This is a genomic window from Roseicyclus marinus (genome assembly GCF_030163795.1).
GTDB classification, from domain to species: domain Bacteria; phylum Pseudomonadota; class Alphaproteobacteria; order Rhodobacterales; family Rhodobacteraceae; genus Roseicyclus; species Roseicyclus marinus.
Window position 1 is genome coordinate 169,331 of record NZ_JASJOF010000006.1, and the last position, 56,438, is coordinate 225,768.

Annotated in this window: 53 protein-coding genes (2 of these 53 running past the window's edge); 23 read left to right on the plus strand and 30 right to left on the minus strand. The window is 64.9% G+C overall.

The annotated features are described in order from the left end of the window. Positions 1-486 carry the end of a M20/M25/M40 family metallo-hydrolase gene (locus tag QQK63_RS11215; protein WP_277822769.1) on the plus strand. It extends 891 nt beyond the left edge of the window, so 486 of the gene's 1,377 nt are visible here — the last part of the coding sequence; the start codon falls outside the window, past its left edge; the stop codon is at positions 484-486. A gap of 55 nt (positions 487-541) precedes the next feature. Here QQK63_RS11215 and QQK63_RS11220 read toward each other — a convergent pair whose 3' ends face one another. From QQK63_RS11220 to QQK63_RS11230, 3 genes are read right to left on the minus strand one after another with little or no spacing between them, the layout of a single operon-like run. After that, a complete protein-coding gene (locus QQK63_RS11220) occupies positions 542-1,900 on the minus strand; it encodes an MATE family efflux transporter (protein ID WP_277822771.1) in 1,359 nt (452 codons plus the stop codon). A 49-nt stretch (positions 1,901-1,949) separates the two neighbouring features. Then, a complete protein-coding gene (locus tag QQK63_RS11225; protein WP_277822773.1) occupies positions 1,950-2,876 on the minus strand; it encodes a nickel/cobalt transporter in 927 nt (308 codons plus the stop codon). Further along, positions 2,864-3,520: a DUF1007 family protein gene (locus QQK63_RS11230; RefSeq protein ID WP_277822775.1), complete on the minus strand. Its 657-nt coding sequence runs from the start codon at positions 3,518-3,520 to the stop codon at positions 2,864-2,866. Before QQK63_RS11230 ends, QQK63_RS11225 begins: the two co-directional genes overlap by 13 nt. A 182-nt stretch (positions 3,521-3,702) precedes the next feature. On the opposite strand from QQK63_RS11230, the gene QQK63_RS11235 reads away from it, so the two are divergent. The 4 genes from QQK63_RS11235 to QQK63_RS11250 all read left to right on the plus strand — a co-directional run bounded on the left by QQK63_RS11235 (position 3,703) and on the right by QQK63_RS11250 (position 8,398). Then, the gene (locus tag QQK63_RS11235) at positions 3,703-4,203 is read left to right on the plus strand and encodes a hypothetical protein (protein WP_284283212.1); all 501 of its coding nucleotides are present in this window, start codon (positions 3,703-3,705) and stop codon (positions 4,201-4,203) included. Positions 4,204-4,377: 174 nt separating this feature from the next. Then, a complete protein-coding gene (gene parE / locus QQK63_RS11240; protein ID WP_277822779.1) occupies positions 4,378-6,339 on the plus strand; it encodes a DNA topoisomerase IV subunit B in 1,962 nt (653 codons plus the stop codon). Then, positions 6,336-7,205, plus strand: a complete 870-nt coding sequence (locus tag QQK63_RS11245; RefSeq protein ID WP_277822781.1) for a hypothetical protein — start codon at positions 6,336-6,338, stop codon at positions 7,203-7,205. The genes parE and QQK63_RS11245 overlap by 4 nt, the downstream gene beginning before the upstream one ends. A gap of 506 nt (positions 7,206-7,711) precedes the next feature. Continuing rightward, a complete protein-coding gene (locus QQK63_RS11250; protein ID WP_277822783.1) occupies positions 7,712-8,398 on the plus strand; it encodes a hypothetical protein in 687 nt (228 codons plus the stop codon). Here QQK63_RS11250 and QQK63_RS11255 read toward each other — a convergent pair. From QQK63_RS11255 to rplM, 4 genes are all read right to left on the minus strand, one after another. Continuing rightward, positions 8,395-10,218 (minus strand): ABC-F family ATP-binding cassette domain-containing protein, encoded by a 1,824-nt coding sequence (locus QQK63_RS11255; RefSeq protein ID WP_277822785.1) that lies wholly within the window; start codon positions 10,216-10,218, stop codon positions 8,395-8,397. The genes QQK63_RS11250 and QQK63_RS11255 overlap by 4 nt on opposite strands. A gap of 108 nt (positions 10,219-10,326) precedes the next feature. Further along, on the minus strand, positions 10,327-10,578 hold the full coding sequence (locus QQK63_RS11260; protein WP_277822787.1) for a hypothetical protein: 252 nt from the start codon (positions 10,576-10,578) through the stop codon (positions 10,327-10,329). A 146-nt stretch (positions 10,579-10,724) separates the two neighbouring features. After that, positions 10,725-11,216, minus strand: a complete 492-nt coding sequence (gene rpsI, locus QQK63_RS11265; protein ID WP_277822789.1) for a 30S ribosomal protein S9 — start codon at positions 11,214-11,216, stop codon at positions 10,725-10,727. Positions 11,217-11,218: 2 nt separating this feature from the next. Continuing rightward, complete coding sequence (gene rplM, locus QQK63_RS11270) at positions 11,219-11,680, minus strand: 50S ribosomal protein L13 (protein WP_277822791.1); 462 nt, start codon at positions 11,678-11,680, stop codon at positions 11,219-11,221. A 371-nt stretch (positions 11,681-12,051) separates the two neighbouring features. On the opposite strand from rplM, the gene speD reads away from it, so the two are divergent. Together speD and speE are read left to right on the plus strand one after the other, a co-directional pair. Next, on the plus strand, positions 12,052-12,579 hold the full coding sequence (gene speD, locus QQK63_RS11275) for an adenosylmethionine decarboxylase (protein ID WP_277822793.1): 528 nt from the start codon (positions 12,052-12,054) through the stop codon (positions 12,577-12,579). A gap of 58 nt (positions 12,580-12,637) precedes the next feature. Next, positions 12,638-13,504 carry a polyamine aminopropyltransferase gene (gene speE / locus QQK63_RS11280; RefSeq protein ID WP_277822795.1) on the plus strand — a complete coding sequence of 289 codons (867 nt, stop codon included), beginning with the start codon at positions 12,638-12,640 and terminating at the stop codon, positions 13,502-13,504. Positions 13,505-13,557: 53 nt separating this feature from the next. Here the strand turns inward: speE and QQK63_RS11285 are convergent, their stop codons facing one another. Together QQK63_RS11285 and QQK63_RS11290 are read right to left on the minus strand one after the other, a co-directional pair. Continuing rightward, positions 13,558-14,538: an SLAC1 anion channel family protein gene (locus QQK63_RS11285; protein WP_277822797.1), complete on the minus strand. Its 981-nt coding sequence runs from the start codon at positions 14,536-14,538 to the stop codon at positions 13,558-13,560. Between the two features lie 87 nt (positions 14,539-14,625). Further along, entirely contained in the window at positions 14,626-15,048 is a 423-nt protein-coding gene (locus QQK63_RS11290) for a PaaI family thioesterase (protein ID WP_277822799.1), read from the minus strand. 87 nt (positions 15,049-15,135) lie between these two features. Here QQK63_RS11290 and QQK63_RS11295 point away from each other — a divergent pair, with 87 nt between their 5' ends. Further along, a complete protein-coding gene (locus tag QQK63_RS11295) occupies positions 15,136-15,930 on the plus strand; it encodes an enoyl-CoA hydratase (RefSeq protein WP_277822801.1) in 795 nt (264 codons plus the stop codon). A 7-nt stretch (positions 15,931-15,937) separates the two neighbouring features. Here QQK63_RS11295 and QQK63_RS11300 read toward each other — a convergent pair whose 3' ends face one another. Next, entirely contained in the window at positions 15,938-16,879 is a 942-nt protein-coding gene (locus QQK63_RS11300; RefSeq protein WP_277822803.1) for a LysR substrate-binding domain-containing protein, read from the minus strand. Positions 16,880-17,048: 169 nt separating this feature from the next. On the opposite strand from QQK63_RS11300, the gene QQK63_RS11305 reads away from it, so the two are divergent. From QQK63_RS11305 to QQK63_RS11340, 8 genes are all read left to right on the plus strand, one after another. Continuing rightward, positions 17,049-18,674, plus strand: coding sequence for an ABC transporter substrate-binding protein (locus QQK63_RS11305; protein WP_277822805.1), 1,626 nt, complete (start codon positions 17,049-17,051; stop codon positions 18,672-18,674). Between the two features lie 78 nt (positions 18,675-18,752). After that, positions 18,753-19,730, plus strand: coding sequence for an ABC transporter permease (locus tag QQK63_RS11310; protein WP_277822807.1), 978 nt, complete (start codon positions 18,753-18,755; stop codon positions 19,728-19,730). Then, positions 19,727-20,782 (plus strand): ABC transporter permease, encoded by a 1,056-nt coding sequence (locus tag QQK63_RS11315; protein ID WP_277822809.1) that lies wholly within the window; start codon positions 19,727-19,729, stop codon positions 20,780-20,782. Before QQK63_RS11310 ends, QQK63_RS11315 begins: the two co-directional genes overlap by 4 nt. Beyond that, the gene (locus QQK63_RS11320; protein WP_277822811.1) at positions 20,779-21,759 is read left to right on the plus strand and encodes an ABC transporter ATP-binding protein; all 981 of its coding nucleotides are present in this window, start codon (positions 20,779-20,781) and stop codon (positions 21,757-21,759) included. The genes QQK63_RS11315 and QQK63_RS11320 overlap by 4 nt, the downstream gene beginning before the upstream one ends. Then, on the plus strand, positions 21,756-22,754 hold the full coding sequence (locus tag QQK63_RS11325; protein ID WP_277822813.1) for an ABC transporter ATP-binding protein: 999 nt from the start codon (positions 21,756-21,758) through the stop codon (positions 22,752-22,754). Before QQK63_RS11320 ends, QQK63_RS11325 begins: the two co-directional genes overlap by 4 nt. Next, positions 22,751-23,629, plus strand: a complete 879-nt coding sequence (locus QQK63_RS11330; RefSeq protein ID WP_277822815.1) for an N-formylglutamate amidohydrolase — start codon at positions 22,751-22,753, stop codon at positions 23,627-23,629. The genes QQK63_RS11325 and QQK63_RS11330 overlap by 4 nt, the downstream gene beginning before the upstream one ends. After that, positions 23,626-24,618 carry a M14 family metallopeptidase gene (locus QQK63_RS11335; protein ID WP_277822817.1) on the plus strand — a complete coding sequence of 331 codons (993 nt, stop codon included), beginning with the start codon at positions 23,626-23,628 and terminating at the stop codon, positions 24,616-24,618. Before QQK63_RS11330 ends, QQK63_RS11335 begins: the two co-directional genes overlap by 4 nt. Before the next feature lie 14 nt (positions 24,619-24,632). Then, positions 24,633-26,057, plus strand: a complete 1,425-nt coding sequence (locus QQK63_RS11340; protein WP_277822819.1) for a M20 family metallopeptidase — start codon at positions 24,633-24,635, stop codon at positions 26,055-26,057. Here the strand turns inward: QQK63_RS11340 and QQK63_RS11345 are convergent. Further along, complete coding sequence (locus tag QQK63_RS11345) at positions 26,054-27,529, minus strand: carboxypeptidase M32 (protein ID WP_277822821.1); 1,476 nt, start codon at positions 27,527-27,529, stop codon at positions 26,054-26,056. The two genes, QQK63_RS11340 and QQK63_RS11345, sit on opposite strands and share 4 nt — an antisense overlap. Next, positions 27,526-28,668, minus strand: a complete 1,143-nt coding sequence (gene ctaA / locus QQK63_RS11350) for a heme A synthase (protein WP_277822823.1) — start codon at positions 28,666-28,668, stop codon at positions 27,526-27,528. Before ctaA ends, QQK63_RS11345 begins: the two co-directional genes overlap by 4 nt. A 164-nt stretch (positions 28,669-28,832) precedes the next feature. On the opposite strand from ctaA, the gene QQK63_RS11355 reads away from it, so the two are divergent. Next, complete coding sequence (locus tag QQK63_RS11355; protein ID WP_277822825.1) at positions 28,833-30,071, plus strand: MFS transporter; 1,239 nt, start codon at positions 28,833-28,835, stop codon at positions 30,069-30,071. 7 nt (positions 30,072-30,078) lie between these two features. On the opposite strand, the gene QQK63_RS11360 is transcribed toward QQK63_RS11355, so the two are convergent. From QQK63_RS11360 to cysS, 5 genes are all read right to left on the minus strand, one after another. Continuing rightward, the gene (locus tag QQK63_RS11360; RefSeq protein WP_277822827.1) at positions 30,079-30,849 is read right to left on the minus strand and encodes a squalene/phytoene synthase family protein; all 771 of its coding nucleotides are present in this window, start codon (positions 30,847-30,849) and stop codon (positions 30,079-30,081) included. Beyond that, a complete protein-coding gene (locus tag QQK63_RS11365; protein WP_277822829.1) occupies positions 30,846-31,568 on the minus strand; it encodes an SAM-dependent methyltransferase in 723 nt (240 codons plus the stop codon). The genes QQK63_RS11360 and QQK63_RS11365 overlap by 4 nt, the downstream gene beginning before the upstream one ends. Beyond that, on the minus strand, positions 31,565-32,017 hold the full coding sequence (locus QQK63_RS11370; protein WP_277822831.1) for a hypothetical protein: 453 nt from the start codon (positions 32,015-32,017) through the stop codon (positions 31,565-31,567). Before QQK63_RS11370 ends, QQK63_RS11365 begins: the two co-directional genes overlap by 4 nt. Then, positions 32,014-33,633 carry a citramalate synthase gene (cimA, locus tag QQK63_RS11375; protein WP_277822833.1) on the minus strand — a complete coding sequence of 540 codons (1,620 nt, stop codon included), beginning with the start codon at positions 33,631-33,633 and terminating at the stop codon, positions 32,014-32,016. The genes QQK63_RS11370 and cimA overlap by 4 nt, the downstream gene beginning before the upstream one ends. Before the next feature lie 135 nt (positions 33,634-33,768). Further along, entirely contained in the window at positions 33,769-35,178 is a 1,410-nt protein-coding gene (cysS, locus tag QQK63_RS11380; protein ID WP_277822835.1) for a cysteine--tRNA ligase, read from the minus strand. 180 nt (positions 35,179-35,358) lie between these two features. Here cysS and QQK63_RS11385 point away from each other — a divergent pair, with 180 nt between their 5' ends. Both QQK63_RS11385 and QQK63_RS11390 read left to right on the plus strand, forming a co-directional pair. Next, positions 35,359-35,661: an MmcQ/YjbR family DNA-binding protein gene (locus QQK63_RS11385; RefSeq protein WP_277822837.1), complete on the plus strand. Its 303-nt coding sequence runs from the start codon at positions 35,359-35,361 to the stop codon at positions 35,659-35,661. Positions 35,662-35,734: 73 nt separating this feature from the next. Further along, complete coding sequence (locus QQK63_RS11390; protein WP_277822839.1) at positions 35,735-36,904, plus strand: pyridoxal phosphate-dependent aminotransferase; 1,170 nt, start codon at positions 35,735-35,737, stop codon at positions 36,902-36,904. Positions 36,905-36,907: 3 nt separating this feature from the next. On the opposite strand, the gene eda is transcribed toward QQK63_RS11390, so the two are convergent. The 10 genes from eda to QQK63_RS11440 all read right to left on the minus strand — a co-directional run bounded on the left by eda (position 36,908) and on the right by QQK63_RS11440 (position 47,552). Next, entirely contained in the window at positions 36,908-37,558 is a 651-nt protein-coding gene (gene eda, locus QQK63_RS11395; protein WP_277823025.1) for a bifunctional 4-hydroxy-2-oxoglutarate aldolase/2-dehydro-3-deoxy-phosphogluconate aldolase, read from the minus strand. A gap of 63 nt (positions 37,559-37,621) precedes the next feature. Continuing rightward, entirely contained in the window at positions 37,622-39,427 is a 1,806-nt protein-coding gene (edd, locus tag QQK63_RS11400; protein ID WP_277822841.1) for a phosphogluconate dehydratase, read from the minus strand. A 92-nt stretch (positions 39,428-39,519) separates the two neighbouring features. After that, positions 39,520-39,696, minus strand: a complete 177-nt coding sequence (locus QQK63_RS11405; protein WP_277822844.1) for a hypothetical protein — start codon at positions 39,694-39,696, stop codon at positions 39,520-39,522. A gap of 253 nt (positions 39,697-39,949) precedes the next feature. Next, positions 39,950-40,246, minus strand: coding sequence for a hypothetical protein (locus QQK63_RS11410; protein ID WP_277822846.1), 297 nt, complete (start codon positions 40,244-40,246; stop codon positions 39,950-39,952). A 139-nt stretch (positions 40,247-40,385) separates the two neighbouring features. Then, entirely contained in the window at positions 40,386-40,655 is a 270-nt protein-coding gene (locus QQK63_RS11415; RefSeq protein ID WP_277822848.1) for a hypothetical protein, read from the minus strand. Positions 40,656-40,992: 337 nt separating this feature from the next. After that, positions 40,993-42,126: an ABC transporter ATP-binding protein gene (locus tag QQK63_RS11420; protein WP_277822850.1), complete on the minus strand. Its 1,134-nt coding sequence runs from the start codon at positions 42,124-42,126 to the stop codon at positions 40,993-40,995. A 31-nt stretch (positions 42,127-42,157) separates the two neighbouring features. After that, a complete protein-coding gene (locus tag QQK63_RS11425) occupies positions 42,158-43,822 on the minus strand; it encodes an alpha-glucosidase (protein WP_277822852.1) in 1,665 nt (554 codons plus the stop codon). Between the two features lie 22 nt (positions 43,823-43,844). Next, positions 43,845-45,068: a carbohydrate ABC transporter permease gene (locus QQK63_RS11430; RefSeq protein WP_277822854.1), complete on the minus strand. Its 1,224-nt coding sequence runs from the start codon at positions 45,066-45,068 to the stop codon at positions 43,845-43,847. Between the two features lie 14 nt (positions 45,069-45,082). After that, positions 45,083-46,075: a carbohydrate ABC transporter permease gene (locus tag QQK63_RS11435; RefSeq protein ID WP_277822856.1), complete on the minus strand. Its 993-nt coding sequence runs from the start codon at positions 46,073-46,075 to the stop codon at positions 45,083-45,085. Between the two features lie 133 nt (positions 46,076-46,208). Further along, positions 46,209-47,552 carry an ABC transporter substrate-binding protein gene (locus QQK63_RS11440; protein ID WP_277822858.1) on the minus strand — a complete coding sequence of 448 codons (1,344 nt, stop codon included), beginning with the start codon at positions 47,550-47,552 and terminating at the stop codon, positions 46,209-46,211. 248 nt (positions 47,553-47,800) lie between these two features. On the opposite strand from QQK63_RS11440, the gene QQK63_RS11445 reads away from it, so the two are divergent. From QQK63_RS11445 to QQK63_RS11455, 3 genes are read left to right on the plus strand one after another with little or no spacing between them, the layout of a single operon-like run. Next, a complete protein-coding gene (locus QQK63_RS11445; protein ID WP_277822860.1) occupies positions 47,801-48,823 on the plus strand; it encodes a substrate-binding domain-containing protein in 1,023 nt (340 codons plus the stop codon). Positions 48,824-48,835: 12 nt separating this feature from the next. After that, on the plus strand, positions 48,836-50,149 hold the full coding sequence (locus tag QQK63_RS11450) for a GH1 family beta-glucosidase (RefSeq protein WP_277822862.1): 1,314 nt from the start codon (positions 48,836-48,838) through the stop codon (positions 50,147-50,149). A gap of 39 nt (positions 50,150-50,188) precedes the next feature. Further along, complete coding sequence (locus tag QQK63_RS11455) at positions 50,189-51,148, plus strand: glucokinase (RefSeq protein ID WP_277822864.1); 960 nt, start codon at positions 50,189-50,191, stop codon at positions 51,146-51,148. A gap of 139 nt (positions 51,149-51,287) precedes the next feature. Here the strand turns inward: QQK63_RS11455 and QQK63_RS11460 are convergent, their stop codons facing one another. Then, positions 51,288-51,746, minus strand: a complete 459-nt coding sequence (locus QQK63_RS11460; protein WP_277822866.1) for an Lrp/AsnC family transcriptional regulator — start codon at positions 51,744-51,746, stop codon at positions 51,288-51,290. Positions 51,747-51,876: 130 nt separating this feature from the next. Here QQK63_RS11460 and putA point away from each other — a divergent pair, with 130 nt between their 5' ends. Further along, the gene (gene putA, locus QQK63_RS11465) at positions 51,877-55,338 is read left to right on the plus strand and encodes a bifunctional proline dehydrogenase/L-glutamate gamma-semialdehyde dehydrogenase PutA (protein ID WP_277822868.1); all 3,462 of its coding nucleotides are present in this window, start codon (positions 51,877-51,879) and stop codon (positions 55,336-55,338) included. A 4-nt stretch (positions 55,339-55,342) separates the two neighbouring features. Here putA and ccmE read toward each other — a convergent pair whose 3' ends face one another. Continuing rightward, positions 55,343-55,798 (minus strand): cytochrome c maturation protein CcmE, encoded by a 456-nt coding sequence (ccmE, locus tag QQK63_RS11470; RefSeq protein WP_277822870.1) that lies wholly within the window; start codon positions 55,796-55,798, stop codon positions 55,343-55,345. Between the two features lie 178 nt (positions 55,799-55,976). Then, positions 55,977-56,438, minus strand: partial view of a glutamate racemase gene (locus QQK63_RS11475; RefSeq protein WP_277822872.1) — the 3' portion only. Its footprint extends 354 nt past the window's final position; 462 of the gene's 816 nt are visible here — the last part of the coding sequence; its start codon lies off the right edge, out of view; it ends in the stop codon at positions 55,977-55,979.

A 56,438-nucleotide genomic window follows, 5' to 3' on the forward strand; every position in this document is an offset into this window, starting at 1 on the left:
TCCCGCCCCACGGCCGAAATCAACGGCATCTGGGGCGGCTATACCGGCGCGGGCTTCAAAACCGTTCTGCCTTCGCAGGCCCATGCCAAGGTGTCCTTCCGCCTCGTCGCGGGCCAAGACCCGCTGAAACTGCGCGACAGCTTTCGCGCCTGGGTCACGGCGCAGCTTCCGCCCGATTGCAGCATCGCGTGGAAAGATCACGGCGCAAGCCCGGCCAGCCGCATGGATATCGGCCACCCCGCCTTTTCCATCGCCCGCGCCGCGCTGTCACAAGAGTGGCCGGGCGAGGCCGCCTTCATCGGGGGCGGCGGCTCGATCCCCGTGGCGGGGCATTTCAAGCAGATCCTCGGGATGGATTCGCTTCTGGCGGGCTTCGGCAAGGATGACGATGCGATCCACTCCCCGAACGAGAAATACGATCTCGACAGTTTCCACCGGGGCATGCGGGCCTGGGCGCGCATCCTGACGGGCATCGCCGAATATTGAGGGCGGCCGGGGGCTCTGCCCCCGGACCCCCGGGATATTTACAAAACAGAGAAAATCAGACGGGTGATGCCGCGATGCGCGCAGGCCCGCGCCAGAACCGGGCCATCATCAGCCCGCCCGCAAAGGCAAGCCCCACGACCAGCCCCGCCCATATCCCCGGCCCCCCATAGCCCAAGGGAAAGCCTATGACCCAAGCCGCGGGCAGGCCCAACCCCCAATAGGAGACCAGCGCGTATATCATGGGAACGCGCGTATCTTGCGCGCCGCGCAACAGCCCCAGCGCCATGACCTGCCCCGCATCCGCGAGCTGGAAGAGCGCCGCCACCAGCAAAAGGCTCACCCCGATCGCGATGATCTCGGGGCGCAGCGGATCGGTCGGGTCGAGAAAGAGGCCGATCATCGGCTCGGGGATCAGCACGAACGCAAGGATCGTCAGGGCCACCATCCCCCCCGACAGTATAAGCGCCGCGGCAGCCGCAAGCCGCAACCCAGCGACATCCCGCTTGCCCCAGGCCCGCCCGGCACGGACCGTCGCGGCCTGGCTCAAGCCGATATGCACCATGAAGGTCGCCGAACAGATCTGCAGCGCGATGCCGTGCGCGGCCAGTGGGTTCGGCCCAAGCCAGCCCATCATCACCATCGTCGCCATGAAGAGCCCGGATTCGGACAAAAGCGTCAGCGCGATGGGCCAGCCAAGGCGAAACACCTGCGCGAAAGCCTCCCAATCGGGTCGCCAGAACCGCGCGAACAGCGTGTCTTGCCCCAAATCCCGATGCAGCCCGGCATGAAGCGCAAGGATCAGCGCGATCAGCGCCTGTGTCCCGACCGACGCAAAGGCCGCCCCCGCGACGCCCAGTTCCGGCGCGCCGAGGTTGCCGAAGATCAGGACCCAGTTCAGACCCGCGTTCAAAACGGCGCCCGCCAATGTCGCCCACAAGACCACACGCGCATGATCGAGCGCCGAGAGATGGCTGCGCAGCACCGTCATCACCACCGCGGGCGCAATGCCGAACCCCGCGATCCTGAGATAGGTTTGCGTCATCTCCGCAATGATCTCGGTCTGACCGAGCGCCAGCAGGATCGCTCCCGAGAACCAGAAAAGCGGCAGGACCAGTACCGAGAACATCAGCGCGATCCAAAGGCCCATCCGTGTGATCCGACGCACCTGCCGCCTGTCGTCATTGGCGGCGGCGGCCGCAACCATCGGCATGACAGCCAGCCCGAACCCCATGCCGAGAATCAGCACGACATGGAAATAGGAACCGCCCAAGGCTACGGCAGCCAGCTCCGGCACCCCGTACCAGCCCATCATCACCGTATCGGTGAGCGTGATGGCGATCTGCGCCAGCATCCCGCCGATCAACGGCAGGCCAAGCGTCAGCGTCGCGCGGATATGGGCGGAAAGCGTTGTCATGATCGGGGATTAGACCCGCTACCTGCCCCCGGCAAGTGCACCCGTCACGTCAGAGCGCGGCCAGCGCCAATTGCGCGGCAAGGATGGCGACAAGGATCCCAACAGCGATTTCGACGATCGGCTGCGCCCGTGCCAGCGCCGGGCTGTCCGCAAGCCCGGCCAGAACCCCGCGCCGGAGCGTCACCGCAGCCACTGCGACGGCCACCGTGACGGAAGCCGTGCCAAGCGCCATGGCGATCGTGCCGGCAATGCCGATCGCGAAAATCCCCATCTGCGCTGTCACGATCAGAACGAACAGCGCGCCCGTGCAGGGCCGGATCGCGACAGCACCGACCAAGGCCGCCGTCTCGCGCCATGACGTCGCCTGCGCCAGATGCTCGGGGTCCGGCGCATGGGCATGGCCGCAGACCGCGCAATTGGCGCCATGATCGTGATGGTGTGCATGGTCGTGGCCATGTCCGTGGATGTGCTCCCCCTCCCGCACCAACACCGTCAGCTTGCGCAACCCACGCCAGACCAACCACAGCCCAACCAGCGCGATGGCCGCGAAACTCAAGGGCGCGAACAGCCGGTCGGCCATGTCGGTCATGGTCTCGCGCCCGATCCGCCAGACCCAGATCCCGAAAGTCACCAACGCGATGGCCGAAAGCCCCTGTGCAAGGCTAGACGCCAGCGCAACCGCCGAAAGGCGCCAAGCCCCGATGGCCCGCGCCGCACCATAGCCGCCGATCACCAGCTTGCCATGGCCCGGCCCCGCGGCATGGAAAAAGCCATAGCCGAAACACACGGCGAGAAATCCGGCCAAGGCGGCAGCATCGCCCGCACGCAGCGCCCGCAGGCCCCGTGCCATTTCGCCCTGTGCCTCTTGCTGTCCCGCCAAAGCCCAGGTCTCGATCACCCGCGCGCCCCCCGTCAGGTACAGCGCCGCCAGACCCGCGACCACCGCCAGCGCCGCAAGCGCGATCAGCCGGGGCATGTCACCTCCACCCGATCCGCGAAATGGGCACCCACGGGCGGGAAATTGTCCTCGGCAGCGACCGCGCCCCCGATCTCTTCCAGCGCCTGTTCCAGCACCGAATAGGCCGCATCCAGATCTGCACGCAGCAACTCAACCCCACAGGCCGGCGCACCCTCGATATCGATGGGTAGGATCATTTCGAAGGCGATGTAGAATTCAGGATCATAGACCTGTGCCAACAGATCCCCCGCAACGGCGCCCCGCACCGCACGCCGATGCGTGGTTTCCAGCTGCCCCGACGGCAGAAGCGTCAGCGAAACGGGTTCGGGCGCGCCAAGATCCAGAGGCGCACCGCCCTGACGCAAGACCAGACCGCCCTCGAACCCGCCGCTCCAGTTCAGGTCGAACCCCAGCATCTGCGCGACCTCCGCCTCGGTCAGGACAAGATCGTAATCGGGGTCGAGCCCGTAATCCTCGGTCAGAAGCAGCGTGTAAAGCTCGTCATAGCGCCACGTCACCTCGACCGCGCTGACCACCCCATCCGCGTCGCGCAACAGCCGCAGACCGGCATCGACGAAAATATGCGGATGCGCGGCGACCGGCGTGGCCGACAGGGCCGACACCACCCCGAACGCGCAAAACAGGATCCGAAACGCCGTCATGGAGGTGACATAGGACGCCCGCACAGGCCGACACAATCCCCAAGACCGGACCGGCCCGCCCTTCCGGCGGCCCTCCGCCAGCCTGCCACATGGCGGCTTTGTTGCCGGATCGTGACCGCGCTGTTCGTGGAAATACTGCAAATTGAACACATTTGGGGCGCGTTTCCGGGTTAGACGGGGCCATGTCATCCTTCATGCAGAACGCCATGCCCCCGATCTTCCGCTTCTTTGTGTCCGACGACTCCGGTGCCGTCACCGTCGATTGGACCGTCCTCAGCGCGGCCAGCGTGGCGATGTCGCTTGCGACCGTGGGCGTTCTCAACGGCGGCCTGCAAAGCGTGGTGTCGCGCGTCGACGCCGAATTGCGCGAACAGCAGATGAGCGACAATTTCGTGCAATTCACCTCGGCCCATTTCCAGCCGCTCTACCAGCACAACCTTGCCACCGCCGAGCAGGCGGAACTGGCCTATGACGCCGCGAACACCATGATGAACCAGGAAATCATCGACAGCCTGCAAGCCGGCATCCAGAAGATGGAGGCGGGCCAACTCACCCAAGACGAGGTCATCACCCTGCTCGGTCTCGCCTCGGTCGCCCGGCAGCGCAACATCCTCGATCCCGAAATGCTCGATTACTATTTCGGCGTCGACGGCGGCGCGGGCGTCATCAATCTCCATATCTGACCTGCCCTGAGGGCGGCCGCGGCCGCCCCGCCCGGACAGACGCGCCCTGTCGCGCCCCCGCGCCCATGCCCCTCGGCGCCGCAGGGGCGTTGCGTCCTCCCCTTTCCCCGCGACCCCAAACCTGCCATGATCGCGCAAAACGCCCACAAGATAGAGCAGAGGCAGCGAAACCCCATGGCCGATGACCTGCTGAAAAACGCCCAGGATCCGGGCACCTACGACGCCTCCTCCATCGAGGTGCTGGAAGGGTTGGAACCCGTCCGCAAACGTCCCGGCATGTATATCGGCGGCACCGACGAACGCGCGCTCCACCATCTGGTCGCCGAAGTGCTCGACAATTCCATGGACGAGGCCGTGGCCGGCCACGCCTCCCGCATCGAGGTGGAGCTTCACGCCGATTTCTCCGTCACGATCCGCGACAACGGGCGCGGCATCCCCGTCGATCCGCATCCGAAATTCCCCGACAAATCCGCGCTCGAGGTGATCCTGTGTACGCTCCACGCGGGCGGCAAATTCTCGGGCAAGGCCTATCAGACCTCGGGCGGCCTGCACGGTGTGGGCGTCTCGGTCGTCAACGCGCTTTCCGACCATGTGCGGGTGGAGGTCGCGCGCAACCGCGAATTGTTCGTGCAGGAATTCTCGCGCGGCATCCCGCAGGGCCCGGTGCGCGCGGCGGGCGCCGTGGCCAACCGGCGCGGCACCTCCGTCACCTTCCACCCCGATGAACAGATCTTCGGCTCGCACCGGTTCAAGCCCGCCCGCATGATGAAAATGGTCCGCTCCAAGGCGTACCTGTTCAGCGGCGTCGAAATCCGCTGGAAGTCCGAGATCGACGACGGCGAAACGCCCACCGAGGCCGTCTTTCACTTCCCCGGCGGGCTTGCCGATTACCTCAAGGAGACGATGGGGAACGCCGCAACCTATTCCGACACCGCTTTCGCCGGAAAAGTGGAATTCCAGCCCCGCTTCGGCCAGCCGGGTTCCGTCGAATGGGCGATCAACTGGACGCCCGCACGTGACGGCTTCATCCAATCCTACTGCAACACCGTCCCCACGCCCGAGGGCGGCACGCATGAAGCGGGCTTCTGGGCCGCGATCCTCAAGGGCATTCGCGGCTACGGCGAGCTTGCCAGTAACCGGAAAGCGGCAAATATCACGCGTGACGATCTGGTCTCGGGCGCGGGCGCGCTTGTCTCCTGCTTCATCGCCGAACCCGAATTCGTGGGCCAGACCAAGGACCGCCTCGCCACAACCGAGGCCGCCCGCATGGTCGAAGGCGCCGTGCGCGACCATTTCGACAACTGGCTTGCCGCCAACACCAAATCCGCCGGCGCGATCCTCGATTTCCTCGTGCTCCGCGCCGAAGAACGTCTGCGCCGCCGCGCGGAAAAGGAAACCGCCCGCAAATCCGCGACCAAGCGCCTGCGTTTGCCCGGAAAGCTCGTCGATTGTTCCCAAAGCGCCCGCGAGGGCACGGAACTTTTCATCGTCGAAGGTGACAGCGCGGGCGGTTCGGCCAAGATGGCCCGCGACCGCAAGACCCAGGCCCTCCTGCCGCTCCGGGGCAAGATCCTGAACGTTCTGGGGGCTGCCAGCTCCAAGCTCGGCCAGAACGCCGAGATTTCCGATCTTTGCCAGGCGCTTGGCGTCGGCATGGGCACGAAATTCAACATCGAGGATCTGCGCTACGACAAGGTCATCATCATGACCGACGCCGATGTCGACGGCGCGCATATCGCCTCGCTCCTGATGACCTTCTTCTTTTCCCAGATGCGCCCGCTGATCGACGCAGGGCACCTCTATCTCGCCTGCCCGCCGCTCTTCCGCCTGACCCAAGGCGCGCGCCGCGTCTATTGCCTGGACGAGGCGGAAAAGGCCGCATGGATGGCCAAGGGTCTGGGCGGCAAGGGCAAGATCGACGTGAGCCGCTTCAAGGGTCTGGGCGAGATGGACGCGAAGGATCTCAAGGACACCACGATGGACCCCGCCTCCCGCAAACTGATCCGCGTCTCGGTGGACGAGGACGCACCGGGCGAAACGGGCGACCTGGTGGAACGGCTGATGGGCAAGAAGCCGGAATTGCGGTTCCAGTATATCCAGGAGAACGCGCGGTTCGTGGAGGAGTTGGATGTTTGAATACTGTATCTATCGAAACATTTGACACCGCGACCAACAAGAAGCGAACGGAGTACCGAGACACTATTCTCTTTATGCTGAATGCAGTGAATGTGAATTTTATTCTTCTGAGGGCTACGCGTCCGGGCGAAAACGTTCCACTGTCTTATGATCAACTACGCGTGGCAAGCGCGCACATACTTTCTGCAATTGCCACTGGAAAAACTATTTCGACATTGCTCAATCCGCTCTCGATATGCAGCAAAGATGCATTACCCTTAGCAAGAACTTTCTATGAGTGCATTCTAAATGCGTCGTTTGTTCTCACTGATAAAGGTGTATTGGCAGAGCGAGCTTCCAAATACACTATTTACAAGTTGTTCAAGAAACAGAAAAATTTCTTTGATTTCGGCGTGCACAAAGGTCTTGTGAAGAACGACTTTGGCTTACGCAAGAATGATCCACTTGTCGCAGATGCTCTTTCTATATTCGAAAAAAAGGCTGGTGGGGGCCTTCGGCCTTGCTTTACCGAAAATCGCTCAGAAAAGATACGTGCAATCGAGAGAATTTCACCTGGAGCCGCCGTTCTTTTCAATGGCATTGAGGCAATGAGCTGGGATCTTGCTTCTGAGATCGCGCATGGATCCCATTTCAGCTTTGATATCACTCAATCGAATTTTTCCGGATCTGGCCCTTTTTTCGGACCAGAAGAAATAGGTGCATTTGCGACATATACTATGGTCTGTTCTATCGATGCTTACTTGCGTGTCTTGCGAAGTATTGTGAGTGAGGTTGGCGGAACGGGGGAACTTTCGGAAGCTTGTATTCTATTCTATCAGGAAGAGGTGCCGGAGCTTGCCAATAGCCTTGAAAATCTCACAAGATGACAGCCAGTCTAACACGCGCAGCTTAGGGTTCCACCTTACCATCCTCGTCGCACCCGGCCAGCGCCTGCCCGCGGGATGGCGCTGCACCGGCCGAATGGCGCGCTTTATGCCCGCCAGGTCCCTCCCCGCTCTGACATAGGCACCCAGCCCCACCAAAGCGCCAGCCCGTCCCGCCAAAGGCGGGCCGACTAAAGATCCGGCGCACCTTCGGTGCGACGGGCGGGCAGGCGCTGGCCCGTTGCCCGGCAGCACATCGCAAGGCGATGTGCGAGAGGGGGCCGCCTTCGGCGCTATTCCGGCTAGGGTCTCCACCCAACACCGTTGGATAGGGTCCCCTCATCTCCGCCACCTCCGTAGGGTGGGGTTCCACCCCACCAAACCCGCCCAACCCACCCATCCCCCCACACCACATCTGTAACTACAGATTCCCTACAGCTTCCCGACACATTCCCTACGCATTCCCTACGCCCCTTGCCCGGCCCCCGTCCCGCCCCTACCCTCCCGTCATGCGCCGCCCCCTCGCCCTCCTCCTGATCCTCGCGCTCGCCGCCTGCGGCCGTCCCCTGACCGAGGCGGAGGTCGCCTATATGGCCGACCTCCAGGGCGACAGCTTCGACCCCGCCCCCGTCCGCATCGCTGAAAACCCGCTCATCGGCCTGATCGTGCAGCGCTACCCGGCACGGCCCCAAACCACCTGCCGCGAACGTGTTTTTCCGCCGCCCGACGGCCCGATGATCGAGGGGCGCACCGCCGGAATGGTCCTTTTCAACACGCTCCACATCCGCAGCGACATGAGCGTGCCCGACTACACCTTGATGCCGGACGGCCGCCGCCACCTATATGCTGCGATGTTCTTTGCCCATGAGATGACGCATGTCTGGCAATGGCAGAACCGCGAGCTGACCGGCTACCACCCGCTCCGCGCCGCCCGCGAACACGCCCGGATCGAGGATCCCTACCTGTTCGACACCACGGAAAACCGCAATTTTCTCGATTACGGCTACGAGGCCCAGGCCTCTCTTGTCGAAGAATACGTCTGCTGCCGCGCGCTGGACCCCACGGGGAACCGCACCGCACGGCTCGAAACCTTGATTGGTCAGGTCATGCCCGTCACACCGTGGCAGGCCCGCGCCGATGAAATCGAAACCTTCCTGCCGTGGCAGGGAATCGAGCCAAACGGCCTCTGTTCCTAACCCGCGGATTCGGCCTTTTCCTCAAGAAAAAGCCATTCTTCCTCCGCCGCAGACAGCTTCGCCTGCCGCTCCGCCATCGCCTCGGTCGCCTTGCGGAACTTGACTGGTTCACGGCTGAACAGCGCCGGGTCGGAGAGCAGTTCCGCAAGCTTGGCGATCTCCGCCTCAAGTCGCGCGATCTCGTCCGGCAGCACCTTCAGCCGATGCGTCTCGGTAAAGGACAGCCCCGATTTTGCGTTCTGCGCCTTTGGCTTGGCCGCAGGGGCCGGTGTGGCGCTACGGGTCGCTTTCGCCTCGGCCACGGCATCAACCTGCCCCCGCTGGGCTGCCATATCGCTCCAGCCACCGGCATAGACCACCGCGCGGCCCCGCCCCTCCAGCGCGACGGTCACGCTGGCCACCCGGTCGATGAAATCACGGTCATGGCTGACAAGCAGCACCGTGCCGGGATACTCCCCCAACAAATCCTGTAGAAGATCGAGCGTCTCGATATCCAGATCATTGGTCGGTTCGTCGAGCACCAGAAGGTTCGACGACCGCGCCATGATCCGCGCGAGCAAAAGCCGCGCTTTTTCCCCGCCCGACAGGGATTTCACCGGCGCACGCGCCTGCGCCTCGTCGAACAGGAAATCTTTCAGATAGCCGACCACGTGACGCGGCTGACCCCGCACTAGCACCTGGTCAGACGCGCCGCTGACCCGGGCGGCGGGATCATCCGTCAGGCTGTCCCACAGCGTCGCCTCGGGGTCGAGCTGCGCGCGCGTCTGGTCGAACACCGCCATCTCGATGCCGGTTCCCAGCGTCACCTCGCCGGTATCGGGCGCAAGCTGGCCGGTGAGCATGTTCAAGAGCGTCGTCTTGCCCGCCCCGTTCGGCCCGACAAAGGCGATCCGGTCCCCCCGCAGCACCCGCAGATCGAAGGGTTCGAGGATCTTCTGCCCGTTGTAAACCTTTGAAATACCGCGCGCTTCGATCACGCGCTTGCCGCTTTGCTGGCCTGCTTCCAGTGCCATATCGGCGGTGCCCTGCCGGCGGATCTGGCTTGCGCGTTCGGCGCGCAGCGCCTGCAGTGCGCGGACCCGTCCCTGGTTGCGCTTGCGCCGCGCGCTGATGCCTTCCACGGCCCACCGCGCCTCTGCCTTGATCTTGCGGTCAAGCTTGTGGCGCGCTGCGTCTTCCTCTTCCCAGGTTCTTTCGCGCCAAGCCTCGAAGGCGTCGAAGCCCTGATCCTGCCGCCGCACCACCCCCCGGTCGAGCCAGAGCGTGCCGCGCGCCAGCGCCGTCAGAAAGGCGCGGTCATGGCTGATCAGGACAAAGCCCGCCCGCGTCTCAAGCAGCGTCCGTTCCAGCCAGCCGATGGCCTCGATGTCCAGATGGTTGGTGGGTTCGTCGAGCAGCATCAATTCGGGCGCTTCGGCCAGAAGCCGCGCGAGCGCCGCGCGCCGCCTCTCCCCGCCCGAGGCGCGACCGGGTTCCGCATCGAGCCGAAGCTTCAGCCCCTCGGCCGCCGCCTCGACACGCCAAGCCTCGGCCGGGTCCAGATTGGCAGCAGCGAAATCGCCGAGCGTGGCAAACCCAACGAAATCGGGATCTTGCTCCATGTAGCCCACACGCACGCCGTCGGGCGTGACAACCCGGCCCGTATCGGGCAGGACAAGGCCCGCCATCACCTTCATCAGGGTGGATTTTCCCGACCCGTTGCGCCCGACAAGCGCAAGGCGGTCTCCCTCCTGAACGACAAGGGAAAGATCGGAAAATACCGGATTCCCGCCGAAGGTCAGCGAGATGTCGGTCAATTGCAAAAGGGGTGCGCGCGCCATGGCGGCCAGCTAGTCACAGCCTCGGGCGGCGTCAAGCGCCTGCTGCGCGCGCACACGTCCGTGGGGGCCGAGGTCGTCATACAACCCCGCCCCCCCCCGGGGGCCACATCACTCCTTGGCCACAGCCTCGGCGCACAGCAGTGCGGCCGACCCCTCTCCACAAGGCAGAGCGGTGGCGGTGACCTCTTCGACGAAATCGGCCTTCTTGGCGCGGATTATGGTCTCGACCTCATCTTGCGTCACGGAGACAAGGGTGGCGGCCTCGGGCTTGGTCGCGCCGCTGTCACTCGCAGCCACCGATGCAAGGGCCAGTCCGGCACTGGCCAGAACGAAAACGCCGGAAAGAGCCATGGCTTTCATGGAAAGACCTCCATTGCTGACGTCCACGGCGCGGGATTTGGGAAGCCCGATCGCGGCTTGAAGCCCCGCTCACAAAAGCGTGATCTTCACAAGCAAAAGGCCGCCCGGACGGGCGGCCTTTCGATGTTTCCAAGGCTGAAAACGGATCAGCGCTTGGAGAACTGGAAGCTGCGGCGAGCCTTGCGGCGGCCGAACTTCTTGCGTTCCACCACGCGGCTGTCGCGGGTCAGGAAACCTGCCGCCTTCAGCGCGCCACGGAGCGACGGTTCATACAGCTGCAGCGCCTTGGAAATCCCGTGCTTGACCGCGCCGGCCTGACCGGACAGGCCACCGCCCTTGACGGTCGCCATCACGTCGAACTCGTTTTCCACGCCTGCAACCTGAAACGGCTGACGCAGGATCATCTGAAGCACGGGACGCGCGAAATAGGCGGCCATTTCTTTGCCGTTCACGACAACCTTGCCGGAACCGGGCTTGATCCAGACGCGGGCGACCGCGTCCTTGCGCTTGCCGGTGGCATAGGCGCGTCCGAGCGCGTCACGCTGCGGCTCGCGGGGGGCTTCAGACAGGGTCATCGCGGCGGGGCTTGCATCCACGGCGCCTTTCAGCGCGTCGAGCGAACTCAGGGTCTCGGCCATGGTCATGCGCTCCGGGTGTTCTTGGGGTTCATCGACTTGACGTCGAGCACGGTGGGCGATTGCGCCTCATGCGGATGCTCGGCGCCGGCATAGACGCGCAGATTGGTCATTTGCTTGCGCGACAGCGGGCCGCCGGGCAGCATGCGCTTGACGGCCTGCATGACGACGCGCTCGGGGTGATCGCCCTCGAGGATCTGGCCGGTCGTGCGCGATTTGATCCCGCCCGGGAACCCGGTGTGCCAGTAATTGGGCTTGTTGCGCTTGTTGCCCGTCACCTGCACCTTTTCGGCGTTGATGACGATGACATTGTCGCCCATGTCCATGGAGGGGGTGAAGCTCGGCTTGTGCTTGCCGCGCAGCCGCATGGCGATGATCGAGGCAAGACGGCCCAGAACAACGCCCTCGGCGTCGATCACGACCCACTGCTTGTCGATATCCGCCGGGGTGGCAGAAAAGGTCTTCATCTGTGTCGGTCCTTTCGGGGGCGGGCACAGGGGCCCGGCCGGAATGGCGAAAGACGGCCCATGGCCGCCCTGCGATGGCGCGTTTCTACGTGAAGAGATGGCGGCGTCAATGGCTTTGTTTCCGAAAGAAATCATGTAAATCAGAGACTTGGGTTGAAGGTATTATTTTACCCCATTAAAACCAATGCATTTTCGATCAACCACGGCGGCTATTCGGTCGCAACGGGCCGCGATTTCCCCTTGAACGAAACGTACGGGGGCCTTAGGTGCACCCCTCACGAGAACCGGGACCGATCCCAACTTCGAAGGTAACTTCGGGGGGGCGCTAAGGACCCACCACATCAATCTGCTGGTAAGAAGGGGGAGCGCCCATGACCCGCGCCGACCTCTTCCAACTGGGGACTGGTCTGGAGACAGGCGCCCATGCGGAAGACAACTACGGCCGTCAGGCCGATGACATCCCGTTCACCGATCCCGTCATGACCCGCGATATGCTGGATGGCGACCGCGATGATCATTTCATCCGCCGCGATGGCGTTGTCTTTGCCGGGACACACCTGATCATCGAGGTGGAAAACGGGCATGGTCTGGATGACGAGACCCGGATCGAACAGGCGTTTCGCGATTGCGTGGATGCCTGTGGCGCGACGCTTCTACACATCCACACCCACAAGTTCAGTCCCCAGGGCGTTTCCGGGGTCGCGGTTCTGGCCGAAAGTCACATCTCGGTCCACACATGGCCCGAGATCGGCTATGGCGCTTTCGACGTCTTCATGTGCGGCGAAGCAGATCCGTGGCAGGCCGTAGGCGTCCTGAAACGGGCCTTCGGCACGGATCGGGTGCACGTCAAAGAGTTGCGCCGCGGCGAAGGTCTGGTCAGCGACAGGGTCGCTGCCTGATCCACGCGATCCAACGGGGTGTTGCCACGGCGGCCCCCTCTTACTGCCGGAGAATACCATGTCCCCTCGAGAAACCTGGCCTGCAGATTGGAATGTCGAACGTCTGCACGCCGATCATGCGCAAGCTTTGCGCATCACGGCGGAATTCTATGACAGCGCCACAGAACATCAGCGCCTGCGCGTCTTCGAGAACCCGACTTTTGGCAGGAGCATGACGCTCGACGGCGTCGTGCAGGTCACCGAAGCCGACAATTTCATCTACCACGAGATGATGACCCATGTGCCGATCCTTGCCCATGGGGCGGTGCGGCGTGTCCTGATCGTGGGCGGTGGCGATGGCGGCATGGCGCGCGAAGTGCTGAAGCATGAGCAGATCGAACAGGTCACCATGGTCGAGATCGACGGTACGGTGGTCGATTTTTGCAAATCGCACCTGCCGGCGATCTCCGCCGGGGCATTCGACGATCCGCGCCTCGATCTGGTGATTGCTGACGGGGCGCAATTCATGCGGCAGAACGCGGATCTCTACGACGTGATCATCGTCGATTCCACCGATCCTGTAGGCCCCGGCGAGGTTCTGTTCACCGACACGTTCTATGGCCATGCCAAGGCGCGTTTGGCTTCGGGTGGCATCCTCGTGACGCAAAACGGCGTGCCGTTCCTGCAGGGCGCGGAACTGACCAACACGATGCGCGCCTTCACGGCGCTGTTCGCGGATGCCACCTGCTATCTTGCCACGATCCCGACCTATGCGGGTGGGCCCATGGCCTTTGGCTGGGGAACAGACGGGCCGGCGCGCGGCGTCGATGTGACGACGCTGCGCCAACGTTTTGAGGCGGCGGATATCCAGACCGATTACTACACGCCCGAAGTGCATCTGGGCGCCTTCGCGCTCCCCCCCTATGTGTCGAGGCTGATCGGCTAATCAGGGCGCGTCGACCTTGCCCCGCCTTATCGGGGCGGCAGATCTCGTCCCACCTAATCGGGGCGGCAGATCTCGTCCCGCAGGATGGCCAGACCCGTTCGGTACAATAGCCCGGCCACGACCAGCACCAGCGCAGCCAGAACGACCATACCGATGGCGATATGCGTGCCGCTCGTCGCCTCGCGCCCATAGACGAAACTCGCAACCGACAGCGCCGCCAAAGGAAAGCTCAGCGCCCACCAACTGAGTGCAAAGGGCAGCTTCAACAGCTTGGGCACCTGAACCAACACCAGCGCAGCAAAGACATAGGCGCTGCTGAGCAGCATGTGACCAAAGGCGTCCACGCCACCCGACAATCGGACATAGCTGACAAAGGCCACGGCGGGCGGCGCGATCAGAATCACCAGCGTCGGAAACAACCGCGCCGGGATGGGGGCGTGGAAGATCAGCCGGTTGAACACAAGCACCAGCAGCACCAGCCAAAAGATCATGCCGGCCGAAAAGAACAGCCAGCTTGTTTCGGTCCAGCCAAGTGGCGCACCCGCAAGCGGCACGATCACGTTGCCCACCGCCGGAATGAACCACGCAGGCGTCAGATGCCCGACCTCGAAAGCGCGGTGGCTGATCCAGCCCGATATGACGGCGATGGTCAGCGCGCCCTGCCCCAGCACGCCCAGAACCCACAAGGGTTGCGCCAGATCGGGGCGATAGCCGTGAATCGCGGTGGCCATCAGCAACAGCGAGATGGTGATTGTCGGGAAAAAGGCCAGTTTGACCGGGTGGTGCCATTCGGCCACCACGGATTTGGGATGCCTGACCGCCTTGGTAAGGTAGAAACCCGCGATGATCGCGAAACAGGCCAGTCCGATCCACAGGACCACGCGCGCCGGTGTCTCGGCCCAGTCATAGCTGCCCGCGGCGGCATGAAGTGCCAAAGCAAGCCCGAAAAGTCCCATGGTGATGGCGAAAAGGGTAACCGGCAGGTGTTCAAGCCTGCTGAATGCGCCCTCGTTCCGTGTCGCGACTCCGGCCATGGTTCGTCCCTGCCCCCGAATACATGCCGATGATTGAGCATCTTCTCTCGCCGGACGCAACAACGCCCCGTGGCGTGGCGCGCCGCCTCAGCGCTCGGGCGGGATCGAATAGGTCAGCGAGGCGCGCGCCACCGGCTCCCTTTGCCCGACCGAATAGAGCAGGCAATCGCCCACCGCCAGAACCCGGCCCAGTTTCAGGATGCGGCACTCGCAGATCATGTCGACCCCGGCGGCCGGCTTGCGCATGAAATCGATCGAACAATTCGTCGTCACGGCCAGCGCCTTGGGTCCGATCATGGCGAGAATGGCGAGATAAACCGACACATCGGCCAGCGCGAACATCGTCGGCCCCGAGACCGTACCCCCCGGTCTGAGGTGCCGATCTTCGACCCGTAACCGCACGGTCAGACGCTTGTCGGCAAGGTCCTCGATCACGAAATCGGGTGCGACCTGTGGGAAAACCTCGTCCAGAAACCGCGTCAGCGCGGCCACATCCATCGCCAGTGCCATCTTACCCTCCCTTCCCTGAGGCGGACTTGCCGCTATACAGGGTCACCGCCCATGGGGTTAGGGCAGACGGCAAGGGAAGGAAAGACCATGACCGAGGAACTGGTGATCCGCGAGGATCGTGGCGCGGTGACGCATCTGACGCTGAACCTGCCCGGAAAGCTCAATGCGCTGTCGGACGGCATGATTGCGGCGCTGACCGGCACCTTTGGTGATCTGATGGTCTCCGAAACGCAGCGCGTGATCGTCCTCAAGGGTGCGGGCAAGGCGTTTTGCGCCGGTCACGATCTGAAAGAGATGCAGGCCAAACGCGACAGCAACGACCGTGGAGCCGCCGCGCTGCGTGACTTGTTCGACCGCTGTGCGCGCATGATGCAGATGATCCCTCGCCTGCCCCAACCCGTGATAGCCCAGACACATGGCATCGCCACAGCCGCGGGATGCCAGTTGGTCGCCAGCTGCGATCTGGCCGTAGCCGCCGAGGATTGCCGCTTTGGCGTCAATGGCGTGAACATCGGGTTGTTCTGTTCCACACCGATGGTGGCCCTGTCGCGCAACGCGCCGCGCAAGCAGGTATTCGAGATGCTGGTGACGGGCGAATTCATATCCGCCGCACGAGCCCGCGAAATCGGACTGATCAACCGCATCGCCGCCCCCGAGGCCTTGGACGATGAAACCGCATCCCTTGCCGATCACATCGCGGGCAAGCTTGGCAGTGCGGTCCGCGTGGGCAAGCGCGCCTTTTACGACCAGATCCAATTGCCGCTCGACAAAGCCTACGAGATGACGGGCGCGGTCATGGTCGAGAACATGCTTGACCGCGACACGGCCGAGGGCATCGCCGCCTTCCTCGACAAACGCAAACCGGATTGGTCGCAGGACTGACGCATCGTCAACCGGCAGGCACAAGCTCCTCGGGCGGGCGCAGTTCATAGGCGCTGCGCGCGTCCGTCCGTACGGCCAATTGCACATGCCGCATGAAGGCCCGCGCGGCCCGCGTCATGGGGCGCACGGTCGAGACCGCGAAAGAGGCGCGATAGACGAATTCCGGCTCGAATGGCCGGACCGCGATATCGGGATCGGCCTGCCGCACCAGCGGGAAGGGACAGATCACGGCCACCCCCACCCCGGCGCGCGCCAGCGTGATGGCGCTCACGCCGGTCGCCACCTCCGCCACGGTTCGCGGGCGCACATTGGCATTGGCAAAAACCTGATCCAGCCGGGTCCGCACCATGTGCCGCCGCATCAGCGCGATATGGTCCTGACCGTGCAGGATTTCCGGCGTGATCACCTTGTGACGGGCCAGCGGATGGTCATGGGCCATGACGCAGACCGCGCGCGTCTTGTGAAACGGGATCAGCTCCATCGCCGAATGCGTCAGTTCGGCAAGGGTAAAGCCAAGGTCGATCGTATCATCGACCAGACGGCTGACCAGACCGTTCGAGGTGCAGGTTTCCAGCGACACCATCTGACCGGGGTTTTGCTTGATGAAACTGGCCATCAGCCCTGCAAGGAACCGATGCCCCAAAGTGGGTGGCGCCGCCAGACGCAGGGGCTGGCTTGCAGGGTCCGTCGGGTCGGTGCCGTCCAGATAGGCCAAGGCGTCGAACAACCGGTCAAGCCGCCCGTTCAGGCGCACCGCTTCGGCCGTGGCTCGCAACCGCCCGCCGCGCCGTTCGAACAGCGTGACCCCGACATTGGACTCGAGTTGAGCCAACAGACGACTGACGGCGGGCTGCGAAATGCCCAGCCGATGCGCCGCTGCCGTCACCGTGCCTGACGTGATGACGGCGCGCAGCACCTCGTATTCGCGGATCGACGCGCGTGGACGCATGGCATTCCCCCCGTGCTGTCGGGTCATGCGAAACCCTTATGGGTCCATAACACCAAAACATGCAGTTTCCAATTCCCGTGCCCGGACGCTCGGATAGGGTGCCCCTGTCACAAGACAGAAACGAGGCCGGGTGCGAAACCCGACCCAACAACAGAGGAGACCACCCCCGATGTCCAGTCCCGTTTTTCGTGGCCTGGTTGCGGCGCTGCTTGCCAGCGCCCTCCCGGCCCTGCCCCTTGCCGCTCAGGAATTGCGTATCGGGCTCGCGTCCGAACCGTCCTCGGCCGACCCGCACTTCCACAACCTCGGTCCCAACAACCAGCTGCGCCGCAACATCTTCGAGTCGCTCGTCGGCACGGACGAGGCACAGCAGCTTACGCCGCTTCTTGCCGAAAGCTGGGAACCGGTCAGCGATACAAGCTGGCAGTTCAACCTGCGCCAAGGCGTGACCTTCTCGGATGGATCGCCCTTCGATGCCTATGACGTGGTCTATACCGTCTGCCGCATCCCCGGCGTGCCGGATTCGCCCTCGCTCTTTACCACCTACACCGGTGGGATCACGGGGATGGAAGTCGTCGATCCCCACACCTTGATCGTGCACAGCGCCGAACCCTACCCGCTGATGCCGACCGAATTCTCGACCTTCGGCATCATCTCGGCGCGCGCCAACGGCGTCGACGGCTCGACCCTCACGTTCAGCCCCGAGGGTTGCGGCGCGGATATGCCCGTGCCTGCCACGCAAGCCTTCAACGACGGCACCGCCGCGATCGGTACCGGGCCCTTCCTGTTGGAAAGCTTCCGCCGTGGCGAGGGTATCGAACTGGTCCGCAACCCCGATTACTGGGGCGATGCCGCGCCGTGGGAGCGCGTGACCATGCTGCCGCTCACCTCGGACGGGCCGCGCGTCGCGGCACTGATCGCGGGCGACGTGGAATTCATCGAGAACCCGCCGCTTCAGGATCTGGAGCGTCTGCGCTCGGATGACGGATTGCGGGTGGTTCAGGGCATCTCGAACCGCGTGATCTACATCCACCTCGATCACGCGCAGGTTCCCTCGCCGATGATCACCGGCACGGACGGGGCCAACCCGCTGCAAGATATCCGGGTGCGCGAGGCGCTGACCATCGCCGTCAACCGCGACGCCATCGTGGAACGCATCATGGGCGGCGTTGCCGTGTCGGCGGGCGAATTGCTGCCGCCCGGCATGTTCGGCGCGCATGAAGAAGGTGATCTGCCGCCCCGCGGCTTCGACGCGGAACGCGCTCAGGCGCTTCTAGCCGAGGCGGGTTATCCCGACGGGTTCGGCATCACCATCGGCACGCCCAACGACCGCTACATCAACGACGCCCAGGTCGCACAGGCCGTGGCGCAGATGTGGTCGCGCATAGGGATCGAGACGGAAATCGACGCCTCCACCGCCTCGACCTTCTTCTCGCGGCGCAATGCCTTCGAATTCTCGGCCTATCTGGCAGGCTGGGGCGCGGGCACGGGCGAAATGTCCTCGCCGCTGCGGGCGCTTCTGGCGACGCGCAACAGCGATCTGGGTCTGGGCGGCACCAACCGGGGTCAATATTCCAACCCCGAGATGGACGCCGTCCTGCTCGAGGCGCTGCGCACGGTCGATGACGGCCAGCGCGAAGCGCTGCTGCGTCAGGCTTCGCGGATGGCGATGGACGATTACGCGATCATCCCGCTGCACTACGAAGTGACGCCTTGGGCGATGCGCGCCAGCATCGATTACGTCCCGCGCGCCGACCAGTACACGCTGCCCTATCTGATCAGCCCGGCCCAGTAAGCCGCATGATCTTCGCCGCGCGGGGACCCATCTCCGCGCGGCACCCCCACACCCTCCAGACACCGGGACGCATCCACGATGCTCGTCTATCTGCTCCGACGCCTTGCGCAATCGGTCTTCGTTCTGATCGCCATGATGATCGTCGTGTTCTTCGGCGTCTACATGATCGGCAACCCCGTCGACATCCTGATCTCGCCCGACGCGACACCCGCCGAGATCGAAGAGACGATGGCCCGCTTCGGCTTCGACCAGCCGGTCTATATCCAGTTTCTCAAATTCGTCGGCAACGCGCTGCAAGGCGATCTGGGGCGCAGCTTCGTGCATGGCGAACCCGCCGTTCAGCTGATCCTGTCCTACATGCCCGCAACGCTGGAGCTTGCCGCCTTGGGTCTGCTCTTTTCGGTCGCCATCGGTGTCCCGCTTGGCGTCTATGCCGGCTACAAAGCCGACCGCTGGCAGGGCCGCGCCATCATGACCGGCTCGATCTTCGGCTTCTCCCTGCCCAATTTCTGGGTGGGCATGCTCTTCATCCTGATCTTCGCGGTTCAGCTGCAATGGCTGCCCTCGACCGGGCGCGGTGACACCGTCGAGGTGCTGGGAATGCGGCTCTCGATCTTTTCGTCGAACGGCCTTCAATACATGATCCTGCCCGCCCTCACCCTCGCGCTCTACAAGGCCTCGCTCGTGACGCGCCTTGCCCGCGCAGGCACGCAGGAGGCTTTGACCCAGGATTACGTCAAATTCGCCCGCGCCAAGGGCGTGTCGGAAACGCGCATCCTCTTCGTGCATGTGCTGAAAAACATTATGATCCCGATCATCACGGTGCTGGGTCTGGAACTGGGATCCATGATCGCCTTTGCGGTCGTGACCGAAACCGTTTTTGCATGGCCCGGCATGGGCAAGCTCTTGATCGACAGCATCACGACGCTGGATCGCCCGGTCATCGTCGCCTACCTGATGCTGACCGTCATCATCTTCATCGTCATCAACTTCACCGTGGACGTGATCTACACGCTGCTCGATCCGCGCGTGCGTGTGAAAGGGGAAGCGGCATGAGCACGACCACCCCCTCCCTGCCCGAAGCGGTCACGACAGACCCGAACCGCCCATGGCGCATCGCGGCGCGGGTGGCAGGCCTTGCGGTCGCAGCCTCGCTTGCGATGCTATTGTCCGGTGTCGGCCTGCCTGCCCTTGCCTCGCGCATCATCTTGCTCGTGGGCCTCATCGCCTTGGCCGCACTGTTGCTGCGCGGCAAATACGCCAAGTTCTTTTCCGGCCCCGCAGCCTATGCAGCGACGGCAAGCCTTCTTTTGCTGGTTGTGCTCGCGATCTTCGCCACCGAACTCGCGCCGCAAAATCCCTATGATCTGCGCCAGCTCGACATCATGGACGGTCGGCAGCCGCCCGGCTCGACGAATTTTGACCGCAGCATGACCTTTCACCTCGGCACCGATGAACAGGGTCGCGATATTCTGTCGGGCATCCTTTACGGTTTGCGCGTGTCGCTCTCGGTCTCCATCGCGGCGACGCTCGCGGCGATGGCCATCGGGGTCGTGGTCGGCATCTATGCAGCTTGGGCAGGCGGGCGGATCGAGGCGATCTTGATGCGTATCGTCGATTTCCAGCTCTCCTTCCCCTCCATCCTTGTCGCGCTGATGCTGATGGCGGCCTTTGGCCGTGGCCTCGACAAGATCGTGATCGCGCTGATCATCGTGCAATGGGCCTATTATGCCCGCACCGTACGCGGCACCGCCCTGTCGGAAGCGCGCAAGGAATACATCGATGCCGCCCGCGGCCTCGGCCTGCCGTCCTGGCGCATCATCTTCGGGCATCTTTTGCCCAATTGCATCCCGCCGCTCATCGTCATTTCCACCGTGCAGGTGGCCAATACCATCGTCTTGGAAAGCTCGTTGTCCTTCCTCGGCGTCGGTGTGCCGATCACCCAACCCTCGCTCGGGCTGCTGATCGCCAATGGCTATGGCTACATGCTGTCGGGCCAATACTGGATGAGCATGTATCCCGGCGTGGCGCTCTTGGCGATCGTCGCCTCGATCAACATGGTCGGTGACCGGCTGCGCGACACCCTGAACCCGAGGTTGACCCGATGAGCGTGCTGGAACTTCGCGATCTGCAAACGCATTTCTTCACCGATGCGGGCGTGGTCAAGGCCGTGGACGGCGTCAGCTTTTCCTTGGACGAGGGTGAGGTTCTTGGCCTTGTCGGCGAAAGCGGCTCGGGCAAATCCGTGACCGGCTTTTCGATCCTGCGCCTTGTCGATCCACCGGGGCGCGTCGTGGGCGGGCAGATCAATTTCCGTGGCCAAGACCTTGCCGCCCTGCCCGAACGCGAGATGCGCGCCCTTCGCGGCAACAAGATCGCCATGATCTTCCAAGACCCGATGATGACGCTGAACCCGGTTCTCAAGATCGAGACCCAGATGGTGGAGGCTGTCCGCGCTCATGAAAAGGTCAGCCACGCCGCCGCCCGCGACCGCGCCATTTCGGCCTTGGACAAGGTCGGCATCCCCTCGCCCGCCGAACGGCTCGCGGCCTATCCCCACCAATTCTCGGGCGGCATGCGCCAACGCGTGGCCATCGCCATAGCACTTCTGAACGGCCCCGACCTGATCGTGGCGGATGAACCGACCACCGCGCTCGACGTGACGATCCAGAGCCAGATCCTCGCCGAGGTGCAGGAACTGGCGCGCGACACCGGCACGGCGCTGATCTGGATCACCCATGACCTTGCCGTGGTGGCTGGTTTGGCAGACAAGATTTCCGTCATGTACGCGGGCCGGATCGTCGAAAGCGGACCGACCGATGCGGTCCTGACCGCGCCGGGCCATCCCTATACCGCTGGGCTTTTGGGCTCGATCCCCGGCCACGGACGGCGCGGCGAGCGCCTGACGCAGATCCCCGGTATGGCCCCCAACATGGCGCACATGCCTCAAGGCTGTGCCTTTGGGCCCCGTTGCCCACATGTCAGCGACACATGTCGCGGCAGCGCGCCCCAGATCACCGATTACGGAACCGGGCGCGGCCTGCGCTGTCACCATCCCATCCTCGCGGCGGAGGGCGCGGCATGAACGCGATGCTGGAACTCCAAGATGTCTCGCGCCGGTTCGAAAAGAAACTAGACGGCGTGGAACGCCTTGCCCGTCGCCTCGGGGCCGACCTGCGCGAGACCTGCGTGAACGCGGTGGACGGCGCAAGTTTCACTGTTACCCGAGGCGAAGTCGTAGGGCTGGTGGGCGAATCCGGCTGCGGCAAGTCCACGCTCGGGCGCATGGTGGCGGGCCTTCTGCCGGTTTCGGACGGCACGATCCGGTTCGAGGGCGTCGATGTGACCGACGCCAAAAGTCCGCAGGCGCGCGAGAAACGCCTGCGCATCCAGATGATCTTCCAAGATCCCATGTCCTCGCTCAACCCACGCATGAAAGTGCAGGATATAATCGGCGAGGCCGCCGTCTATCACGGCCTGACCAGCCGCGCAGACATGCCCGCCTATGTCGCGGGTCTGATGGAAAAGGTGGGCCTCGACCCCGCCTATGCCCAACGCTACCCGCACCAGTTTTCCGGCGGCCAGCGTCAGCGGATCGGCATCGCCCGCGCGCTTGCGGTGCAGCCCGAATTCCTGATCTGCGACGAAAGCATCGCGGCGCTTGACGTGTCGATCCAGGCGCAGGTGATCAACCTGTTCCAAGACCTGCGCCGCGATCTGGACCTGACCTACCTGTTCATCAGCCATGACCTTGGCGTGGTCGAACATATCGCCGACCGTGTCGTCGTCATGTATCTGGGCCGGATCGTGGAGGCCGCGCCGACCGAGGCGCTGTTCGACGGCCCACGCCATCCCTACACGCAGGCGCTGCTCGACCAGGTGCCGCGCCTTGATGGGGGGCGGCAGGAGTTCCGCACGGTGAAGGGCGAGATCCCCTCGCCTCTGAACCCGCCGCCCGGCTGCCATTTCCACCCGCGTTGCCCGATGGCCGGCCCCCGTTGCCGCCGCGAGGTGCCGCGGAGCCTGACCACGGGCGATCACTTGACCGCCTGCCACCTGCACGACGGGGGAACCGAATGACCGAAACCATCCCCGGTGTGCTGACCGTATCGGGTCTGGCCAACCAGCGCCTGCCGCTCGTCTTCGACAGCCCTCATTCGGGCACCGATTACCCGGAGGATTTCGGCCATATCGCTGATCCCACCACGCTCAGGAACGCCGAAGATACGCATGTGGCCGATCTCTGGGCTGGGGCGCTGGATGCGGGCGCAATCCTGCTCGAGGCGCATTTCCCCCGCTCCTATGTCGATGCCAACCGCGCCCCCGACGACATGGACCCCGACCAGATCGAGGGGGAATATCCGGGCGCGCTGAACCCCACGGTCAAAAGCCAGCTCGGTATCGGCCTGTGCTGGACCCGCGTCCCGCCTGCGGGCGGGCCGATGTATGCCAGCCGCCTGACCGCCGATCAGGTCGCGGCGCGCGTCGCGCGCTATCACCGCCCCTATCAGCAGCGCCTGCGCGCCCTGCTTGACCACGCCCATGGGCGCTGGGGGGCGGTCTGGCACATCAACTGCCATTCGATGCAGGAAGTCGCCTCGGCCATGTCGACGCAAGAACGCGGCACGCCGCGCCCCGATTTCGTTCTGGGCGACCGGGACGGCACGGCCTGCGAGCCGGCCTTTACCGAAACCGTCCGCGATTTTCTGATCGCGCGCGGCTATTCGGTCGCCGTCAACGATCCCTACAAGGGGATGGAGTTGATCCGCGCCAACGGCGATCCGGCGCATGGGCGCCACTCGATGCAGATCGAGGTCAACCGCAAGCTCTACATGGACGAGACGACGCGCGCACCGAATGCCGGTTACGCCGAGCTCAAGGCCTGTTTCACGGCACTTGCCGCCCATCTGGCCGTCCATGTGCAATCCCGGCTCGAAAGGACACCCGCAGAATGACCGACCAGCGCAAGGGTTCGGCTACCGGCCTGCCCAACCCCTATCCCGTCGAACTGACGCCGCCCGATATCAGTGCCTATGCAAAAGGCACGGACGGCATACCCTATATCTGGACCTTCGACAGTGGCCAGCCCGGCCCCCATGTGGCGATCACGGCCATCGTGCATGGCAACGAACCTTGCGGGGCGTTGACCCTTGACTGGTTGATGAAACGCCAGACGCGGCCACAGCGTGGCAAGCTATCCTTCGCTTTTGTCAACGTCGCGGCCCACGAAGCCTTCGATCCCGAGGTGCCGGACGCCTCGCGCTGGATCGACGAGGATTTCAACCGACTGTGGTCGCCCGAGGTTCTGGACGATCCCGACCGCCCCGTGACCGAGGAACTCCGCCGCGCGCGGGAAATCCGGCCATGGCTCGACACGGTCGATCTGCTGCTCGACATCCATTCGATGCAGAACCGCAACGCGCCGCTCACCATCGCGGGTCTGCGCCCCAAGGGGCGGGAATTGGCGCGCGACGTGGGCTACCCCGATCTTGTCATCAACGACCACGGCCATGCCGAGGGGGTGCGGATGCGCGATTACGGCGGGTTCGCCGATCCGTCTTCGGCCAAGAACGCCATGCTGGTCGAATGCGGCCAGCATTGGGAAGCCGCCGCCGAGGGCGTCGCGATGGAAACCGCGATCCGCTTCTTGCGTGCGACGGGTGTCGTGGCACCCGATTTCGCCGCCGACTGGATGGACAGCCGCCCTGCCCCCGATCCGATGCAATTCTTTCAGGTCTCTCGCGCTGTGACGATCGAAACCGACGACTTCCGGTTTGCCGAGAACTGGACCGGACTGGAACGCCTGCCTGAGGGCACGTTGATCGGATACGATGGCCCGACCGAGGTGCGCGCGCCGCATCCGGTGACCGTTCTCATCATGCCCTCGCGCAGGCTATGGCGCGGAAAGACCGCCGTGCGATTGGCCGAACCCGTCGCAGGCTGACAGACAGGAAGATCATGCAAAATACCTCTGCCATTCCCGATCTGGTTGCGCGCCATCAGGAGGATCTGACCGGTCTTGCCGACCGCGTTTGGGGCATGCCCGAAACACTCTATGGCGAATTCCGGTCCTCGGCCGAACATGCCGCCATGCTGCGCGCCAAGGGTTTTCGCGTGACCGAAGGGGTCGCGGGCATTCCCACCGCCGTCACCGGCGAGGCGGGATCGGGCGGGCCTCTCATCGCCATCCTCGGGGAATACGATGCGCTGCCGGGGTTGAGCCAGGTCGCGGGCCTCGACCGCCCGGAGGAGGTCGAGGCAGGCGGTCCCGGCCATGGCTGTGGTCATAACCTTCTGGGCTCTGCCGCGATGCTGGCCGCCTGCGCGGTCAAGGATTGGCTGGAGGCGACAGGCACACCGGGTCGCGTGCGCTACTACGGCTGCCCCGCCGAGGAAGGCGGCGCGGCCAAGACCTTCATGGTGCGCGATGGTGCCTTCGACGATGTGGATGCCGCCGTCACATGGCATCCGGGCGGCATGACGCGGGTCGATGACCCCCTGTCGCTCGCCAATACACGGATGGATTTCCATTTCTCGGGCCGCGCGGCCCATGCCGCAGCCCAACCGCATCTGGGGCGTTCCGCGCTTGATGCCGTGGAACTCATGTCGGTGGGCGTGAACTACCTGCGCGAACACATGGTGCAGGATGCGCGCATCCATTACGCCTATCTCGACGCGGGCGGAAAGGCTCCGAATGTCGTGCAAGCGCGGGCAAGCGTGCGCTATTCCATCCGGGCGCTCGACCTTCACGAGATGCTGGCGCTGGTCGAACGGGTCAAAAAAGTGGCCCAAGGTGCCGCTCTGATGACCGAAACCAGTGTCGAATTCCAGATGTTCGCCGCCGTCTCGAACCATTTCGAGAACCTGACGATGGACAAGGTCATGCAACAGGCGCTCGACGAATTGGGCGGCGTGCCCTTCGACGATCTGGACCGTGCCTATGCCGCCAAGATCCGCGCGACGCTGTCTCCGTCCGACATCGCCGCCGAATGGTCGGTGGTGAACCAACCGCCCGGCGACGCGGTGCTGTGCGATTGGGTGGTGCCGATGCGCCCGAACGGCAAGGTTCTGATCGGGTCGACCGATGTGGGCGACGTGACGTGGAAGGTGCCGACGACCGAGGTTCTGGTCGCGACGGCGGCCATCGGTACGCCGCTGCACAGCTGGCAGATGACGGCGCAGGGCAAATCGGGCGCGGCGCACAAAGGGATGATCCACGCCGCAAAGGCGATGGGACGGGTCGCCGAAATCCTCATCAGCGATCCGGCCCGGCTGGCCGAGGCGAAGGAGGAGCACGCCAACCGATTGGCTTTGACGCCCTACACCTGCCCGATGCCGCCCGACCACAAGCCGCCGCTGGTGCCACGCCCCGACGCGGCCTAAAGCCCGTAAAGTACGCCGAATTTCGTTTCGAGATAATCCAGCAGTGGCCCCTCGGTGACGGGGCCGCCCGTGGCGTGTTCGATGGTCTGGCGCGGGGGCCGCAAGCCGCCATGGGTCTGGACGCGCTCCTTGAGCCAGCCAAGCGCGCGCGATGGATCGCCCTTTGACAGATCCTCGTCCAACCCCGGGAAGTCGGCGCGCAGGGCCGCGTGCAGGCAGCCCGCATAGACATTGCCGAGGCTGTAGGTCGGGAAATATCCAAACAGGCCAACGGGCCAATGCACATCCTGCAACATCCCGTGCGAGGGACGATCCACCGCCACCCCGAAATCGGACAGGAACCGGTCGTTCCAAGCCGCTTCGAGATCGCCCAAGTCCAGATCACCGCGCATCAGCGCGCGTTCGAGATCGAAGCGCAGCATGATGTGGAGGTTGTAATGCACCTCGTCCGCTTCGGTCCGGATATAGCCCGAGGCGACGCGGTTGACCGCGCGGGCGAAATCCTCGGGGCCCGTGACGGAGAGCGGGCCGAACAGATCGACCATCCGCCCGTAAAGCCAATGGCAAAAGGCGGGCGAGCGCGCCAGTTGGTTTTCATAGATCCGGCTTTGGCTTTCGTGGACGCCCATCGACACGCCTTGCCCCAGAACGGTAAGCCCATGGATTTGGTCTATATTCTGCTCGTAGCCCGCGTGGCCGACCTCGTGGATCGTGGAATAGAGACAGCCGAGCGGATCGCTTTCGTCCACCCGCGTGGTGATGCGGACATCGTTGAAGGAGCCCGAGGAAAACGGGTGGACCGCCTCGTCGATCCGGCCGCGCGACAGGTCGTAGCCGAAGGCTTGGGCGATCTCATGGGCCAGCGCCAATTGCCGGTCTTTCGGGAAATGCCCTGTCAGTTCCGGCGCGGGTGCTGCGGCCATGACATGTGCGCGCAGCGCGACGATGCGCGGGCGCATGGCATCGAAAAGGGCCGCGATCTCGTCGCCTTTCAGCCCCGGCTCATAGCCATCCAGAAGCGCGTCATAGGCATCGCCGCCTTCTGCGAGGGCGGCGCCTTCTTCGCGGCGCAGCGACACGACCTGCCCCAGAACCGGCAGGAAACCGGCCAGATCCTCGGCCTTGCGCGCTTCGGCCCATTGGCCCTGAGCGACGGAGGTCACGCGCGCGATCTCGGCGGCGAGTTTACCGGGAACCTTGCGCGCGCGGTCGTAACTGCGGGAAATCAAACGCAATTGCGCGGTTTCGGCCTCGGTGGTGGCCTTGGCAGAGGCCAACCAATCCGCGATGCGCGGATCCGTGCGGCGGGCGTGCAACACGCCTTCGAGCGCGGCCATCTCGTCGCCGCGTTGCGCCGCCGCGCCGCGCGGCATCATGGTTTCCTGATCCCACCCAAGGCGCCCCATGACCTGGCTCAGCGCCTCGGTCTCGCGTTGGAAGGCAAGGAGATCGGAGAGTGCGACCCCGCTCATGCCCGTGTGCCTTTGACGCTTTGCGAAAGGGGATAGATCGACAGGAACCGCGCCCGCAGGATCAGGGTCAGCACCGCGACCGCGCCAAGCTGGTGCCAGATCGCGATGTACCATGGCGAGGAATGCATGACCGTGACGATGCCCAGAACGATCTGGCCGAAGATCGCCACCAGCACCCAGTCGAAGGCGCGGCGGGTCGCCATCCGCGCGTTGCGGCGGGCTGCGAACCAGGTGCCAATCGCTAACAGAAGGATAACATAGCCGACCATTCTGTGAATGAATTGTACCGTGCCGTCATTCTCGAAAAGGTTTCGGAAACCAAGTTCCGCGACCCAGAAATTCGGCGGCAGAAATCCCCCCGCCATCAGCGGCCAGTCGATGTAGTTGCGGCCCGCGTCGATGCCCGCGACCAGCGCGCCGATCAGGATCTGGACGAAGGACAGGTGCAACAGCCCCGTCGACATTCCCTTGAGCTTGCGGTCGCCGTCGCGGCGGGCCTGCATCAAGAGCGCCTCTTCGCGGCCGAGCTTGAACAGGTACCACGCGATCAACCCGAGGATCAGGAAGGCGAGACCCAGATGCGTCGCCAACCGGTAGGAGGCGACATCGAGCATCCCCTCCTGCAGACCCGAATGCACCATCCACCAGCCGATCGCGCCTTGCGTGCCACCCAGAACCCCAAGCAGGAGCAAACGCCCCTTCCATCCCGGCGGGATGTTGCGCGTCACGAGAAGGCCCAGAAAGCCGAGCGCCCAGACAGCGCCGATCACCCGGCCCAGCTGACGGTGACCCCATTCCCACCAGTAGATCACCTTGAATTCGGCCATGCTCATGCCGCGGTTTTGCAACTGGTATTCGGGGATCTGGCGGTAAGCATCGAATTCGGCCTGCCATTCCTCGGCCGACAAGGGCGGGATCGCGCCCGACAAGGGTGCCCATTCCGTGATGGAAAGGCCCGAGTCGGTCAGCCGCGTCAGGCCGCCCACGGCGATCATGGTGACGACCAGCGAGAAGAGCATCATCAGCCAGATCCGCACGCGGCGGCGGGCGGGGCCGTGATCGCGCGTGACGCCGCCGGGCGTGGCGGCGGGTTTCTGCGTCTGGGAAACCTCTTCGAAGATGCTGCGCGATTTGGCCATCACCCGTCCCTCCTGCTTTCGCGGCAAAGACCTATCGCGCCCCGCCCCCCCCTTCAAGCGACCGCGTCATCCTGCCCCCTGCCCGAGGGGCCCGAGCGCCGTCGAAAGATGCGCGACACCTCCCCCGCTGGACGGGGCGAGAAATTCCCGCTACCGCGTCAGCCATGACGGACACGATCGCACAGGGCGCACCGGCCCCCAATGATGATGCCCGCGCCCGGCGCAATGTCGCGGTGCTGGTCATGGCGCAAGCCATCCTTGGCAGCCAGATGCCGCTGATCTTTACCGTGGGCGGCCTTGCGGGTCTGATGATCGCGCCCGCGCCCGCGCTGGCCACGATCCCGATCTCGCTGATCGTCTTTGGCTCCATGACCACGGCCCCGTGGCTGTCGGCGCTGATGCAGCGTTACGGGCGGCGCGCGGGGTTCCTTGCCGGATCGCTTGGCGGTGCCATCGGGGCCGCAACGGCGGGCTATGGCCTTTGGATCGACAGTTTCGCGCTGTTCCTTTTGGGCTCCTACCTGACCGGCATCTACATGTCGGCGCAGGGCTTTTACCGATTTGCGGCGACCGATACGGCAAGCCCTGCCTTCCGACCCAAGGCAATTTCCTACGTCATGGCCGGCGGCCTGTTGTCGGCCTTGATCGGGCCGCAGCTGGTCAAGCTGACGGTGGATGCGACGGTGGTGCCCTTTGTCGGGGCCTATATGGCGGTCGTGGTGCTGAACCTTGGCGGGTCGTTCCTGTTCGCCTTTCTCGATGTCCCGAAACCCATGCCGCCTGCGCCGGGGGCTGCGACGGGGCGGACGCGGATGGAATTGCTGCGCGATCCCAAGATCGCGGTCGCGGTCATCTGCGGGATGGTGTCCTACGCGCTGATGAACCTGATGATGACCTCGACGCCGCTGGCGGTCGTGGGCTGCGGGTTCACCACCGGACATGCCGCCGACGTGGTTTCGGCGCATGTGATCGCAATGTTCGCGCCGTCGTTTTTCACCGGGCACCTGATCGCGCGTTTTGGGGCCATGCGGATCGTGGCCATCGGGTTGGTCCTGCTGGCATTGGCGGGCGGTGTGGCGCTGAGCGGGGTGGAGTTGACGCAATTCTTCGCGGCACTCGTGCTGTTGGGCATCGGTTGGAATTTCGGCTTCATCGGGGCGACGGCGATGTTGACGCAGGCCCATACGCCCGAGGAACGCGGCCGGGTTCAGGGATTGAACGATTTCCTTGTCTTTGGCTGCGTCACCTTCGCCTCGCTGTCGTCGGGGTTGATGATGAGCTTTGGCGAGGATGTGCAGCAGGGCTGGACGGCGGTGAACCTTGCGATGCTGCCCTTCCTGATTTTGGCCGGTGCCGCGCTGATCTGGCTGGCGCTGCGGCCCAAGGATGCGGTTGCGGCCTAGGCGGCCGCTACCAGCGCCCCGTCGCGGCAAGCCGCGCAAGGCGCAGGCTGTCGCGCAGGCCCGCGCCCGGCAAGCGTCCCGCCGCAACCAGCCCGGGGTCGGCCAGCACGGATTTGAGCGTCGCCTCGGCCCGCCATCCGGCGTAAAGCGCAGGCGCTGCGGCGCGCGGGACAATGGCCCGCGCAGCGCGGGCACGGGTGAGCCGCGCCAGACCGTCTTTTGCAAGGTCGCGCAGGGCGTCGTGCGTCCCCTCCACCAAAGGCACGCGGCCCGCCGCCTCGAGCGCCGGGATGGCGCGCAGGAAACCGGCGAGGCCATAGGCCCATCCGGCATCGTGCAACACCGGTTCCGCCTCGGGCGTTGCGCCGAGCGCGCGGGCGGCGACCGTTACAAGGGGCGCGGAGGTGTCGCCGATATAGGCATCGAAGGCCGCACGATCTTCGAACGGGTCCTTGTGGATGTCCCAGCGACGCGCGGCGACGAGCGCGTCGAGCGGGCCGAACAGATCGGCGGGGATGGCCGCGGCCAAGGGTTGGGCGACCTCGTGGGCGCGGGGCTTTTTGCCTGCCGCGATCTCCTCGACCACGTCGCGCCAGAATTGCAGACGCATTTCGGCGATCAAGGGTTCCTCCGTCACCCAAGGGGCGCGGCTGACCTCGATGTTGAAGGCGTAGAGCGGGAAGAGAACACGACGCGCCGCAACGGGCGAGGCCATGGCGGCGCGAAAGCGGTCGGGGGCGCCGCGCGCGACCATTTCGGCGCAGGATTGAAGGCTCATGCCGGGCTTACCAGCGACAGGAGATATCCGGTTTCGGCGCGATGGGCGCGCCAGAGCGCGATTTCCGCCTCGGCCTGATCGAGGACCGCCGAAAGCGCCGCATCCGCGCCGGGGCGCAGACGGGCGATCCGCGCCTCCATCGGGCGGAAATAGCTTTCCCAACCGATGTCGCCGATGCGTCGCGTGGCCAGCGTGGTGAAGCCCGCCGCCGCGACCTGGGCCGCGATGCCCGCCGCATCGGTCAGCCGCGGATACCCTTCCCAAAAGGCGAGTGCCCCCTCGGACGGGGTGTCGGTGAAAAGGCAGGGTTCGGAAAAGGCGATGACACCACCCGGCGCAAGACGCGGGGTCCAAGCCCGCAAGGCCGCCTCGACCCCGAGGAAATAGACCGCACCCGCGCACCAGATGAAATCGAAGGGCCCTTCCGGCGCGGTCATGTCGCCCGTCAGGAGCGTGACGCGCGCGTCAACCCCCCAGCGCGCCTGCGCGGCAATGATGAAGGGGGCATGAAGGTCGATGGCCGTCACATGACCCGAGGGGGCCGCGCGCAAGAGCGCGCCGATATCGCCCCCCGGGCCGGAGGCGGCATCAAGGATGCGCGCATCGGGTTTGAGGCCTGCAAGCTCCGCCGCCCAAGCGACATCTGCGGTTTCCCCCGGACCTTCGCGGGGCAAGTCGGCGTGCAGCGTGAAGAAAGCGTCCTCGGGCCGATCGGTCATGGCCAGTCTCCGGTCGGGGCGGTGCAGGCGGGATGGGTCGCGTCGACCTGCGTCAGCGTGAGGTCGTGGAAGTGCCGCTCTTCGTTCATCCCGAAGGCGGCGGTGGCACTGTAGACAGCGTTGTCCTGTCCGTGGCCGATCCAGCGCAGCACCCCTGCCCCGTCGGCGAGGTGCAGCGCGATCTCGTTGCGCGGGAAGCCGTCGCCGCCATCCGAGAGGGGAAGCCCGGCCAATGCGGCGGCGAGTCGTTGCCATGTTCCGGCGAAGCGGCCGGGTTCGGTGAGCGTGGTCAGGTCGCCGCCGTCGGTATCGGCGAAGAGGACGAAGATCTCGTCGCTGTCGCAGACGATTTCCACCATGCGGCATCCATCCTCGTGCAGATCGGAGTTGCTGAGCCGCGACGGGCGCAGCACGGCAAGCTCCGCAGCGGACAGGGCATCCCGGCTCATGCGGCGGGTGCCCCATCACGGACGAGTTTCCACATCACGGCATCGATCAGCGCCTCGAAGCTGGCGTCGACGATATTGGCCGAGACGCCCACCGTCGACCAGCGCCGCCCGGTGGCATCCTCGCTGTCGATGATGACGCGGGTCACGGCCTCCGTCCCGCCTTGGGTGATGCGAACCTTGAAGTCGACGAGGCGGATATCGTCGATGTAGCGCTGGTAGGGGCCAAGATCCTTGGCGAGCGCCTTGGCGAGCGCGTTGACGGGGCCGCGGTCGGTGCCGGCCTCGTCCATGGATTCGGAGACCGAGAGCATCTTTTCCTCGCCGATCTTCACCACCACCACCGCTTCGGACAGGCTGACCATGCGGTCATACTTGTTCTTGCGGCGTTCGACGGTGACCTTGTAGCGCTTGACCTCGAAGAACCGGGGCATGTCCCCGAGCGCCCTGCGGGCCAGCAGTTCGAAGCTCGCCTGCGCGGTGTCGTAGGAATAGCCCTGATCCTCGCGCGCCTTGATTTCTTCGAGGATGGCGGGAAGGGCGGCGTGATCGCGCGGCACGTCTAGCCCCATGTCGGAGAGCCGCTGGCGCAGGTTCGACTGCCCCGCCTGGTTCGACATCGGGATGATGCGGGCATTGCCCACCATCGCGGGGTCGATGTGTTCGTAGGTGGCGGGGTTCTTGACGATGGCCGAGGCATGAAGCCCCGCCTTGTGCGCGAAGGCGGAGGCGCCGACGTAAGGGGCCTGCCGCATGGGCACGCGGTTCAAGATGTCGTCGAGCATCCGGCTGATCCGGGTCAGGCCGCGCAAGCCGTCGCGGGTGATGCCCGTTTCGAACCGGCTGGCGTAGGGTTCTTTCAGAAGAAGCGTGGGGATGAGCGTGGTGAGGTTCGCATTGCCGCAGCGCTCGCCCAGACCGTTGAGCGTGCCCTGGATCTGGCGCGCGCCCGCCATGACGGCGGCAAGACTGCCTGCGACAGCGGTTTCGGTGTCGTTGTGGGTGTGAATGCCGAGCCTGTCGCCGGGGATGCCTGCCGCGATCACCTCGGCCGTGATGCGGCCGATATCGTCGGGCAATGTGCCGCCATTGGTGTCGCAGAGCACGATCCAGCGCGCGCCTGCGTCCCGGGCGGCGCGCAGGCAAGACAGCGCGTAATCGGGATTGGCCTTGTAGCCGTCGAACAGGTGTTCGGCATCGAACAACGTTTCGCGGCCTTGGGCCACGCAATGGGCGATGGAAGCGTGGATATTGTCGAGGTTTTCGTCGAGGGTGATCCCGAGCGCCTCGGTCACGTGGAAATCATGCGTCTTTCCGACGAGGCAGACAGCAGGGGTTTTGGCGTTGAGGACGGCGGCCAGCACATCGTCGTTTTCCGCCGACCGGCCCGCGCGCTTGGTCATGCCAAAGGCGGTCATCTTGGCGCGGGTTTTGGGCGCGGCATCGAAAAAGGCGCTGTCGGTGGGGTTCGCGCCCGGCCAGCCGCCTTCGATATGGTCGAGGCCGAGCGCGTCGAGAGCGGTCGCGATGCGCAGCTTTTCGGCGGTGGAGAATTGAACGCCCTGCGTCTGCTGCCCGTCGCGCAGCGTCGTGTCGTAGAGATAGAGGCGGTCAGGCATGGAGTTTTCCCCGGCTGGGGGTGGTGGGTGTGGGGGCGTTTTGGGGGGCGGTGCGCCTGAAGGCGCACCCTACGGCGTACCCGACCCAAAGCATCGTAGAGTGTGCCTTTAGGCACACCATGCGGGTTGCGAGGGTCATACCAACCCCTCCAGCTTGGCGGGGTCGAAGCCCGGTCCGGGGATCAGCTCGACGCCATCTTTGGCCATTCGCACTTCGACGCCCGCGGCGGTCAGGGCGGATTTAAGGGCATCGACGGCGGTGAAGTCCTTGGTTTGCTTGGCTTCTGCCCTTACATCTTCAAATCTTTGCCGGTAGGGGGCAAGACCCGCGGCATCGACATTTGCCACCGACCAATCGCCCATCTCGTCTTCCAAGAGGCCAAGCAGCCGCGCAGAGGCTTTCAGACGCGCCGGTTCCTGTGCAAGGCCGTGCAAAGCTGCAATGGCCCCTGCCGTGTTGAGATCATCGGCAATCGCCTCCAGCACACCATCCGCCGGGGCCGCCGTTGCCGTGACGCCCGAGACGATGTCCCGCCACTTCCGCAGCACCTTCTCCGCCTCTTCCCGCTTCTTCTCCGTCCAATCCATCGGCTTGGAATAATGCGTGGAGAGGAAGACGAAGCGGATCACCTCGCCCGGCACGCCCTGATCCAGAAGATCGCGCACGGTGAAGAAATTGCCCAAGGACTTGGACATCTTCTTGCCCTCGACGAGGAGCATTTCGTTGTGCAGCCAGATCTGCGCCATCTGCTCGGTGTGGTTGGCGCAGCAGCTTTGGGCGATCTCGTTTTCATGGTGGGGGAACAGGAGATCGTTGCCGCCGCCGTGAATGTCGAAGGTCTCCCCCAAGAGCGCCTTGGACATGGCCGAGCATTCGATGTGCCAGCCGGGGCGGCCCCTGCCCCACGGGCTGTCCCAGCCCGGCAGATCGTCGGTAGAGGGTTTCCACAGGACGAAATCCATCGGGTCTTCCTTGAAGGGCGCGACCTCGACCCGCGCGCCTGCGATCATGTCGTCGACCGACCGGCCGGACAGCGCGCCATAGGCGGCGAAGGAGCGGACGCGGAAGAGCACATGCCCCTTGGCCGGATAGGCGTGGCCATCCGCGATCAAGGCTTCGATCATCGCGATCATCTCGCCGATATAGGCGGTCGCGCGGGGCTCGTGATCCGGCGGAAGGCAGCCAAGCGCCGCCATGTCGTCACGGTACCAGCCGATCGTCTCCTCGCTGCGTTCGGCGATAAGGGCCTCGAGCGTGCCTTGGGCACCCGCTTCGCGCCGCGCGAGCGCGGTCTCGTTGATCCGGTCATCCACGTCGGTGAAATTGCGGACATAGACCGGCGCGGCCCAGCCCTTGTCGGGCGAGACATGGCGCAAGAGCCGGTAGAGGACGTCGAACATGATCGAGGGGCGCGCATTGCCCAGATGCGCGCGGTCATAGACCGTGGGTCCGCACAGATACATCCGGACGCCTTGGGCCGCATCGAGCGGGCGCAGCGTCTCGACCGAACGGCTCCGGGAATTGCGCAGGCGGATGTCGACCATGGAACGGGCCTTTCAGCGTACAGGAAACCGGCGACAGCCGCCTATCAGGTTGCGGGCGCGTTGAAAACCGGCAGTTGCGTGCGCCCGCGTCCACGCCGCAAAGCCCCTTTGACTTTGCCCCCGTATACCGTTGTATATGAAAACATGCGCCATGAGTTCGTCGATCGGCACTGCAGGGCGATGCCCAGAACCGAGCGGGTCACACCCTTCGGACCGGACACGGTCGTCTGGAAGATCAACGGCCACATGTTCGCCGCCTATACCGAGACCGGCGCGGGCCTGTCGGTGCGCACCACCAACCTCACCCGTGCGCTGGCGGTGATCCGGCAAAGCCGCCCCGCCTCGGCCCCGTACCTGACGGGGGGTGGTTGGGTTCTTCTGCCGTGGGAGACCGCGCCCGAGGAATTGCGGCTGCGGCTGATCGAAAGCTACAATCTGGTGCGGCGCGATTGGCCGCGCGATGTCGGCGCGGCGGAGGAATGAGCGCGAGGCCGCCTTGCGCCCGACCGCGCCCCATGCGCATCTCGGGCCGAGCATCAAAGCCGGAGATTGCGCCATGCCCCGCCCCTCGACCCGTATCGCGACGCTGACCGCAGAGGGTGACGACGGTTGGGGCATCTTCTACAAGGCGCGGGCGATGAAGGCCGTGGGCCGCGACGTTCTGGAACTGACCATCGGCGAACATGATGTGGGGACCGCCCCCGACATCCTGGCCGAAATGCACCGCGCGGCAATGGCGGGGCACACGGGCTATGCCGCCGTGCCCGGCATCGCCCCCCTGCGCGACGCGGTGGCGGGGCGGTTGAGCGCGCAGCATGGCGTCGCGTATGGGCGGGCGAACATCTTGATCGTGCCCGGCGCGCAGGCGGGGTTGTTCGCGGCCCATCACGCCGCCTGCGACGAGGGCGATACGGCCCTGATGATCGATCCCCATTACACGACCTATCCCGGTACGATCCGCGCGGTGGGTGCGCGCCCCCTGCCCGTCGCCGCGCGCAGCGAGGACGGGTTTCAACCCGATCTTGCCGCGCTGGAGCGGGCCGCGCCGGGGGCGCGGTCGATCCTGATCAACAGTCCCAACAATCCCACCGGTGCCGTCTACAGCGCCGAGAGCCTTGCGGGGATCGCGCGCATCGCCGAGGCGCATGATCTGTGGGTGATTTCGGACGAGGTCTATGACACGCAGGTCTGGACCGGGCGGCACATCCCGTTTGCGTCGCTGCCCGGCATGGCCGCGCGGACGCTGACGGTGGGGTCCTTGTCGAAAAGCCACGCGATGACCGGGTCGCGGCTGGGCTGGGTTGCGGGACCCGAGGCCGTGATCGCGCGGCTGATCACGCTCGCCACCCACACGACCTACGGCGTGCCGGGCTATATTCAGGAAGCGGGGCTTTTCGCGCTGAAGCAAGGCCCCGCGCGGGAGGCGGCGATCGCCGCCCCGTTCCGCCGCCGCCGCGACTGGTTGGCCGCACGGTTGGCCGGGCAGAACATCCTGCGGATGATCCCGTCCGACGGGGCGATGTATGCGATGCTGGATATCCGCGCCACCGGTCTGTCGGGAACCGGGTTTGCCGAGCGCCTGCTGGAGGACAGTGGCGTGGCCGTGATGCCGGGCGAAAGCTTCGGTGATGCGGCGGCGGGGCATCTGCGCATCGCACTGACCCTGCCCGATCCGACATTCGAGGAGGCCATCGACCGGCTGCTTGCCTTTGCCGCTGCGCTTTGAGCGTCAGGAGCGGGCAGGCCCGAGCCGTGCGGCCGCGCGCGCCAATTCCTCGATCCCGGCCCAATCGCCCGCGACACAAGACGCTTTGGGCGCGACCCACGACCCGCCCGCGCAGATCACGTTGGGCAGGGCGAGGTAGCCGGGCCCGTTTTCGGGCGTGACACCGCCCGTCGGGCAAAAGGCCACCTGCGGGATCGGGCCGCCGATGGATTTGAGCGCGGGTGCGCCGCCCGCTGTCTCGGCCGGGAAGAATTTCAGCATGTCGTAGCCCTGCTCGAACAGGGCCATGACCTCGGATGCCGTGGCAGCGCCCGGCAGGAGCGGAAGGCCGATTTCGACCGAAGCCGCGATCAGGCGCGGCGTCGCGCCGGGCGAGACGCCGAACCGTGCGCCCGCATCCTTGGCCGCGCGGATATCGTCGGGGGTGAGCAGCGTTCCGGCGCCCACGACGCCGCCCGGCACAGCGGCCATGGCGCGGATCGCGTCGAGCGCGCAGGGCGTGCGCAGCGTCACCTCGAGCGCGGGCAGGCCACCTGCCACCAGCGCCTCGGCCAGCGGGCGGGCATGGGCAAGATCCTCGACCACCAGCACCGGGATGATGGGGGCAAGGGCCGCGATCTCGCGGGTGGCGGCGGATTGGGCCTTGGGGGTCATCGGGGCGCTGTCGGGCACGTCTTGCATCCGTATTTGGGGGAAGATGAAAGGAGGAGGTATCGCCTAGACCACGACGCCCGCGCCTTCGCTCGCGGGGCCTGCGGTGCGGCGGAAGATCTCGAACATCTCGCGGCCCACACCGTGGGAATTGGCGGAGAGATCCGGGGTTGCAGGCGTCCGGTCGGCCACGCCCTCGGTCAGCACCTCGAGCTTTCCATGGGCGGCATCGACGCGGATCACGTCGCCGTCGCGCAGTTTGCCGATCAGCCCGCCGTCCAGTGCCTCGGGCGCGACATGGATGGCGGAGGGGACCTTTCCGCTCGCGCCCGACATGCGGCCATCGGTGACAAGCGCCACCTTGTGCCCGCGATCTTGCAACACGGCCAGGATCGGGGTCAGGGCGTGAAGTTCCGGCATCCCGTTGGCCTTGGGCCCCTGGAACCGGACCACGACGATGACATCGCGGTCGAGTTCCTTGTTCTGGAATGCTTTTTTCACATCGGACTGATCTTCGAAAACGGCTGCGGGCGCTTCGACCATATGGCGTTCCGGGGCGACGGCGGAGACCTTCATCACACCCCGTCCAAGATTGCCGACCAGTTCGACAAGGCCGCCCTGCGGCTGGAACGGATCGCGGGCGGGGCGCAAGATGCGGTCGTTCAGCGTCTCGCGCGGACCCTCGGTCCAGGTGATCGCGCCATCCGTCAGGCGGGGTTCCTGCGCGTAGAGAGACAGGCCCTGCCCCGCCACCGTCTTGGTGTCGGGGTGGAGGAGGCCCGCGTCGAGCAGGTCGCCGATCATGTAAGCCAAACCGCCCGCAGCGTGGAAATGGTTCACATCCGCCAGGCCATTGGGATAGACCCGCGCCATGAGCGGCGTGGCGGCCGAGATATCAGCGAAATCGGCGGGGTCGAGGATCACGCCTGCCGCCCGCGCCATGGCGACGAGATGGATGACGAGGTTGGTGGAGCCGCCCGTCGCCATCAGCCCCACGATCCCGTTCACGAAGGCCTTTTCGTCGAGGATATCGCAGACGGGCGTATAGGCATTGCCAAGCGCGGTGATGGCCGCGGCCCGTTCGGTCGCGGCATCGGTCAGCGCATCGCGGAGCGGCGTGCCGGGGTTCACGAAGCTGGCGCCGGGCAGGTGCAGCCCCATGAATTCCATCAGCATCTGGTTGGAATTGGCCGTGCCGTAGAAGGTGCAGGTGCCAGGCCCATGGTAGCTGGCCATTTCGGCGGCCATCAGCGCGTCGCGCCCGACCTCGCCGGCGGCGAATTGCTGGCGCACCTTCGATTTCTCGTCATTGGGAAGGCCCGAGGTCATCGGACCCGCGGGCACGAAAATGCCGGGCAGGTAGCCGAAGGTGGCCGCCGCGATGATCAGCCCCGGCACGATCTTGTCGCAGACGCCCAGATACATGGCCGCGTCAAACGTGTTGTGGGAGAGCGCCACGCCTGTGGCCAGCGCGATCACGTCGCGCGAGAAGAGCGACAGTTCCATCCCCACCTGGCCTTGGGTGACGCCATCGCACATGGCAGGCACGCCGCCCGCGACCTGTGCGGTGGCACCGGCACGGCGGGCCGCGTCCTTGATCCGGTCCGGGTAATCCTTGAACGGCTGATGTGCCGACAGCATGTCGTTATAGGCCGTGACGATCCCGATATTGGGCGCGCGCGCGTCCACCAGCGCGTCCTTGTCCCCCTCCATCGCGGCATAGGCATGGGCCTGGTTGCCGCAGGTCAGATGCGCGCGGCGCGGCCCGTCCTGCGCGAGGCGGCGCATCCGGTCGAGATAGGTTCCGCGCGGCCCGGCCGAGCGCGCGATGATGCGATCCGTGACGGCGGCGATCCGGTCGTCAAGCGCCATGTGCCCAATCCCCTGTTTTCGAGTCGGGGTCGGTGTATCATGTTAGCGCTAACAATACCAGAGGGGGGGGCCTTAGGAAGACGCGGACCCCGTCACTCGGCACATTCGAAATGCAGATGGGTCGCGGAGGGTGCGGATACGAGGCGGGTCTCCGAAGCACCTTGGGCTGCGCAAAGTTCCCGCGTCCGGAATTCCGCCACTTCCGCGAAGCCGGGCGGCGGTTCCGACGTGAGCGAGGAATAGGCGACCTGACCATCCTGCATCATCATCGTTTCGGCACCCGAGGAAACCGGTGCCTGTGGCGCCCGCCAATCCGGAAACAAAATCCCGCAATTTCCGAGCGACATCACGAGGACAAGTGCGAACACGGTTCTGGCGGGACGAGATGATGGACCGTGCGGCACGATGAACCCCCTTGAAACAGACTTTTGCGCGCATGCGAGCAGGTGCGCGCTCCTTGCCCTGGCACCGACGCAGATCTGGGGCCCGAAAGCTCCGCCGGCGCCTGCATGGCCGCGTCCCCTATTGGCTGGGACAGGCGACTTCCTGCATGACGATCCGCGCCTCCTGCACCAACGTGCGACGTTCCTCGTAGACGGGAGGCGTCTCGCGCAATTCCAGCACGCCCGTGGTCCGCCGGAAATAGTATTGAACGGCGGGCGTAACGAGAACTTCCTCGACATGGTATTGCGCGGGCACCTGCACCTCGCGGTAGCAAGCGATCCGGCGGTCCGTGTCGCGCGCTTGAACGGCAACCTCCTGCGTTCCGTTCGCCATTGAAATCGATGGTGTCACCATGACGACCCCAATCGTAGCCATGAGCCACTTCATTTCTCACCTCGATAAAAACAATTCGACTCCGACACGTTGAAATGTGGAGAAGGTTTTAATTTGGTGAGAAATTGACCTTTTCTTGTCGGAAGGGGAATTGCCCCCCTTCCGACGGATGTGGGTCGGCCTACCGGCAGGCGGCAGGGCGGTTCACGTACCGCTCAGGCCTGGTTTCATGGCGCACCTCGACGTAGACGGCGGGATAGTGCATGCGAACGGCTTGTCCGTTGCGGTGCTCCCATTCCGTGCGGGCCGGACGCACGAGTTCTTCACGCACCGAATATTGTGCCGGCACGAGAACCGTATCATAGCAGGCGACGACTTCGCCCTCCCATGCTTGGGCGGACGATGTGGCAGCGACGACTGCGAATGCGACAATGAAGGATTTTTTGAACATACTGTTCCCCCATAAACTACAACGAGATCAGGGTAACAGCGGATTGCCAGCGACAAATCAAAAATTGCACCGAGCTGGCAAATAATTTTTATCCATAATTCAATGCCTTGAGATGGGCACCCCCTCCGCCCGAATGAAAGATGCGTGCCACTGTTTCCATGCGCTGAACAATCGCGCCATTTTGACAGATCGTAGCCATTCAGAAAACGATGAGGTGATTCGGCCTTTGCGAGGAATGTGGCGTAATTAGGGCGGCGCCATGGAATGTCCGCGCCCCCTCGCTGAACAGCGACAGTCCGCTCATGCCTTTGGCCCCGCCGGCCTCGGAACCGCCGCATCAATGCGGCTGAACGCCGGGAAGGAAAACCTTTTCGTCCCTGTGCAGGAGCGAGATGCCATCCTTGAAGACATGCACCTTTTCCGGTTTTGCCGTCAGGCGCACGGCTTTGCCGCGCAAGCCGGGATGGATGCCGGCAAGCTTGCCGATCACGGGGTCGTTTTCGGGGGCGGATTTCTGGAAATAGAGCAGCGTGACCTCGCCCAAGGCTTCGGTGATCTCGACCTTGGCCTCGTAGGCGTAGGTGTCGCCGTCGGTCGCATCCATATCCTCGGGGCGGATGCCGACCTGCACGGCGGCGCCCATGTCGCTGTCGCGCGAAGGGTAATGCGAAGTGATCTGCCCTGCCCCTTCGTCGAGCTCCAGCACCGTGGTCTCGCCGGTGCCCACGATCTTGCCCGACAAAAGGTTCATGGCCGGGCTGCCGATGAATTGCGCGACGAAGGTGGAATTGGGCCGCTCGTAGAGGTCGAGGGGCGTGCCGACCTGCGCGATGCCGCCGCCCGCCAGAACCACGATGCGGGTGGCCAGCGTCATCGCCTCCACCTGGTCGTGGGTGACGTAGATCATGGTGCTGTCGGGCATCTGTTCCTTGAGCTGCGCGATCTCGATCCGGGTGGCGACACGCAGCGCCGCATCGAGGTTCGAGAGCGGTTCGTCGAAGAGATAGACCTTGGGGTCGCGTACGATGGAGCGCCCGATCGCCACCCGCTGCCGCTGCCCGCCCGAGAGCGCCTTGGGCAGGCGGTCGAGGAAATTGGTCAGTTGCAGCTTTTCGGCCGCCGCCCGCACCTTCTTGTCGATGGTGGCTTGGTCGAACTTGGCGATGCGCAGGGAAAACGCCATGTTCTCATAGACGGTCATATGCGGGTAGAGCGCGTAGGACTGGAACACCATGGCGATGCCGCGCTGGCTGGGCGGCACGTCGTTCACCACTTGCCCGTCGATCTCCAGCGTCCCGCCCGAGATCTTTTCCAGCCCTGCGATCATCCGCAGAAGCGTGGATTTCCCGCAGCCCGATGGGCCCACGAAAACGATCAGCTCGCCCGTTTCGATATCGAGGTTGATGTCGCTCAGCACGCGGACGGTGCCGCCATAGACCTTTTCGACATCGGTCAGCTTCAGTTCGGCCATTGTCCCCGTCTCCTCCCTCGTGTGTCCCGTCTCAGGCCGTTTCGGCCGCCGCGAAATAGCCCTGCCAGGCGGGCAGCGTCACCTTGTCCGTTCCGGCGTCGTGGATGGCCGCGAAAGGGCCGCCCTTGTCTTGGCGCCACGCCCCCTCGGGCAGGGTGACGGATGCGGCCGCATCGCCGAGGTTGAAGGCGCAGAAAAGGCGCTGTTCCCCGTGGCTGCGCAGGAAGCTGACGACGCTGCCCTCGGCCTTCAGCTCGCTCAAATCCCCTTTGGACAGTGCATCCCAGGCCTGCCGGAACCCGATCATCTTGCGATAGAATTGCAGCGTGCTGTCCTCGTCCGCTGCCTGTGCACCGACCGAGCGTTGCAGATGTTCCACCGCCACCGGCAGCCACGGTTTTTGATCCGAGAAGCCGCCGTTCTGGTTGTCGGAAATCCACGGCATCGGCGTGCGGCATCCGTCGCGGCCCTTGAACTTGGGCCAGAAGCGGATGCCGTAGGGGTCCTGCAAATCCTCGTAGGAAACATAGGCCTCGGTCAGGCCCAGTTCCTCGCCCTGGTAGAGGCAGACCGAACCGCGCAAGCTGAGCAAAAGCGCGGCATAGGCCCGGCGCGCCTCTTCGCCGAGGTTCCAGCGGCTGGCGTGGCGGACCACGTCATGGTTGGAAAAGGCCCAGCAGGCCCAGCCATCCCCGATCTTGTCCTCGTAGTCCTGCAACACCTCGACCACGCGGTCGGGCGTGGGCGTGATGCCCGACAGGAATTCGAAGGAATAGCACATATGCACCTTGTCGCCGCCCGAGGTGTATTGCGCCTGAAGCTCCATGCCGCGCTGCGCATCGCCCACTTCGCCCACCGCCGTCGCGGCCGGGTATTCATCAAGCAGCGCACGGAACCGGCGCAGGAACTCGAGGTTCTCGGGCTGGTTCTTGTCGTAGAGGTGTTCTTGCCAGTTGTAGGGGTTCACCTCGGGCGCGATGGTCGCGTTGCGCCGTTCGGGCGCGAGCGCGGGATTGTCGCGCAATTCGGGGTCGTGGAAATAGAAGTTGATCGTGTCGAGCCGGAACCCGTCGACGCCGCGGTCGAGCCAGAAGCGCGCGATCGATAGCAGTTCATCTTGAACCTCGGGATTGTGGAGGTTCAGGTCGGGCTGCTCTTTCAGGAAGTTGTGCAAGAAATACTGCATCCGGTCGCCCGACCATTCCCAGGCCGAGCCGCCGAAGATCGACAGCCAGTTGTTGGGCGGGCTGCCATCGGGCTTGGCGTCGGCCCAGACGTACCAATCCGCCTTGGGATTGTCGCGGCTTGTCTGGCTTTCGTGGAACCACGGATGCTGGTTCGAGGTATGCGACAGCACAAGATCGATCAGCACCCGCAGGCCCAATTCATGCGCGCGCGAGATCAGCGCGTCGAAATCGCCAAGGCTGCCGAACATCGGATCGACATCGCGGTAATCGCTGACGTCATAGCCGAAATCGAGCATGGGCGAGCGGAAGAAGGGGCTGATCCAGATCGCATCGACGCCCAGCTCGGCGATGTAGCCCAAGCGGTGGATGATCCCCGCAAGGTCGCCCACGCCGTCATGATTGCTGTCTTGATAGCTGCGCGGGTAGATCTGGTAGACCACCGCGCCGCGCCACCAGTCGCGGTCGGGAGCAAGAACATGTTCGGGCTTGAGATCCTGCATAAGGTTCATGGCAGGGCAATCTTTCCTTGGGTTATTTCACCGATCCGGCCAAGAGGCCGCGGACCAGGTATCGTTGCATGGTGAAGAAGACGACGAGCGGCACGGCGATCATGACGAAGGCCGCGGCGGCAAGAATGTGCCATTCGCCCCCGCGCGACCCCAGAAGCGAGGTGACGACAAAGCGCGTCATGACGGTGCTTTCGGTGTTGGAGGGCAGGAAGACCGAGGCGACGAGCAGGTCGTTCCACGTCCACAGGAACTGGAAGATCGCGAAACTGGCCAGCGCGGGGAAGGACAAAGGCAGCACGATCTTGCGGAAGATCTCGAAATCGGTGGCCCCGTCGACCTTGGCGCATTCGATGATGTCGCGCGGCAGGCCGACCATGTAATTCCTGAGCAGGTAGACCGCGAGTGGCAGGCCGAACCCCGTATGGGCAAGCCAGATGCCGAGGAAGCTTTTGCCGATGCCGAACCATTCGTGGATGATGGTGATCGGCACGAAGGCCAGTTGCAACGGCACGACCAGAAGGCCCACCACCATGGCGATCAGGAACCCGCGCCCGGGGAAATCCATCCACGCCAGCGCATAGGCCGCAAAGGCCGCGATCACGATGGGAATGACAGTGGCGGGAATGGCGACGGTCAGGGTGTTGACGAAAGGCCCGAACAACGCCTCGTCCGAGAACAAGAGGCGGTCCAGCGTCGTGCCCTCTTCGCGCAGCGCCGCGCGTTCCTCGGCCGTGGTGTCGGTCAGGACCTCGGCGTAATTCTCGACCGTCATCTGCGGCGGGGCGACCAGCGACACGGGGATCGACAGGTCGGACAATTCCTCGGGCGCAGTGGCACGCAGGCTGCCATCGGTCTCGATCGTCACGGCGACGCCTTGCCGGGTTTCCACCGTTTCGCCTGCGGGCGTATCGGCCCCGCGCAACCGGCTGACGCCGAAGGCATCGACCGCGCGGCGGTCCACGACCGATTGAGGAAGGTCTGCGGCGGCGACCTCGAAGATGTTGGTCTCGAGCAGCCAGGTGCCGCCGTCGATCTGGCGCTGCCCGTCGACCGGGATCGACAAGACATAGGGCTGTGGTGCCCCTTGCAGCGCGCGCCACCAGCCCGATTGCGAAATCGCGTCCTGATCGCGGAAGGATGTCACCAAAAGGCCCAGCGTCGGGATGATCCACAACAGCACAAGAAGCGCCGTGGCGAGATGGGTGGCGATGGAAAGGCCCGATTTCTGGCCGGCGATATTGTCCATTGTGCCCCCTCCCCTCAGCGCATCTCGGCGCGCGACTGGCGGATGTTCCAGATCATCACCGGCAGGACCAGCACCATGATGATCACGGAAATCGCCGTGGCGAAGCCGTAATTCCCGCTGTCGAAGCTCTGCATCATCTGCGTCGGCAGGATCTCGACGTTGCGGTACTGGTTCCCCATCGCGGCCACGATGTCATAGACCTTGAGCACGAGGATCGTGATCGTGGTCCAGACCACGAGGATCGTGGGCATGATCTGCGGCACCTTGATCTTGAAAAAGATCTGGAACGGGTTGGCCCCGTCCACGATGGCCGCCTCGATCGTATCCTCGGGCACGCCGCGCAGCGCCGCCGACAAGATCACCATGGCAAAGCCCGTCTGGATCCAGATCAGCACCACCATCAACCAGAAACTGTCGACGATATCGCCGTCGATGAAGGTCCGCCCGCCTTCGGCCCCGAATGTCGCGCGGATCGCGTTCAGGATGCCGATTTCCGGGTCGGGGTGGTAGACGAAGGACCAGATCAGCGAGGCGCCCACGAAACTGATCGCCATGGGCATGAAGACCAGGGATTTCGCGATATTGCCCCAAGACAGGCGGTCGGTCAGCTGCGCCGCCAGAAGCCCGATGAATGTCGAGGCCGAGGGCACGACCAGCACCCAGAGGAAATTGTTCAAAAGCGCGATGCGGAATTCCGGGTTCGACAAAACGGCCACGTAATTGGCCAGAGGACCGCGCGCGGCAAGATCGGACGAAGCGAAGGACGATACCGAGAGCCACGCCGAATAGAAGACCGGCACCACGAGGTAGAGACCCAAGGCAAAGACTGCCGGAAAGACGAAAAGCCACGGCCGGATCGCCGTCGCGCGCCGCACGTTGCGGCCGATATTCTCGCCCTTGGCGGGAAAAAGCACCTTATCGAGCAGGTAGTTCGAGAGCCAGAAATAGGCGATCATGCCGCCTACCCCGATCAGGATCGTGATCAGGCCTGTTACGATGATCGGCATCGCGTCTTACCTCCCCGAGTTGAACGTGCTGATGTCTGCGGGGCGCGCGGGACTGTCCGGTCCGCCTTCCCTGCGCCTTCAGGGCTGTGCCGGGCACCTGCACGAGGCGCCCGGCACGTCTGTGTCAGGTCCGTCAGCGGATCGCGGTCCAGGTCTCCTGGATACGTCCGGCCTCACCCGCGGCATCGCCCGTGCGCAGGTATTCCACCATGCCGGTCCAGAAGGCGCCCGCGCCGATTTCAGCCGGCATCAGGTCGGAAGCATCGAACCGGAAGGACGTGGCGCCAAGCAGGATCTCGCCCATGCCGCGCAGCGTGTCGTCACCGTAAAGGCTGGTATCGACGCCCGTATGCGGCGTGAGGAAGCCCGACTGCGCCATCCAGATCTCGTGCGCGATAGGGGTCTTGAGGAATTCGATCATCACGCGAGACGCCTCGCTGTCCTCGGTGATGGCCCAGACGGTACCGGCACCCAGAACCGGGCTTCCCAGATCCTCGGCGGCGAAGGGCGGGAAGTAGAAGAAGTCGAAATCCGCGCCTTCGGGGAAGAAGGTGGGAATGAACGAGGCCTGACGGTGCATAAGGCAGGTCGGCGGCACGGAAAAGACGCCATCCGGGCTGTCGCGGAAGTCGGTCGCCACGACCTGCGCGGGCGACATGCCGGTGTAGTCCTCGTTGCGCGCAAAGGACCCGAAGACCTCGATCGCGTTTACGATGCGCTCGTCGTTGAAGGGAATGTCGTTGGCCACCCACTGGTCATAGACCTCGAGCGGTTGGGTGCGCAGCATGATATCCTCGACCCAGTCGGTCGCGGGCCAGCCGGTCGCGTCGCCCGAGCCCACACCGATGCACCAAGGCGCGATGCCCTCGGCCACCGCTGCGTCGCTCAACGCGATCAGGTCTTCCATGGTCTCGGGGATCTCGAAGCCAAGTTCCTCGAAGACCGCGGGCGAATACCAGACCAGCGATTTCACGTCGACCTTGTAGAAAAAGCCGTTCAGCGCCTCGCCACCCGCCTGCGCGTTCTCGCCAGTGGCCAGATCGACCCAGGACTCGCCCGCCGCATAATTCTCGGCGATCCATGCCGCATCCGCGTCGCTCAGCGGCGCGATGCTGCCTTGGCGGGCGAGGTCGGCCAGAAGGCCCGGCTGCGGAATGACCGCGATATTGGGCAGGCCGCCCGTTTGCGCGGCCCGGCGCAGTTCGGCTTCGAAACTGTCGGAGCCTGCATATTCGACCGTCGCACCGGTGGCGGCGGTGAAGTAGGCGAAGACCGAGTTCACGAGATCACGGTCGCCACTCAGCCACGGGCCGGACACGGTGACCGTCTGCCCGGTCAGGTCATGGGCGGCCGCGAATTCCTCGTAGCTGGCCCAGTTGAAGCCGCCTTCACCCGGCGCGAAGACAAGATCTTGCGCCTGTGCGCCAGCGGCGGTGATCGCCAGCACGGCCGCGCTGGCGTAAAGACTGCGTTTCATGGTTTCCTCCCAGATCTGCCGGGTACGCCGGCCTGTTCACATACCCAGTCGCAAATTTTAAAGCGCTTTGGGTTGCCCACACAGTTTCGGATGCAAGCGAGTCTGTCAATCCGCGAAACCGGAGACCTTGGAATTTATGGGTTATCTCGCAGGTGCAGCATTTTTGAGCTGTCGAGAATCTTTGACATTCCGTCTTTGGCAGGTCTAGCCTCGACCGGCATTCAAACCGCTTTGGCCGATCATTCATCATGAATCTCAAGGAGCTGGCGGCAGCCCTCAACCTCAGCCAGACCACCGTCAGCCGCGCGCTGAACGGCTATCCCGAGGTGCGCGAGGAAACCCGCGCCCGGGTTCTGGCCGCCGCAAAGGCCGCACATTACGCCCCCAACAGCCGCGCCCGCAGGCTGGCGACGGGCCGCGCCATGACCATCGGCCATGTGATCCCCCTGACCGGGCGCGCCGAGATGGTGAACCCGATCTTTGCCGATTTCCTGATCGGCGCGGGCGAGGTCTATGCCCGCGAAGGCTATGACCTTTTGCTGTCGATGGTCACGGACGGGGACACCGACAAGGCCTTTCGTCAATTGGCCGCCAACGGCTCGGTCGACGGGGTGATGGTGCAGGCACCGCAGGACAACGACCCTCGGATCGCGCTCCTCAAGGAACTGGACCTGCCCTTTCTAGTCCATGGCCGCACCGGCGACGCCAAGGGCTACAGCTGGCTCGACATCGCCAATATCCGCGCTTTCCGCCGCGCGACAGATTTCTTGCTCGATCTGGGGCATACGCGCATCGCGCTCCTGAACGGGCAGGCGAATTTCGATTTCGCCCAACGCCGTCTCAAGGGCTATACCGAGGCGCACGAGGCGCGCGGCCTTGCCCCCCTGCCCCATCTTTTGGCCAATGACGCAATGACCGAAAGCTTCGGCTATCTCACGGCCAGCGCCATGCTGGACGGGCCGGAGCCGCCCACCGCCTTCCTCGCCTCCTCCGTCATCATCGCCATCGGCATCCGGCGGGCAGCCGCCGACCGGGGGTTGCGGCTGGGCCGCGACCTGTCGGTGATCTGCCACGACGACGAATTGAGCTACCTCAACAACGACGTGGGCGGCCCCGCCTTCACCGCCACCCGATCCTCGATCCGGGCGGCGGGGCGGCGCTGCGCGGAGATGCTGATCGACCTGATCCGCAATCCGGAGCGGCCGCCGCTTCAGGAATTGTGGGATGTCGACCTGACCGTAGGCCAATCGACCGGCCCCTGCCCCCGCTGAGAGAGGACCAAGATGCAATTCCAGCGCAGCGATTTCCCCGAAGGCTTTCTCTTCGGGGTCGCCACCTCGTCCTACCAGATCGAGGGGCATGGTTTCGGCGGCGCGGGCCCGACCCATTGGGACAGTTTCGCCGCCACGCCCGGCAACGTGGTGCGCGCCGAACATGGCGCGCGCGCCTGCGACCATTATCACCGCTGGGAGGAAGACCTCGACCTGATCCGCGACCTCGGGGCCGATGTCTACCGCTTCTCGACCAGTTGGGCGCGGGTGCTGCCCGAAGGGACCGGACAGGCCAATGCCGAAGGTCTCGATTTCTACGACCGGCTTGTCGACGGGATGCTTGCGCGCGGGATCAAGCCGGCCGCGACGCTCTATCATTGGGAATTGCCTCAGCCCCTTGCCGACAAGGGCGGATGGCGCAATGCCGACATGCCCGATTGGTTCGCCGATTACACCCATACGATGATGTCCCGCATCGGCGACCGTGTCTGGTCCGCGGCCCCGATCAACGAGCCGTGGTGCGTGGGCTGGCTGTCTCATTTCGACGGCGTCCATGCGCCGGGCCTGCGCGACATCCGCGCCACCGCACGCGCGATGCATCATGTTCTGGTCAGCCATGGCCGCGCCATCGAAGTGATGCGGGCCTTGGGCATGTCCAACCTTGGCGCGGTGTGCAATTTCGAATGGGCCACCCCAGCCAGCGACGCACCCGAGGATATTGCCGCCGCCACCCGCTACGACGCGATCTACAATCGCTTCTTTGCCGGTGGTTTGTTCAAGCGTGCCTATCCCGTCGAGGTGCTGGAGGGGTTGGAGCCGCATCTGCCCAAGGGCTGGCAGGAAGATTTCGACACGATCCGCGCGCCGATCGACTGGCTGGGCGTGAATTATTATACAAGAAAGCTTATCCGCCACGCCGATGGCCCCTGGCCCAATTACGCCGAGGCCCCGACGCGCCTGCCGCTGACCCAGATGGGATGGGAGATCTATCCCGATGGATTGCGCGATTTCCTGATCCGTAACGCGGCCGAATATTCCGGCGACCTGCCGATCCATGTGACCGAAAACGGCATGGCCAATCCCGATGCGGCCGATCAGCCCGACGCGGCGCGCATCGCCTATCTCGATGCGCATCTGCGCGCGGTTCAGGCCGCCATCGACGCAGGTGCGCCGGTTGCGGGCTATTACGTCTGGTCGCTGATGGACAATTATGAATGGTCGCTCGGCTATGAAAAGCGGTTCGGGCTTGTCCATGTCGACTTCGACAGCTTGGCAAGGACGCCCAAAGCGTCCTATCACGCGCTCGCGCGCTGGTGGCGCGGATAGGCTTTTGCGCGCTTGTGGCGCGACTGGGAACGGAACAAGATGACGGATCTGACGGGCGAGACGGGCTTCAGCCTCGTCGCCGATATCGGCGGCACCAACACCCGTGTCGCCTTGGCGCGCGGTCCCATGGTCGACCGCGCCACCGTCACGCGCTACGCCAATGCCGAACATGCCGACCTGTCCGAGGTCCTTGGGCGCTACTTGTCGGAAAAGGGCGTCACCGACCGCCAGATCGCGGGCGTCTGCGTCGCCGCGGCCGGGCCCGTCCATGACGGCGTGGCGACGCTCACCAATCTGGATTGGCGCATCGACCGCGAAAGCCTTGGCCAACGCCTCAGCGCCGAGAAGGTCGCGGTTCTGAACGACCTGCAGGCGCAAGGCCATGCCATCGGCAACATCGACCCTGCCGACCTGCAAGAGATCGTGCCGCAGCCGCCCGCCTCCGATCTGGCAGCGAAACTCGTCATCGGCCTTGGCACCGGCTTCAACGCCTGCCCGGTCTTCGACACGGCAGGGGGCCGTTTCGTCCCCCCCTCCGAGGCCGGCCATGTCAGCCTGCCCTCGTGTGGCGGCGCGATGCAGGTGCTGGTCGAGGCGATGCGCAAGGACCACGGCTTCGCCTCGGTCGAAGAGGCCCTGTCGGGGCGCGGCATCAGCTATCTGCACCGCGTCCTGCATGGCGAAACCGTGGAACCCGCCGCGATCATGGAGCGTCTGGACAAGGGCGAGACACGCGCGACCGAAACCGGGCGCGCCTTTGTGCAGGTGATGGGGACGGTCGTGGGCGACCTCGCCCTCAGCCACCTGCCCTTTGGCGGCATCTACCTTGTGGGTGGTGTCACCCGCGCCTTCGCGCCGTGGCTTGGTCAATTCGACATGGTGGGCGCGATGCGGGCCAAGGGGCGGTTCTCGGGTTTCATGGAGCAATTCGGGGTATTCGTGGTCAAGGATGACTACGCCGCCCTGACGGGATGTGCCTCGCATCTTTCGCGGCTTTGACAAAGTATGGGGGCGCTGCCCCCGTCGCCAGAGGCGACGAAGCTGAAGATAGGGGGCTCCGCCCCCGTCGCCTTCGGCGCCTCCCCCGGAGTTTTTCGGCCAAGATGAAGGGGCGGGCCGCGTTGACCTTGATTTTCGGTTAAAGCACCGCGTCCTTGACCGCCTGCATCGACACATGTGTCGAGGTGGAGGCGACATGGGGCAGGTTCGACACGACCTCGGCCAGGATGTCGCGATAGGCGCGCATGTCGCGGCAACGGATCTTCATCAGGTAGTCGAACTGACCCGCGATCAGATGGCATTGCTCGATCTCGGGCACATCTCGCACCGCCGCGTTGAAGGCCGTCAGCGCGGGTTCGCGTGTATCGGTCAGGCGCACCTCGACAAAGGCGACATGTTCCAGTTCCAACCGCGCGGGATCGAGCAGCGCGCGGTAGCCGAGGATATACCCCTGCGCCTCCAGCCGCCTGAGCCGCGCCTGTGTCGGGCTTTTCGATAGACCGATCCGGCGGGCCAATTCCGTCACCGGCAGGCGGCCGTTGCGCGACACCTCGGCCAGAAGCTTGCGGTCAAAATCGTCCAGGGGGCTGTCCTGCATCCGGTTTTCCATATTTTCGCCCGTTATTTTCGAATTTTTTGGACGTTATGGCTGTTATCGGATCAATTCAAGGAAAACCGCCTGCGATACAGGTGGTAATGTGGGATATCACCCCGTCAGGAACGCCGCCATGCCGCTCGACCGTCCCGCCCCCGCCCTTGCCCCGTTGCGCGATGCGATCCGCGCCGCCCGCCTTGCCCCCGAAGGCCCCGCCCTGGCCGCGTTGATCGCGGCCCATGGCCCCGATGCCGATCTGCGCGACCGGGCGAACCGGCGCGGCGCGGCGCTGGTCGAACAATTGCGCGCCGACCGCAGCCCGGGCCTGATGGAAGTGTTTCTTGCCGAATATGGCCTTTCGACCAAGGAAGGCGTAGCGCTGATGTGTTTGGCAGAGGCGCTGTTGCGTGTGCCCGATGCCGCCACGATGGATGCGCTGATCGAGGACAAGATCGCGCCGTCCGAATGGGGCGCGCATTTGGGGCATTCTGCCTCGCCGCTGGTCAATGCCTCCACCTGGGCGCTGATGCTGACGGGCCGCGTGTTGCAAGATGGCGAGGGGATGGCGGGTGTTCTCAAGGGCGCGCTGCGGCGTCTGGGCGAACCCGTGATCCGGGCCGCTGTGGCCCGCGCCATGCGCGAAATGGGCCAGCATTTCGTGCTGGGCCAAACCATGACCGAGGCCATGGCCCGCGCCGCCGGGCAAGAGGCGCGCGGCTATGCCTATTCCTATGACATGCTGGGCGAGGCCGCGATGACCGCCCGCGATGCCCATGTCTATTTCGAGGCCTATCGCGGCGCGATCCGGGCGCTTGCCCCCGCCTGCAAAACCCCGGACGTCCGCCGCAATCCCGGCATCTCGGTCAAGCTGTCGGCGCTGTTTCCGCGCTACGAACAGGGCCAGCGCGACCGGGTGATGGCCGAGCTTGTGCCGCGCCTCGTGGCCTTGGCGGAGGAGGCGCGCGCGCTGCACATCGGGCTCAGCATCGATGCCGAGGAGGCGGACCGCCTTGACCTGTCGCTTGACGTGATCGCGGCGGCACTGGCCGATCCCACTCTGGCAGGCTGGGACGGGTTCGGCATCGTCGTGCAGGCCTATGGCAAGCGCGCGGGCGCGGTGATCGACTGGCTCCATGCGCTGGCCACGCACCATGACCGGCGCATCATGCTGCGGCTGGTCAAGGGCGCCTATTGGGACACCGAGATCAAGCGCGCGCAGGTCGCGGGACTGAAGGATTTCCCGGTCTGGACCCGCAAACCCGCCACCGATGCCGCCTATCTGTGCCTTGCCCGCAAGCTTCTGGGCCTGACCGACCGCATCTTTCCGCAATTCGCCACCCATAACGCCCATACCGTGGCCGCCATTCTCGAGATGGGCGGCGATCACGACGCCTATGAATTCCAGCGCCTGCACGGCATGGGCGAGGCGCTGCATGAACTGGTGCGCAAGGGCAACGGCCCGCGCTGCCGGATCTACGCGCCGGTGGGCAAGCATCGCGATCTTTTGGCCTATCTCGTGCGGCGCTTGCTGGAAAACGGGGCGAATTCCAGCTTCGTGAACCAGGTGCTGGACACATCCGTTCCCGCCCAAACCGTCGCCCGCGATCCGTTTGCGGCGCTCGATGCCGCGCGGCCTGCGGCGGTCATCTCCCCGCCCGAGCTTTTTGCCCCCGATCGCCGCAATTCCATGGGCTTCGACCTGACCGATCCCGCCACGCTGTCGCGGATCGAGGCGGCGCGCGCACCCTTTGCCGCCGCGACATGGACGGCCGGGCCGCTCCTTGCGGGCGATGTGACGGGCGGCGCGGTCTGGGTCGTGACCAATCCCGCGACACAGGCCGAGACGGTGGGTCATCTGACCGTTGCCGCGCCCGCCGATATCGAAACGGCGCTTTCCGCCGCGCGGCCGTGGTCCGCCCCCGTCAACGAACGCGCGGCGGCCCTCAACCGCGCCGCCGATCTCTACGAGGCGCAATTTGGCGAGATTTTCGCGCTTCTGGCGCGCGAAGCGGGCAAGACCCTGCCCGATGCCGTGGGCGAATTGCGCGAAGCGGTGGATTTCCTGCGCTATTACGCCGTGGAGGCGCAGGGCCTGACTGCCCCCGCGCGCGGCATCTTCGCCTGCATCAGCCCGTGGAATTTCCCGCTGGCGATCTTCACGGGCCAGATCGCGGCGGCCTTGGCTGCGGGCAATGGCGTGATCGCCAAACCGGCCGAGGCGACGGGGCTGATCGCCCATCTGGCCACGCGGCTCCTGCACGAGGCGGGCGTGCCGCATGACGCGCTGCAGCTGTTGCCGGGCGCGGGCGCGGATGTGGGCGCGGCGCTCACCTCGGACCCGCGCATCGCGGGCGTGTGTTTCACGGGCTCCACCGAAACGGCGCAGGCAATCAACCGCACCATCGCAACCCATCTCGATCCCGCCGCGCCCCTCATCGCCGAAACAGGCGGGCTGAACGCGATGATCGTCGACAGCACCGCGCTACCTGAACAGGCGGTGCGCGACATCGTCGCCTCCGCCTTCCAATCGGCGGGCCAACGCTGTTCGGCGCTCCGCATCCTCTATGTGCAGGAAGATGTAGCCGCGCCGCTTCTCGAGATGTTGCAAGGCGCGATGGAAGAATTGCGCCTTGGCGATCCTTGGGCCCTCTCGACCGATATCGGCCCGGTGATCGATGCAAAGGCCAAGGCGGGCATCATCGCCCATATCGAAAGGGCAAGGGCCGAGGGGCGGGTTCTGGCCGAATTGACCGCACCGACGGGCGGCACATTCGTGCCCCCCACCATCTTGCGCCTGCAAGGCGGCATCGCCGCGCTCGAGCGCGAGATTTTCGGTCCCGTCCTCCATGTGGCAACCTACCGCGCCGAACAACTGGAGCAGGTCATCGCCGCCGTGAACGCGCGCGGCTTCGGCCTGACTTTCGGGATGCACAGCCGCATCGACGACCGGGTGCAGGCCGTGGCCACCGCGATCCGGGTGGGCAACACCTATATCAACCGCAACCAGATCGGCGCGGTCGTGGGCAGCCAGCCTTTCGGCGGCGAGGGGCTTTCAGGCACCGGCCCCAAGGCGGGCGGCCCGGCCTATTTGCCGCGCTTCACACAAAGCGTGCCGGGACTGGCAAGCTCCGCACCCGATGGAACAGAAGACCGCGTGACGCTGTCCCGCGCGCTGGCCGCGCTTCCCGATCCAAGAGACCGGACGCTGTCGGCCCATACGCTGCCGGGCCCGACGGGGGAATCGAACCGCCTGAGCACGCATCCGCGCGGCCGTGTCCTATGCCTCGGGCCGGGGATCGAGGCCGCCGCGGCGCAAAAACGCGCGGCAGAGGCCGCTGGATGCACGGCGCTGGCCGTGGCTGGCCATGTGCCGCCGGAATGGCTGGCCGATCTCGACGCGCTCGATGCCGTGGTGCTGTGGGCGGATGCCGACACCGCCCGCCCCTATGCGCAGGCGTTGGCGTCCCGCAAAGGCGCGATCGTGCCCTTGGTGACCGAGGCCGAACCGGCCCCGCGCCTCACCCTAGAACGGCAGCTGTGCATCGACACCACGGCTGCGCGCGGCAACGCCGCGCTTCTGGCAGGGAACGGATGACCGATCAGCTATCCGGGCGGCTGCTGTAATCGCCGCGGTAGCCCCCGGCCTCCAGCGCCTCGGTCACTTCGGCGGGCATGTAGGTCTCGTCGTGGCGGGCAAGGATCTCGGTCGCCACAAAGGTGCCATCGACCAGCCGCCCGGTGCCCACCATGCCCTCGCCCTCGCCAAACAGGTCGGGCAGGATGCCTGTGTAGGTCACGGGGATCGAGGCACCGCCATCCGTCACCAGAAAGGTGATCGTCTCGCCCGCGTCGCGCACCAGCGACCCTTCCTCGACCATGCCGCCGATCCGGAACACCTCGGTCGCGGGCGGCGGGTTCGCCACCACCTCAGACGGCGGGCGGAAGAAATTGATCCCGTCGCGCATCGCATAGCCGATCAGGCCCGCCGACAGCGCAAGCGCGGCGGTGGCCACCATGATGATCTGGATCCGGCGTTGTTTCTTCAGGCCGCGCATGGCTGGCGCTCTCCTCTCGCTCGCATGGGGATGCTGGCGCACCCCGGTCTCCGGCCCCTGCCCGACCAATGAAACCCATATGTGAGCCTAGCACCCCGCCCTGTCGAGGGGCAGGTGCCAAATCGCAGCAGCAAAACACCCATCCCGCTGATCACAAAGCCGCAAACAGCGCACAGGTTCAGGTTGCCGCCTCGAACTCGATCCGGCGGCGCAGGAATTGCGTGGCCTTGTTCGACACCGATTTCGGATCACCCGAGGTCAGGAATTTGGAGTGCCCGCCCGCGCCGATCTTGTCGGGATGCCGGCCAAGGTAATCGGCCAGCGCCTCCGCCACGAGATTGGGTTGCGAATAGACCGCCACATCGGGGCCAAGCGCCTCTCGGAACACCTCTTCGACCAGCGGATAATGCGTACAGCCAAGGATCGCGGCCTGCGGTTTCGGCATCCGGCGCATCAGGGCCTCCACATGGGACCGGACCAAGGCATCGGCCAGGATCATGTCACCCATCTCGATCGCATCGACGACACCGGCGCAGGGCTGCGCCTCCACATCGACGCCGATGGCGCGAAAGGCCAATTCGCGCTGAAAGGCGCGGCTCGAGACCGTCGCGGGCGTGGCGAACAGGGCCACGGTCTGCAC

Coding starts and splice junctions, on each gene's coding strand:
- QQK63_RS11220 (WP_277822771.1), bottom strand. CDS start 1,900: ATGACAACGCTTTCCGCCCATATCCGCGCGACGCTGACGCTTGGCCTG.
- QQK63_RS11225 (WP_277822773.1), bottom strand. CDS start 2,876: ATGCCCCGGCTGATCGCGCTTGCGGCGCTGGCGGTGGTCGCGGGTCTG.
- QQK63_RS11230 (WP_277822775.1), bottom strand. CDS start 3,520: ATGACGGCGTTTCGGATCCTGTTTTGCGCGTTCGGGGTGGTGTCGGCC.
- QQK63_RS11235 (WP_284283212.1), top strand. CDS start 3,703: ATGTCATCCTTCATGCAGAACGCCATGCCCCCGATCTTCCGCTTCTTT.
- parE (WP_277822779.1), top strand. CDS start 4,378: ATGGCCGATGACCTGCTGAAAAACGCCCAGGATCCGGGCACCTACGAC.
- QQK63_RS11250 (WP_277822783.1), top strand. CDS start 7,712: ATGCGCCGCCCCCTCGCCCTCCTCCTGATCCTCGCGCTCGCCGCCTGC.
- QQK63_RS11255 (WP_277822785.1), bottom strand. CDS start 10,218: ATGGCGCGCGCACCCCTTTTGCAATTGACCGACATCTCGCTGACCTTC.
- QQK63_RS11260 (WP_277822787.1), bottom strand. CDS start 10,578: ATGAAAGCCATGGCTCTTTCCGGCGTTTTCGTTCTGGCCAGTGCCGGA.
- rpsI (WP_277822789.1), bottom strand. CDS start 11,216: ATGGCCGAGACCCTGAGTTCGCTCGACGCGCTGAAAGGCGCCGTGGAT.
- rplM (WP_277822791.1), bottom strand. CDS start 11,680: ATGAAGACCTTTTCTGCCACCCCGGCGGATATCGACAAGCAGTGGGTC.
- speD (WP_277822793.1), top strand. CDS start 12,052: ATGACCCGCGCCGACCTCTTCCAACTGGGGACTGGTCTGGAGACAGGC.
- speE (WP_277822795.1), top strand. CDS start 12,638: ATGTCCCCTCGAGAAACCTGGCCTGCAGATTGGAATGTCGAACGTCTG.
- QQK63_RS11285 (WP_277822797.1), bottom strand. CDS start 14,538: ATGGCCGGAGTCGCGACACGGAACGAGGGCGCATTCAGCAGGCTTGAA.
- QQK63_RS11290 (WP_277822799.1), bottom strand. CDS start 15,048: ATGGCACTGGCGATGGATGTGGCCGCGCTGACGCGGTTTCTGGACGAG.
- QQK63_RS11295 (WP_277822801.1), top strand. CDS start 15,136: ATGACCGAGGAACTGGTGATCCGCGAGGATCGTGGCGCGGTGACGCAT.
- QQK63_RS11300 (WP_277822803.1), bottom strand. CDS start 16,879: ATGCGTCCACGCGCGTCGATCCGCGAATACGAGGTGCTGCGCGCCGTC.
- QQK63_RS11305 (WP_277822805.1), top strand. CDS start 17,049: ATGTCCAGTCCCGTTTTTCGTGGCCTGGTTGCGGCGCTGCTTGCCAGC.
- QQK63_RS11310 (WP_277822807.1), top strand. CDS start 18,753: ATGCTCGTCTATCTGCTCCGACGCCTTGCGCAATCGGTCTTCGTTCTG.
- QQK63_RS11315 (WP_277822809.1), top strand. CDS start 19,727: ATGAGCACGACCACCCCCTCCCTGCCCGAAGCGGTCACGACAGACCCG.
- QQK63_RS11320 (WP_277822811.1), top strand. CDS start 20,779: ATGAGCGTGCTGGAACTTCGCGATCTGCAAACGCATTTCTTCACCGAT.
- QQK63_RS11325 (WP_277822813.1), top strand. CDS start 21,756: ATGAACGCGATGCTGGAACTCCAAGATGTCTCGCGCCGGTTCGAAAAG.
- QQK63_RS11330 (WP_277822815.1), top strand. CDS start 22,751: ATGACCGAAACCATCCCCGGTGTGCTGACCGTATCGGGTCTGGCCAAC.
- QQK63_RS11335 (WP_277822817.1), top strand. CDS start 23,626: ATGACCGACCAGCGCAAGGGTTCGGCTACCGGCCTGCCCAACCCCTAT.
- QQK63_RS11340 (WP_277822819.1), top strand. CDS start 24,633: ATGCAAAATACCTCTGCCATTCCCGATCTGGTTGCGCGCCATCAGGAG.
- QQK63_RS11345 (WP_277822821.1), bottom strand. CDS start 27,529: ATGAGCGGGGTCGCACTCTCCGATCTCCTTGCCTTCCAACGCGAGACC.
- ctaA (WP_277822823.1), bottom strand. CDS start 28,668: ATGGCCAAATCGCGCAGCATCTTCGAAGAGGTTTCCCAGACGCAGAAA.
- QQK63_RS11355 (WP_277822825.1), top strand. CDS start 28,833: ATGACGGACACGATCGCACAGGGCGCACCGGCCCCCAATGATGATGCC.
- QQK63_RS11360 (WP_277822827.1), bottom strand. CDS start 30,849: ATGAGCCTTCAATCCTGCGCCGAAATGGTCGCGCGCGGCGCCCCCGAC.
- QQK63_RS11365 (WP_277822829.1), bottom strand. CDS start 31,568: ATGACCGATCGGCCCGAGGACGCTTTCTTCACGCTGCACGCCGACTTG.
- QQK63_RS11370 (WP_277822831.1), bottom strand. CDS start 32,017: ATGAGCCGGGATGCCCTGTCCGCTGCGGAGCTTGCCGTGCTGCGCCCG.
- cimA (WP_277822833.1), bottom strand. CDS start 33,633: ATGCCTGACCGCCTCTATCTCTACGACACGACGCTGCGCGACGGGCAG.
- cysS (WP_277822835.1), bottom strand. CDS start 35,178: ATGGTCGACATCCGCCTGCGCAATTCCCGGAGCCGTTCGGTCGAGACG.
- QQK63_RS11385 (WP_277822837.1), top strand. CDS start 35,359: ATGCCCAGAACCGAGCGGGTCACACCCTTCGGACCGGACACGGTCGTC.
- QQK63_RS11390 (WP_277822839.1), top strand. CDS start 35,735: ATGCCCCGCCCCTCGACCCGTATCGCGACGCTGACCGCAGAGGGTGAC.
- eda (WP_277823025.1), bottom strand. CDS start 37,558: ATGACCCCCAAGGCCCAATCCGCCGCCACCCGCGAGATCGCGGCCCTT.
- edd (WP_277822841.1), bottom strand. CDS start 39,427: ATGGCGCTTGACGACCGGATCGCCGCCGTCACGGATCGCATCATCGCG.
- QQK63_RS11405 (WP_277822844.1), bottom strand. CDS start 39,696: ATGATGATGCAGGATGGTCAGGTCGCCTATTCCTCGCTCACGTCGGAA.
- QQK63_RS11410 (WP_277822846.1), bottom strand. CDS start 40,246: ATGGCTACGATTGGGGTCGTCATGGTGACACCATCGATTTCAATGGCG.
- QQK63_RS11415 (WP_277822848.1), bottom strand. CDS start 40,655: ATGTTCAAAAAATCCTTCATTGTCGCATTCGCAGTCGTCGCTGCCACA.
- QQK63_RS11420 (WP_277822850.1), bottom strand. CDS start 42,126: ATGGCCGAACTGAAGCTGACCGATGTCGAAAAGGTCTATGGCGGCACC.
- QQK63_RS11425 (WP_277822852.1), bottom strand. CDS start 43,822: ATGAACCTTATGCAGGATCTCAAGCCCGAACATGTTCTTGCTCCCGAC.
- QQK63_RS11430 (WP_277822854.1), bottom strand. CDS start 45,068: ATGGACAATATCGCCGGCCAGAAATCGGGCCTTTCCATCGCCACCCAT.
- QQK63_RS11435 (WP_277822856.1), bottom strand. CDS start 46,075: ATGCCGATCATCGTAACAGGCCTGATCACGATCCTGATCGGGGTAGGC.
- QQK63_RS11440 (WP_277822858.1), bottom strand. CDS start 47,552: ATGAAACGCAGTCTTTACGCCAGCGCGGCCGTGCTGGCGATCACCGCC.
- QQK63_RS11445 (WP_277822860.1), top strand. CDS start 47,801: ATGAATCTCAAGGAGCTGGCGGCAGCCCTCAACCTCAGCCAGACCACC.
- QQK63_RS11450 (WP_277822862.1), top strand. CDS start 48,836: ATGCAATTCCAGCGCAGCGATTTCCCCGAAGGCTTTCTCTTCGGGGTC.
- QQK63_RS11455 (WP_277822864.1), top strand. CDS start 50,189: ATGACGGATCTGACGGGCGAGACGGGCTTCAGCCTCGTCGCCGATATC.
- QQK63_RS11460 (WP_277822866.1), bottom strand. CDS start 51,746: ATGCAGGACAGCCCCCTGGACGATTTTGACCGCAAGCTTCTGGCCGAG.
- putA (WP_277822868.1), top strand. CDS start 51,877: ATGCCGCTCGACCGTCCCGCCCCCGCCCTTGCCCCGTTGCGCGATGCG.
- ccmE (WP_277822870.1), bottom strand. CDS start 55,798: ATGCGCGGCCTGAAGAAACAACGCCGGATCCAGATCATCATGGTGGCC.